Here is a 57,671-nt window from a genome sequence, read left to right on the forward strand (position 1 = left end):
TCGCGGAGCTCCTCTTCAGTCCCCCAGCGGGCCGCATATTCAAACGTGCCAATCCGCAGATGACTGTCTGCCACTCGGGTAAGAACAGCGCCAGGAAGCTCTATTTCACGCATCACAGATTCTCCGGTGGTCACTACCGCCAGACTGCGATTGGTCGGTGTTCCAAGAGCATGCATCGCTTCGCTTATGATGTACTCGCGCAGCATCGGGCCAAGCGTGGCACGACCGTCACCACCACGGGAAAAAGGTGTACGCCCAGATCCCTTGAGTTGGATATCCTTCCTTGCCCCGTCTTGCTTGATTTGCTCACCGAGCATGACCGCCCGTCCATCACCAAGCATGGTGAAATTTCCAAACTGATGACCTGCATAGGCCTGTGCAATCGGCTGTGCTCCTTCCGGAAGTGTGTTCCCGGCAAAAACCGCAGTACCCTTTTCCGTTTGCAATTCGTCTATGTCCAACCCTAAATCCTCTGCCAGTGCCTTATTAAATAGAACTGTTGTTGGGGAGGACACCTGCGTCGGCTCCGCACTTTCAAAAAAACGTTCCGGCAAACGTGCATAGCTGTTGTCAAAGTTCCATCCCATGTTGTTATGTGTCATGATATCTCCTCGATTGGTTTTGTCTTACTTCCATCCTATATCTTTCTCCAATGATGCGAAAATCATATGCATGGATTTTGGAACGGATGATATTTAACGAATCGGCAAAATCATTTAAATTATAAACCGATTTTTAAATCAAACATTTTATCAGCTAATCATGATTAACCAAAAAAGGCGTAGTCAAAAGTTCATCTCCCTTTGTTTTAGTGACCCATAATGAAATATCTGGAATACTTACGGATTGACATGGCATATGATTTTGAAGAACAAGATAAATGCTTTGTTACATAAAAGTGTGCAACCACAATTCCATCTACTCCCCGTTCTTAATGTTATAATCCTTATAAATATAAAAATGTAAGAAGGTGTGTGAAATGACCAATTACTTTCTTGTTTTCTCCAGGTTTTCTTTAGGTTTCATATTCCTAACGGCAGGAATAAATGGTTGTTTTGTAATTTTCAAATTAGAACCATTTATTGCAACCAGTCCTGAAGCAATGGTGTTGTTTGAGTTTCAACATCTGCTTATCTTTGAAAAATCATTAGAGATTATTTGTGGTTTATTATTATTGATTAATCGGTTTGTTCCACTAGCCCTTGCGATATTGGCACCAATTATCGCCAACATTCTCTTACTTCATATATTCCTCGATCATTCTTTACTCCTTTTAGCTATTTTACTTGTCATCCTGCATGGGTTTATGTTGTTCTGCTACAGAAGAAACTTTTCAGGGATAGTTGAAAGAAAATCCTCCACATAAGGTAGTGTTTACTGATGGTTGTAATAAATGATTTCGTTAGTGCACATTCATCTTTTACCATAATAGACTTAAATATTGATTCAACGATAATGAGACCAAACTCTGTCGTGCTTTCTATGACAAATAATTTTGTGACCCCATATTCTATGAATAAAAAAACCCCGATGTTTACACCATCATCAGGATTGAATTTATTCATTCTATAATATTTTTTGCAGGCGATTCCTTTTTCAATCTGAAATCATAGTTGGTTTCATTTTCAAACATTGGATCCAAGTAACTTGATTGTGAATCACTAGTTGAATTGAGTTTGAAATCATGAAAAGAAGTAAATTCTTCCTCCTTCCATACCCAAAGACCTGTTTTTCCCTTTTCCTTATGAAAGACATTTCTTCTTAGAACATTTCCATGATTCGTTGTAAAGTAGTTTGCAATAAAAATGCGAGATGACCCAGCGGTTAGGATATTCCTTTCTATCACATTGTTTTTTATATCATGCTGTAATAGCAGCTGCCCTCCTGCTAGCCCTTTCGTATCATTGCGATAGATGATGTTTTTTGTAATGGAAGAGTTTATCGTTCCTCCCCGATTTTCATCATATCCACCAATCGATATTCCTGCATAGTGGTTGTTATACACAATGTTGTCGCTTATTTGAATCTTATCAGCATTCTGTTTTGCATGCTCAGAGGTTGCCTCAATTCCGATATCACAATTATAAATAGTATTCTTATTGATCGTTATCCTTTTCCCGCCATCGACGTAAATTCCACCGGCACTATATTCTTCTCCATATGCTGGATTACCGTACGAGGATATTTCATACACTTCATTATTTTTAACGATACCATTCCGAACATAGTCGGCTTTTGGATCATTTGATATACCTTCATGACCAATTAAATCGATCCCGATATTATCATTTCTGCGAACTACGTTATTTTCAACATTAAAACCATCGATATTCCCGTTAAGAACAAGTGATTCACTCCACCCGAGTTTTAAATCCTCTATTGTATTATTTATAATATGAATATCTTTCATCGGGCCAGTTCCGTATATAGCAATCCCATGGGCATTCCCATCTTCTGCGTGCGTTTCTATTTTTCGTACAACATTATTTTCTAGCGTAATATGGCTGCTTGAGCCTGTTACATACATCCCAATTACAGTTCCATTCGTTAGCTTAGTAGTTAAATCTTGAATAATGAGTCCACTAATCGTGATGTAATTTTTATTGTCTATGTTAACAAGGGACGTATCCTCCTCTACATTCTTTACGTCTTCACCAGTAAGAACAACCTTGCCTTGATTGTAAGCTTTAAACACGATTGGTTTTCGTTTTGTTCCACTATACCTAACAATCAGCCTTTCATTATAGGTGCCTTCTTTTATGTAGACAGTCGTCCCCCCTCTTGCTTCTGAAGCAGCTTTCTTTAGTGTGCGAAATGGTTTTGATGCAGTCCCATCGTTTTGATCATTCCCATTTGTCGCAACGTATACAGCCTTATCCTGTGTTGAATCTTTTGGATTAAAAGCATAAACAAGTAAAATGGCTGCTGCTGCCAAGAGGTAAAGAATCATCTTTTTCATTTCATCATTCCTTTATAGTAGTTCGTAACTTTCATTTCATACTAAAGCATAAAAATGCCGTTTAGACAATATGTCTAAACGGCTTCATAAGTTTCTCTCTCATCAACACAACGGGAATGAAATGGTAAAAACACTGCCTTTTCCAAGCAAGCCTTTCTACTTCAATCGGTCCTTGGCAAAGGTCGACATACTTTTGAGGAGTGTTAATCAGAGTCTATTCGATTAGATGGATTCTCATTCCGCTATTTACTTTAAAACCATCCTTAACCTCTTTCTCAACTAATATGATTTTATATTCTCTAAACCTTCCCGGTTCTTTTTAGATAAAGTGGCTTTAAGCGGATCATAAGGTCCTACAATTAAAGTTGTTATAATTACAATAGAATTTCTGTTTATGGCGTCTTTGGCAAATGGATTGTCGCCCCCTGCTAATTACAGAAAAACAGTATATAAAGTAAAATGAAATAACTATCCCGTTAACAGAGCTAGTTGGATGTGCTGATAGATAGAGAGGTGTATTAGAAATGACTGGAAATACTCGTGTTAGAATACCCGATGGACTATGGACCGGGCTAAAAAAACTTGGAATTAATACTCATGATTTGGTTCAGAAAGCAAAAATGCAGCTTACTGTAATCACTGAACCAGTTGTCACCGTTGAACAATATTATGCATTATGGCAAGCGTATTCCGATATCATCGGTGGCATGGAAGATGGAATGCTGCAACTTCCGACAGTTTTTGAAACAACGCAGTATCCCCCACCTGTACTGGTAGCTTACCATGCCCGTAATTATCGAGACGCCCTTGAAAGAATGGCTCGCTATAAAGAAATGTGTCCTCCTGAAAAATTGCGTATGAGAGAAGAAGGCACGAATTGTGCAATAGAACTGGAATTCTTTGATACTGAACAAGCCGTCCCACCCCTGCTTGTTGGAACTACGCTTGCTTTTTTGCTGGAACTAGGACGACGAGGCACCGGCTATTCTATTAAAGCGAAATCAGTAGAATTTACACAGTCATTTAATCAAGTACAGGCGCTTGAAGAATACTTTGGCTGCCCTATCCACATTGGAGCAGAACGTAATAGGCTAACATTGGAAAGAAGTGACCTTAATCGCCCTTTTACTTCCTACAACTCTGAATTACTAGGGATCTTAACACCAGTGTTGGAGAAAACATTGGAAGAGCAGCGACATAGTCACTCTACAACGGAGATAGTTAAGTGGATTGTGAAACGCAATTTAACCGGAAAGCGACTCGACATACATGATATAGCAAGTGAGCTGCGAATGAGCGAACGTACCTTACAGCGCCGGCTTACCGAAGAAAACACCAGCTTTAAGGAACTGCTAAAGGAAGCTCGTCAAGAACAAGCAAGGCAGTATTTGGCTAATCCCGCTTTAGACATTAAAGAAGTGGCATTTCTTGTTGGATATAAAGATCAGAGCTCGTTTTATCGAGCCTTCCGCAGCTGGGAAGGTGAGACCCCTTTAAATTGGCGTGCTGAACATGCACTTATAAACGAACTACATTGATAACTAACTTAAAGGAGACGTGTATCTTGGAATTATTACATAAAACCGCTTTAGTAACAGGCTCAACAAAAGGCATAGGTAAAGCAATAGCAAAAGAATTGGCTAAAGAGGGCGTCAATGTTCTCATAAATGGACGTAATTATGAGGAGGTAGAACGGACTATCCAGGAAATCAAATCAGAATCCCCGCTGACCTCACCTCAAAATGCTGCGGCCGATATTGTGGATGTTCAACAAAGAGAGGAATTATTTAAAAGGTTCCCCCATATAGACATTCTGGTTAACAATATGGGAATTTACGAAATCATGCAATACGAGGATGTTACGGATGAAATATGGCAAAAGTACTTTGAAACTAACGTATTGGCCGCAAATGGATTATGTAACCATTACCTGCCAAAAATGCTGGACAATAATGATGGTCGCATCATCTTTATTGCAAGTGAAGAGGCAGTAATGCCCTCTGGACAAATGCCTCAGTATAGTATGACAAAGTCAATGTTGCTATCATTGGCAAAAAGCTTGTCTATCCTTACAAAAGGAACAGAAGTTACCGTCAATACGATTTTACCTGGACCAACGCTTTCTGAAAATGTACAGAATATAATAGAGGGTATGTACATAGATGAAAACATAACCTTCTCAGAAAAAGAAAAACAATTCATGATCAATAATTTGCCCCATTCCGAAATACAGCGATTTATCAGACCGATTGAAATAGGAAAACTAGCTGCATTCCTATGCAGCCCCTATGCTTCGGCTTTTAGAGCCTCCCCAATCCGCATGGATGGAGGAATGGTCCCTACCATTTTTTGATCAAAAGAGCAGTCAGTAGGGAAGCCTATTCAATTCGTTATATTTCTCGTGCAGTACTTACCTTTGAAGTAAACATTCCGAATTTTTCGGGCCTCTCAAAGTTTCGGCAGGTTCGGAGTGTTTACTTTTTCAAAACCTTCACCTCAAGAAGGCCTTTCTTAGTCTTTTCTCCTCACTGTTTTTCTTCTTTGCTGTTTTAAGTTCAGCTACATTATTTTCCTTTTCAATCATCCACCTCTAAAAGGAACACCCGCTCCTTAAACCCGCCACGCTCCGCCTTTTTCTTCTTCCTTTCTTTTTCTATTTCTGTTATGGAAGTCCCGTTCACTTCCGCTATCGCGTGCAACAGTTCCAGTATATCCGCAGCTTCCTCGATGATGTCCTGCTTCGTTTCAGCAGTGACCAATTCTTCCGCTTCTTCGTTCACTTTCTGTTTCAAGGCCGCTATGTATTCCTGATCAGACAGGATGCTTGTTGAACAGTTTTTTCCGTTTTGTTCGATGATTTGTGGTATATAATCCCGGACTAGTTTATGGTAGGTGGGCAACTGTAACTCCCTCTCTTTCGCTAATTGCTGCTAAATGATGACAACTATAATGCTATATTACTAGAAAAAATTTGGTGTTAGCATGAAGTTTTATGGAAAATTTCTAACAGCAACATTCATTTCAATTACCATTTGAACTTGTCTATTTCCTCTATGATGTGTTGCGTGATTTGTTCTTTCGAAAGGGTTCCATCGATCACGATGTCAGAGCTTGGCTTGATCTTGTGTTCCATTGCCAAATATGCCTCTCTTCCGTAAGTTGCATAATGTGACAAGTCTTTTTTTATTTCCGTAGCGGATCCTTCTTGATAATCTCTTAACATTCGGCGCACTAAAGCGATATCCAAGGGAGTATCGATATAGACGGCGACATCAATAACATCCTTCATCCGGTCATTTTGATAGGCAAAAGGATAATCCAGAAGGATGTGATCATATTTTTCTTTCAAAAGCAGGACTTCTTCAAGCAACGGCGCAAGATTCCAAGCATTGTAATCTGCTCCTTCCTTTGCCCACTTTGCAAGGTTTTCAGGTCCCTCGAAGGCATATTCATCGAAATGCAAAATGCTTGCTGCTGACAATTGACACGCCAGTTCATTTGCAATCGTTGTTTTGCCGCCTCCGGATACCGCCGAGATGGCAATGACTAAAGATTTTTTCATGGGAATCCCTCCTTCTGCAATCATGACATTCACCCATTTTTCCCTACGGCATAACATACGAAAGAAAGCTCTTAAAATTTTAAAGAGGTGAACTGGATGAACCCGAATGTCGATTACACATCCCCTTCTGCTCAGTTTACGTTCGATGTGAATAAAAGCAATTTGTTCAAAAAAGACAACCAAAATTTAATAAATATTTTGGGCATTGAACAACTCAATACATTGGAAAACGTTTCGTTGCTCGACATTTTCCTAAGCAGGACGAATGTCGTCGAACCGCATTACCATCAAAATGCTGCAGAGCTCGTGTATTGCATTACAGGCGCAGCGACTGTTTCGATCATGAATCCCTATACAAAGGAAATACTTAATTATCCAATCACACCTGGCCAGGTGGCCAACGTGCCGCAGGGCTGGTGGCATTATGAAATGGCGACGGTCGACAATACCCATCTGCTGGCCATTTTTGACGCTCCGACTCCTGAAGTGATTCTTGGTTCTGACTTACTGAAGTTCACCCCAGCCAATGTCATGGCCCACACGTATTGCCTGGATCAGCGCCAATGGGAGAAAACGATCGCCCCTATCCATCCGTCCACTTACATCGGACCATACAAAGATTGCCAGCAAAGTACCCAGCCGAATATCGCATATGGCCAACAAGGATACTATCCGTCTTTTCCTTACTATCCCTATTATTAGAAAAGGGAAAAGATATAGACGTGTGGCGGTGCCTATATCTTTTTCCGTTTTCTTCTTCCTTGTTTAATCCGTTAAACGCTTGGCCATCATCACCATACCCGCTTTATTCTCAAAGCCATTTTTCTTATAGAAAGTTTCCGCAAGTCCTTCCCTGGAAGTAAGCAGATAAATGCTATCGATGTCGTTATCGGTACAATGGCTCTCCAGTGCTTCTATTAAGCTGGAACCAATCCCCCGTCCTTGATAGGCTGATTTGATGCACATCTCATTCAGATAAAAATGGTTTGCTTTCACCCATTTCTCCGAATAGCCCAGCAAAAAGCCGACCAACACGCCGGCTTCTGTAAAAGCACCTAATCCGATAAACTTCGGTTGATAAAAAATATCGGTCAGCCGTTCCTGCGCCTTTTCCTGTTCCCAACCGTCGTTCCATGGGGGACGGTTGAATACATCTGTGTACATTTCAGAGCAATTCAGTAGATCGGACTTCAAAAGAAACCGCACCTGGTAATCCATCCAGCTTTCCCCTTTCTCGCAATAGCTCTTCTTCCCTCAAGCTTTTCGCAAATTGATAACATGATGCGGATTGTCCGCCCATTTGTCCATTAGCGTTTCCTGCTGATGCTTTAAATCGTCGAAGGGCTCCGCCTCCATTTTCACGCTGGAAAAACGGCGATTGAAAACCATTGTCTCCTTTATTTTCCGGTAACCGCCAAATCCATCCTCATCATTTTTCAGCCAGACCGCCCTCCTGATATGCGAAAACAAAATCGCCCCGGTACACATCGGGCAAGGCTCCAGCGAACTGTAGATGGTCAATGCCCTCCCGCTTACTTTAGCATCCAATATTGCCTGCCCGGCATTTCGGATGGCGTCGATTTCCGCGTGGGCTGTCGCATCTTTATCTGTATGGACACGGTTTCTTCCCTTGGCAATCACCTTGTTCTGTTCATCTACGATAACGGCCCCCACCGGATATGTATTCTCTTCCAAAGCCAATTTTGCTTCTTCCCATGCCATGGTTAAAAACATTCGGTCATTTGTGGAAGTATTCATGTCCCGCTCCTCCCTCCATAAAATAAGACGGCAATCGTTTGCTGACTGCCGTCCTGGTGTAAGTTGCTACTTCTTTAAATAGTTTTGGTAAGCATCGCTGGCCAAAATATCGGTTAAAAATTCCGCTTTTGCATTGCGGTAATGTTCCATCTCTTTACCGTCGAATTGTTTCTTCAATTGATCATATGCTTCGTTATAGGACGGATGAGCTTGAAAGAAGCCCGTCGTTTTCAAAAAATGATCAGCTTCGGATTCTATGACAGTCAGCTGCACGCCAACCGGCAACACATCCTCCCCTTCAAATCCGCAAAAGAAAGAAGTTCGGAAGCTTCCCTTATTAACGTCGTACATACCTTGCAAGGCTTTTTTCGCTTCGGGAAAGTCTTGCTGGTCGACGCGCACCTGCAAATCGACATCCCCTTTGGTAAGAGAATCTCTCACAGCTGTACTCCCGATATAGTGAATGTCAGCCTGTGGGAGTTGCTCTCGAATAAGCTTCCGGTGCCTTGCATACACCTTATCGGCTATTTCCCTGAAAGTAATTTCCGGCGCAAAATAAACATACTCCACCATGCCAATGCTTCCTCCTGTCTATTCGATTTTGTCTCTTGATCATCCACAGGAAATCACACTGGTATCGCTCCGTTTCTCTAGTTATATGTTTTCATTTTACTCCATTTTTCCCAGATTCCAATACTTTGCGGACACTTTTAGCAGAAAAGTTGTGTCGCCATAAAGAAAGCAACGGATATCCGCAGATTTATCCTTACTCATATAAATACTCCCTTGTCATCGGCAGTTCATTATTCGGACCCTTGGTCACCAAAAATTGATGAAGGTCCGAAATCCCGCAGGTGAAATTGGCCGCACAAGCATTCAAATAAAGCCGCCACATACGGATGAACCGTTCGTCGAACTGCTGGCTGATCGTTTCCAGGTTTTCTTCAAAATTGCGTTTCCAATGTCTGAGCGTAATCGTGTAATGCAGACGCAGGCTTTCCATGTCGATGATTCGCAGGTCATTCTGACTCATCTCGTCGACCAGTTCACGGACCGAGGGAATTTGTCCGCCCGGAAAGATATATTTGTTCAAGAATGCATTTCCTTCCACTTCGACCAAGCCGGTAATACAATGCAAGAGAGCTACGCCTTTGTCTTTCAACAGCCGATTGGTATGTTCCATGAATGTCGGAATGTTGGCATGGCCGACGTGTTCCAGCATGCCGACACTGACAATCCGGTCGAACGTTGTCCCTTCATGGATTAATTCCCGGTAGTCCATCACTTTGACTTCTACCTGTCCCTGTAAGCCCTCTGTTTCAATGCGGCGCTTCGTTTGTTTGTATTGTTCCTCGCTCAGCGTGACGCCAAGCGCCTCTACACCATATTCTTTAGCCGCTTCTATCAGTAAATAGCCCCAGCCGCTCCCGATATCCAGCAGCTTTTGTCCTGGTTGCAGGTTCAGTTTTTTCAGAATGTGGTGTGTTTTATTTTTCTGCGCCTGATACAAACTGTCATCCGGCGATTCAAAATAAGCACAGGAATAATTCATTGTTTCATCGAGCCATAGCTTGTAAAAATAATTGCCCAAATCATAATGGTGGGCTACATTGTCTTTCGACTGTTTTCTGCCGGTCGATTTAAATTTATTTAACGCCCTCAATGCGAGGGGCTGATCGAGAATACTTCCCTGCTGGTTGAAGATGCTTTCGATGATGTACTCTAAGTCCCCGTCCACCTCGATGCTTTTATCCATATACCCTTCCGCGAACGCCAGCATCGGATTCTCTGTAAGCTGTTTGGTGCTGAGCGGGCGATGAAAGGCAATATGGAAAACAGGAACTCCTTGATTGTATTGTTTGACGGTGCCATCCCAAAATGTAACGGTGAATGGATCTGTCGATAAGTTTTCCAATAGCTTTTTATATAATGATTTTTTCATGGATAATCCCATGCTCTCGATTGTCTCCTTCCTATTACATCATTTTGTTCCCATTATCCTCCTAATCCTTTGTCCCCGCAATTATGACGGTTTCGTGAAGTCGTTGCCTTGCAGCAGGCAGTCACTTAAAATAAAGGAAGACTGCTAGTTCATACGTCTGGAGGCGTCAGAGTGAGAGAGAATATATATACAGAAGCCGCACAGTTTATTTCTGATTGTCATCAGGAGCTGGGGAAAACAAAAATAGAAACGGAACGACGACTTCAATCAGTCGAACAGGAGATTGCCCAAACAGGAACCTACAAGCATACGGAAGAAGAATTAGTCCATGGGGCGAAGATGGCCTGGAGGAACTCCAACCGTTGTATCGGCAGATTGTTCTGGGACAGGCTCCATGTCATCGATGCTCGTGATCTAGAGAAGGAAGAGACGATTATGGAAGCACTGTTCGAACATATTCAGTTCGCCACCAATCAGGGAAAGATACGACCTACCATTACCATCTTCAAACAGGAAACCATCGACGGAAGAAATGTCCGGATCTGGAATCATCAGCTGATCCGTTATGCTGGTTATCAAACGGAAGAAGGAATCATCGGTGATTCATCTTCGATCGCTTTCACCAAAGCCTGTCAGAAATTGGGCTGGACAGGAAAAGGGACAGAATTCGATTTGCTGCCATTGGTCGTCCAGGTCGGCAGCCAAGAGCCATACTGGACCGACTTACCCACTGATTTGGTAAAGGAAGTGGCCATCAACCATCCGGACTACCCGGAAGTAAACGAGCTAGGAATCACGTGGTATGCTGTCCCTATTATTTCGGACATGCGGCTGGAAATAGGCGGTATAAACTATGAAGCCGCACCGTTCAACGGCTGGTATATGGGTACTGAAATCGGAGCACGCAACTTGGCGGATGTCCATCGTTACAATTGTTTACCCAAAATCGCCAAAGCGATCGGACTGGATACGAGCTCCAACGCTTCTCTCTGGAAGGACAAAGCACTCGTTGAATTGAATGTAGCTGTTCTCGATTCTTTCAAGCGTGCTGGCGTCAACATCGTCGATCACCATACCGCCGCCCAGCAATTCCACGCATTTGAACAAAAAGAAGCGGCAAATGGAAGGGATGTCACCGGGCGTTGGTCCTGGCTGATTCCTCCCGTTTCACCTGCATCGACGCATGTCTTTCACAATAAATACAACGATGAAGTGAAGACTCCCAATTACTTTTATCAACCAGCGCCTTACTGAAAGATCAAAATCGCATTTCCACACAGCCAAGAACACAAAATAACCTTCACTCGGATTATTTGTTTAAACAAAAAAGGATTATATTCATTTTTTATCGAATTACAAATGGAGTCGTATTCAAAGTGTTTAGTCTTTACATAAAAGCAAGAAGGAGGAAACGAATTTGCCAGGAAAAAATAAAACGTTATCCCGCGAACAACAGGAAGAATTGCTCAGCGTATTGAAAGCACGTTTTGAGAATAACTTGAACCGGCATGAAGATATTGAATGGGCCAACGTCCAATCAAAGCTCGAAGCCGATACGGAGAAAATGTGGTCATTGCATGAAATGGAAAGTACTGGCGGCGAACCGGATGTTGTGGGGTATGATTTGGAGAAGGACGAATACCTTTTTTATGATTGTTCCAAGGAAAGCCCTAAAGGACGCAGGAGTGTCTGTTACGATCGTGAAGCACTGGAATCCAGGAAAAAACACAAACCTGAAAATACCGCCATCGATATGGCTGTCTCTATGGGTGTAGAATTGTTGACCGAAGAGGAATATCGAGCGTTGCAGAAACTTGGCGAATTCGATTTGAAAACATCCAGCTGGGTCCAAACACCGAAGGATATACGAGCACGAGGCGGTGCCCTTTTTTGCGATCGGCGTTACGGCCATGTCTTCGTGTATCACAATGGAGCAGAATCCTACTATGGTGCGAGAGGATTTCGTGGATCGTTGAGGGTTTGAACTGTAGAAAGACACATTCAGTTTCTTTTTACAATACAGAACGAGGCTGGGATAAAAGCATGGCTACCAAGTAAAAACCGACCGCTTTCTTGCGGGATTTTCAGCTCGTGCTGTTCCCATTGGTGTCTCCGTATCGTGCCTTCGCTACGTTTTCGCGGTCTGATTTCCACATGCTAAAGACAAAATGAATAGAACCGTATTCTTCTATTGGCTTATAGATATCTAACAGTGACGAAGACGAAAAAATAGGGGATTCTTTTATTCTTCAGAAGTTGGAAGGTGCAAACCAACAGATAAAAAGAATAAAGAAGCACTCCCGGTTACCATGCGACTCAGCTTTCTCCCTATAACGGCAATCGGCAACACGGAAATCACGTCAGAAGAAAAACAATCTCCATTCAACGGAGGCAAGTTACGTAGACTCCAGCGGGATGAGCGCGAGCTGAAGATCCATTTGGCAAAGCGGGATTCTTTGCCAAGTTAGCTGAAGCCGTGCCCGCGGAAAGCGAAGTGCCTTGCCGGAGTGGAACGTTGCACGATTCATAAGAGAAGGGTAGAACGGTTAACTTTTATTTTAGTCACGATGCTTTGGTCCCAGTTTCGTTCTGTTTAAATTGTTATTTAGCCTACACTCCTCTATTTCTGAACCACTATTGTCTATGGGAATTATCTTTCTTCTCTCATAAAGTTAAGTTATGGTTTCACAGGAAAGCGACGACTGTTCCAATCGCAGCAAAGCTTGTTTCATATCCAGTCCTCCTCGAAAACCAGTCAGCTTGCCATTCTTTCCAATGACCCGGTGACAAGGAATAGGGATCATAACTGGATTGGCGCCTATGGCTGCAGCGACGGCCCGTACCGCTTTCGGGCGCCTGATCAATTCTGCTACCTGCCCATACGTGTATGTTTCGCCATAAGGGATTCGACCCAACACCTCCCAAACTGCCTTTTGAAAAGCGGTGCCATGCAAATCGACCGGAAATGTGAAACTTTTTCGCCTCCCACGGAAGTAATCGCTTAGTTCCTGCTTGTACGGCTCAAGCAACTGGTTGTTTTCTTTCATGATCGCTTGAGGCAATCGTTTATCCGTCCATTCTTTCAGCTCGTTTAATGATGCATCGGGCGAACCGACATAGCATATACCCCTTTCGGTTGCGCCGAGATACAATCTCCACTTGCCATCCTCAAATAAAGAAAAAGAGACTGTCTGTGGCTGTCCGGTTTTCAAGATAGAGCCCCCTCCCTCTTATATTTAATCCGATAAGCTGCGGGTGTTAAATCGGCGACCTCTTTAAACTTCTTGATGAAGTAAGCAGTGTTTTTCAGTCCTATTTCCGTCCCGATGGTATCGACCGATTTTTCTGTCGTTGCCAAATATTCCTTCGCCTTATCCATCCTGGCGTCCCGGATATATGCTTGAGGACTTTTCCCTTTTCTTCGTTTGAAGGTTCGCTGTAGGTGATAAGGACTGACATGGACAGCTTCTGCCAAATCGCGCAACGTTATTTTTCGATGGAGATGACAGTCGATCCAGTTGACTACTTCCTCTATCCATTTTTCTTCCGGCAACAAAGGCTGATCTGGTCTGCATCTTTTACAAGGCCGATATTGTTTTGCCGATGCATCCTTGGCAGATGAAAAAATCCGGACATTTCCCGGCAGGGGTACTCGGGATTTACAGGAAGGGCGACAAAAAATCCCGGTAGTTTGTACCCCATAATAAAACACACCATCATAGCTGGCATTATTCGTTATAATCGCATTCCACCATGCTTCAGGAATGAAAGTTGAATTTCGGCTGGCCATTTCATCACCTCTTGATTCATTATAACGAAAAATAACAGGATTGAAACGACATCCGAATGGAAGCGCAAGATAATGATATACAGAAAATGTTTCTTGCAGTCACACGTAACTTGATTGTACTGCATCATATTTTTCCCACTCTGTCATCATCTTCAGCATGAGCCGTTTGATATCTTTCGATTTTGCCGTCCCGCATACTTCTTTGTTTACCAATTCGCTTAACGCGATTAAATCTAATAGTTTTGCCTGCTGCAACCATTTTTCGGGCAAGTTCCCTCCGTTTTTCTGATACGCGGTAATGAAAGGTAGAATGGAATTAGAATCTTCTATTCTTTCATAGCGGAGGAAATTTCCGATATCGAATAACGGAGACCCACTAAAAGCGTACTCCCAATCAAGAACGGCACTAATCGTACAACCGTGTTTTTGAGTATCCACCAGTATGTTTAACGGATTGAAGTCACCGTGAACGAGACAGTCCTGTTCCCTGAGACAATCAAGTAAACTGGTATGTTCCCGGGCAAAGGTGAGTATTTCCTCGCAAGTATCTTTGCCAAGATGTTTACATCCATATCCCGTTACAAGACTTCCTTCTATAAATTCCATAAAACTGTTCTTGTCCAATTTGACTGTTTCCTCAATGTTCAAGCTGTCATCAAAAAAGCCTCCATCCGGAAAATGGATGTGATGAATTTTTGCCAGTGTTCCTCCAACTTCAGCTGCCAAAGATGCAATATCCTGATTTTTCCCGTTTTGCATATACTCAGAAAGCTGTACACCTTCCATCCAGCTTAAGATTATAAAGGGATGCTGCAGTCCCGCGCATGAGGAATCACTATAGAGGACTTGGGGTACTTGAATCCGTTCCTCCAGCATCTTCAAAATATTTCTTTCCATTTCAATAGAAGTATTTTGCTTACTGTAGATACGAAGTACAAATCTTTCCTCCGTATTGGTGGTGATTTTTAAATTCGTATTGCTCAATCCCCCATTTAAGAGCGTCATGCTGGTCAATTCCCTGCCATTGAAAATGGGAATCGGCAACTTCCGGATGGTTTCAAGACTTGGCACTAATAGCGGGGTCGACCGCTCCCAACCAGTTTTCATCTTTATTTCACACTCCTTCTCCAGCCATATTTTTGTCTAGTTTACCATATAAAATTTAAAAGAGAGCTGATAAAACAGCCCTCTTTGATGTGTCACCTTTTTCTTTCCACCGGTATCCATATTTCACTGGTAAATGTCGGTGCATCGGTATCCATATTCTCATTCCACAAAATTTCCGGCCCTTGTCTTTGCTGATAACCAGAAGACGGAAACCATTCCGCATAGACCCGTCCCCATATGTTCTGCAATGTTTCCGGGAACGGACCGACCGCTCTGAATACTGCCCACATGCCCGCAGCCACTTCAAGCTTTGCCAGGTTACCAGGACAAGCGTTGGTAGTCGCAGCACCAATATAGTGATCGAGTTCCCCTTTTTCTTCCATGCGCCGATCCGAGAAGTTGGTCGACGCTTGAATAAGTCCGTACGGTTCCACATTGGATAAATCCTTGATTTGATCGATCAGTTCCTGATTCAACGACTTCCACATTGCAGCGATATCCGGATTTACTCCTTGAAAAACAATAGGGACTCTCCTGGTAATCCCGACAATACGAAATGCCGGTTTTTCTTCAATCCTGTAGTCCATTTCGCTTCCTCCTTTAATGGTAAGCTGGAAGGACATCGGTGGATAAGCTTTTAAGGAATGGCCAATTTTTCTGGCAGCTGAAGGGGTGATACCATGCAAATGTTGAAAAGCTCTTGTAAATGCATCCGGCGACTGGTATCCATATTTCAAAGCAATATCGATAATTCTTTCCTGACCGTATTGCAGGTCGAACACAGCAAGAGACAGACGTCTCCGGCGAATATATTCAGAGAGGGAAATTCCCGCCAAAAAAGAAAACATCCGCTTGAAATGATATTCCGAACATAATGCCTGCCTTGCCACTTCCTCCATAACCACTTCCTCTGTCAAATGATCTTCAATATACCTCATTGCCACATTCATTTGTTTTAATGAATCCAAAGGATGCCCCTCCTTTCTCCTAAAGAATAGCAGGAAAAGAAAACCGATACCCGACTATCCGTGCACCATATTGCAGGACTCACAACAGCTACAAGAAAGGAGCCTCCCTAAGGAAGCTCCATTCCATCATTCTTGCTGGTCCTCATCTCCAGTTTGTTCCGATTGATCCTCCGTCTGTTCTGTTCCTTCTGTCTCTGCTTGTTCGTCTTCCCTTTCACTCAACCGTTCTTCGATCTGCGACATGATTCCACCAGCTTTTTCCCAATTACCTTCAGACATTTCCTGCTGATATTGATCGAACAAGGAAGAAATTTCTTCTAAAATCTGTTTCGATCCCATGATTTCATCTACTTGATCATTGCCGTCCGTGCCGCCTTCTCCTTCATCAAGTTCGACATTCGGGTCAATCAAACCAAGCATCCGCTCCATTGCCTGATCAAAAGTAGGTTCCATGACGATTTCGTCACCATAGGCAAGAATGATTTGTTTCACTTCTGGAAGCGATGTTTCGTTGGATGACTCGATGTAAATCGGTTCCACATAGATGACCGTATCCTCCAGCGGAATGGCCAGCAAATTTCCACGGATGACTTCCGATCCACCCTGAGACCATAAGTTCAACTGCTGTGAAATCGTACTATCCTGATTGATCCGGTTTTCAATTTGCTGTGGACCATATACATTACGCTGCTTCGGAAAACGATAGACGAATGTCTCTCCATAATTTTCTCCGTCGTTTCTGACACCCATCCAGGCCACCATGTTTTGTCTGTTGCGCGGGGTATATGGCATCATTAGCACAAATTCTTCCTCTTCCGCTTCCGGAAGCTTCATCGTGATATAATACGGCTCCATTTCGACATCTTCATTGAAGTATTTCTCGGTCGGAAATTGCCAGTAGTCTTCCCGGTTGTAGAATACTTCCAGATTGGACATATGATACGTACCATACATTTTGGCCTGTATTTTAAACATATCGATTGGATACCGGAAATGCGCCGCTACATCCTCCGGAATTTGCTCTGTAAACAAATCAGGGAACATCTTCTGATATGTTTGGAGCAATGGCTCATCCGGTTCGGCTGCATAAAAGTTGACTTCCCCGCTGTATGCATCCACTGTCACTTTTACCGAGTTTCGGATATAGCTTTCATCGTCTTGATGGGCTTCGGAATAGGGATACCTATCCGCAGTCAGATAAGCATCGATCATCCAAGCCATGCTGCCATCATCGCGAACGAAAATATAAGGATCTTCATCATACTCCAAGAAAGGCGCTATCCGTTCGACCCGGTCCATGATGTTACGTGTTGCCAACAGCTGGCTGTCACTGTTCAACTGATCGGAGACGAACATCCTGAACGAACCAGCGTCCAAGGCGAACAACAGCCTGTTTAAACCGGATAATGCGATCCCTTTATCTGCTTCATACCTGGTCGACATATTTTCATCGCCGGCTGGGTAGTCGAATTCATCCACTTCACTATTCACGATGACATTATCATAGTTTTCTTCCCCAAAATAAATTTGTGGTCTCTCGATCTCCATGGCACCTTCTGAAGGGACATTTTTCAGTAAGTATTCCGGCTGGCCTTGCGAAGTGATTTGATTGACGTCACTCATCGCAATGCCATAACCATGTGTATAACGCAGGTTTTCGTTCACCCATGTTTTTGCCTGAGAAGGAAGATCGACGGTATTCAATTCCCTTGCACCCAGAAAGACTTGTTGATACTCGCCGTCGATTTGATAACGGTCGATATCGATGTCATTGAATTGATAATAAGTCCGGAAGGTTTGCAATTGATTATATATATCGAGAATCGGTCTTGCATCATTGATCCGGACATTGTTGATTGTCGGTTCATTGCGTTCCACCATTGCCTGATCGAGTGACTCGTTCCCCGGGTGTTCAAATTCTTCAATGTTATCAAGATCGTAAGCAGCCCGCGTAAATTCCAGGTTATGCTCCAAATAAGGGCTTTCCTTGGAAAATTCATTAGGCGACACGACATAGTTTTGCACAATGATAGAAGTTCCTTCTGCAAGGATGCCAATCGCCATATAAGCAATAATCGGAATCAACATCGCCTTCAACCGACCGCGTATAAGCGAGACGATCACCCACACCGTGCCGATTACCGCAACAGCTGCCATGACATAGGATGCAGGAATGTTGATAACTTTGTCGGTATAACTCATGCCATGTACGACGCTTTCCTGGAATAAATTGACCTTATTGGTCAGCATCGTGCTATATGGTTCCAGAACATGGGAAACCGCCATCAACAATCCGATGCTGCCCAGGGTAACACCTAATTGCAATTGCGCTGAACGGCTGATCCGATACATATGGAAAACGGAATAAGCCCCGATTTCGGCAAGCAACAAAAAGAAGGCCAAACCGATCAATGTATTCACCGCGAATTTAATAAACGGCAAAACAAACATATAAAACGAAACATCCATGCCAAAGTGCGGATCTTTTATATCGAAAGAAGTATGGTTAAGAAACTTCAGCCAAAGCTCCCACCCGAATCCCTGCACGATACTGCTTCCGATAAATCCGACAAACAAGGATATGCTTAAAATGGTAAAAATGCTCAATCGTTTGCTGCGAATCAACGCCGGCAGCTGCGATGGATTAAATTGTTTCAAGAAAGATTTGCGGATCCATGCTGCCGTTATCCAAGTCAATGCTGCAAATACCACAAACCCGATCACGCCAAGCAGTATCTTGCTGCCGAGAATCGTTGTGTACACCTGTTGAAACCCGAGTGAATCCATCCATATATAATCGGTGATCCAGTGCAGTGACAACCCGCCCAGAATCAATAGTATCACTAGGAAACCAATCAATTTCCCGAAGAATCCGCCGAATTTTTTCAGCTTCGCCTTCTGATGGGTATTCATGTTAAACGTTTGATTTTCCAATCTTCTCCCCCTCTAAACCTTTCATTTGCACACTACCTCCATCTTACCATAAAGCCGCTCTCCTCATCGGAAGTTGTAGGCAGTCGATTGCGTTTTTCTCCTCCCCTTTTCTTACGGAACACTGGCTGTTTTGGTTTCATTTTTTATCCAACCACAAAAATCACCAAACCAGCCGGCCAGTGATAAGCGGCTGAACACCGTTTTTAACCCCCGCTATACAGTGGGCAGGTTTTGGGTCAACCTTCAAGGTCTTTTCAACCGGATTATGTTTCCATCGACTTCTGGATGAGTAAATATACCCCACACAAAAAACACCACACAGAATATTCTTCCATGCAGTGCCTTCAAACCCTTATTTATTCAAACGAGTAACGGACATTGCCCTGTTTACGGACTTCATCCATCAATTTCATGACATCGACCGATAATTGCAATGTATCACTGTTGCGATTATTCGCCACGTAATCGTTCATCGCTTCCACTTCGTAATGGAATGCTTTCGCGGATTCACCAGCTTCAATAACTTCTGTTCGATCCTCTTGTGTGTAATAAATCGTCGCCTTGGTCGGACGTTGATAGTCATCGACTTTAATATATCCTTCTTCCCCTGCAACCAAAATCGTTTTCGGCATGATTGCCCGCAGTGTCATCGAAATGGTTGCCATTTCATCTGCTTTGTTTCTCAACAGAATACCCACCTGCTCATCCACACCGGTTTGAAATTTTTTCACTGTGCTTTCTACGTAGTCCGGCTGCTCGGATAGGAAAAAACGCGACAACGATAAGGCATACGTTCCAACATCCAGCATCGCCCCGCCAGCCAAGTCCGGATTGAAAAACCGATTGGCAGGATCAGGGTCTTTGTAACTCCCATGTGAAACTTGAATCATTCGTAGTTTGCCCAGTTTGCCAGACTGCAAGACTTCCTTTGCTTTTCGGTACACCGGCATATGGAATATTGTCATGGCCTCTGCGACCACCAGATTCTTCTCTTCAGACAACTCGACGATTTCCTTGAGTTGCTTGGAGTTGACGGTAATCGATTTTTCACAAAGAACATGCTTATTACGTCTAAGGCTCTCCATAATGTATTGGTGATGAAAAGTGTGCGGAGTCGCGATATAAATAATGTCCAATTCCTCATCTTGCAATAATTCATCGTAACTGCCGTAAACATTGTCGATCTTAAAGTCTTCAGCGAAATCCCGGGCCTTTTCCAGCTTTCTTCCTCCCACTGCGGCGATTTTTCCATTCACTTCGTTTATCGCGACCGCAAATTCCCGGGCAATTGTCCCTGGACCAAGAATTCCCCATTTTAGTTGTGTCAATGTCCATCCCCCTTAAAGATTTCTCTCCACGTCAGTGAAGCGTTTTCAAATAGATGTGCATTTTTTGCAATTCCTGAGGTCAAAGAATGCTCTTTCTTATTATCACTTTTTACTAAATCGATTTAGTAAAGCCCCGAAAATGTCCCTTGCTAATCATGCAAGGATGGATACCTTTGATGAAAAGTATAACTCCCCTATATAGACAAAGTCAATGAAGGCGCTTCCTTTCCCTTTTGTTTTGCCTTTCATTTAAATTCTTCTCCAAGACTTTATGCGTCTTAGTCTTTTTACAGTTGATAGATACTGCCTTGCCTATTCAAAAAGAGTGTGAACCACCGCTTCGGTAGCATACTTCGCTTTCCGCGGGCACGGTTTTAGCTAACTTGGTAAAGAAAATCGCTTTACCAAGTGGATCTTCAGCTCGCGCTGTTCCCGCAGGAGTCTGCGTATGCTACCTACGCTAAGAAGCATGGGGACAATCGCAAGTGTATAAACTTTTTCCTTGAGATTAAACAAGCCATTCTTAGAAACGTTTGTCAGGAAATATGTTCTTCTTTTCATCAAAAGCAATAGGGATCCGTCTTTTCTCCTTCTCTTGGACTTTCTGCTTGTTTCCCTAGCTATGTCTTTTGATAAGACCTTCTTATATTACCAAGCGAAATCAAGAAAAAATGTCTAGTACACCCATTTCTAAACAGGAATCTGTTCCTAGCGGAGGAATAGCCGGAGACTCCTGCGGGAGCAAAGGCCTCGGAGAGATCCCGCAGAGCGTTATCTCGAGGAAGCTCACCAGCCGCCCGCGGAAAGCGCAGGGTATTTCCGCAGCGTCGAACTCCAACTTAATAAATGCAGGAAGTTAGGAAGGCGAATTCAATGTCGCAGTTTATACAATTTGTGCAAAAAGTGAGAATCTTTTAGAATCAATTCTCAAAATTAGCGGCCGTTCATCCTTTCCCTAATTCTCTTCCTATAAGAAAGGTAAACTGCTTAAAGTGTCTCAAATAATCTTTAAATATCACTTTAGCATCATACGGAGAAAATCAATCTAAAAATGATATTTTATTTATCGCAGAATGAGATATATAGTAAGTAGAAACTAATAACCTAAAAACAAAACTGTTTATAAAAAGGAGACTTTACAATGAGCCAAGCCCTTCGGAATGATCTGGAACAAGATTTATGCGAATTGGCAGCCCTTAATGAAAACGAAGTGAACAACATGACGGACGCGGAAGTGGAATATTACCACTGGCTCTATTTAGAAGAATCCGTTTATGATTTAATGTAGAAAAAGCACAGGCAGCTGGCCGGTATCCTCCGGCAGCTGCCTGTTTTTTGTTTCAGCCAGGAATGCCGAAAACACAGGTTGATTCAATGGACAGCCACGCCTTTCTGAATTAGACTATAATCTATTGATGATTAGAAATACAGATCGATAGTTAGATGAAAGGTGTTTGGTATTCATGCTGCAAAATCCTACCGGAAAAGAGCGTCTTTCGCTCGCTTTATTACTTGGAATGCTTGCCATTATGGGGCCGCTGAACATAGATATGTATTTGCCCAGCTTTCCGGATATCGCTTCCGACTTGAATGCAAGTGCTTCGCTTGTCCAGCTAAGCTTGACGACCTGTTTGATTGGATTGGCTACTGGCCAGGTAATCATTGGACCGATCAGCGATGCGGTCGGGAGACGGAAACCACTTTTAATAGGGATTACACTCTTTGCCCTGGCATCCCTGCTTTGTGCGTTTGCACCCAATATTCTCACATTGATTGCTGCCCGGTTTTTACAAGGGATGACTGCTTCAGCAGGTGTTGTCCTTTCACGGGCCGTTGTAAGGGACGTATTTACCGGGCGAGAACTGACCAAGTTTTATGCTTTGTTAATGGTGATTCTCGCAGCCGCGCCGATGATCGCCCCGATGGCAGGCGGAGCCATTTTGTTGCTCCCTTTTGCCAGCTGGCACACGATTTTTTATTTTCTGAGTCTTCTCGGATTATTGATTGTGTCCACGGTATTTTTCCGCCTGAAAGAGACTTTGCCGCCCGAGAAGCGGATTCCAAGCTCCATAGGAAATACCGTGAAAACGATGGGGAGTTTGTTTAAGGATCGCTCGTTTATCGGCTATGCGATTATTGTAGGTTTTGTCCACGGTGGAAGTTTTGCCTATGTATCCGGGACACCGTTCGTGTACCAGGGAATCTATGGAGTCTCCCCGCAAGTCTTCGGTATATTGTTTGGAATAAACGGTTTGGCGATTATGTCTGGAAGCTCGATTGTCGGACGTTTTGGCGGTATCATCCATGAACGGAATTTACTTCGAATCGCAGTTTGCACCGCCGCTACTGCGACAGCACTTATCTTGTTCATAAGTATCATAGAAGGTCCGCTCGCATTACTGGTCATTGCCATTTTCATTTACATGACCACCATGGGAATGACGTTGACCAGTTCGTTTACACTTGCAATGGAGCATCAAGGTCATCGCGCCGGCAGCGCAAGTGCAGTATTGGGATTGCTTCCTCTATTGATTGGATCCGTTGCCTCCCCGCTTGTAGGAATTGATGAAACATCTGCAGTACCGATGGGATTGATTCTGTTTGTTAGTTCCTTTATCGGTTTCAGCGCTTTCTTTACGTTGACAAAGAAGCCTGCTAAAACAAAAACGGAAAATTAACTGAAATATTCCCTTTTTGAAGGGGCTGTCCATTGTGTTTTCTACTCAATGGACAGCCCCTTTCTATGTTACAGGCTAACAAGAATCAACCTGTCAGAATGTCTTCTTTTGGATACCTGATTTTCGCCTGTGAGGAATGGGCAAAAGAAAAAGCCAACGTGAGTGGACCTATTTTTCCAATCAGCATAACCAGGATGATGGTGATTTTCCCAACAATGGTCAGCGAGGCAGTGAGCCCCATCGATAAGCCCACTGTCCCAAACGCTGACACCGTTTCAAACACAATGGATATGAAGGTGGCATCTTCGGTTATATTCAAAATAAAAATACCGGTGACAATCAATCCTAAACCAATGACGGTAATAGCCAAAGCACGGACGATTGTATTGTATTTAACGGCACGGCGGAACATCACCACTTCGTCATTTTCTTTCAAAAAGGCAAATACCGCAAAAATCAAGGCCAAAAAAGTGGTCAATTTGATTCCTCCGCCAGTAGAAGCACTTCCCGCCCCGATAAACATCAACAAAACAATGAAAAATAAAGTGGAATCATTCATACTCCCTATGTCGACCGTATTGAAACCTGCTGTCCTGGGTGTCACTGCCTGGAAGTAAGCAGCTTGCAATTTATCCAATCCAGAAAGACTACCCAATGTTCCCGGATTATCATACTCTAATAGTAAGATGACCAGTATCGCAACGCTATTCAACAAAAAGGTGCCAATCAGCATTAATTTGGTATGCAGACGTAAGCTGTGCGGATCTCCTTTTTTCCACAAGTCAAAAATCACCGTGAACCCAAGTCCGCCAATAATGAATAAAATCGATATCACAATGTTTACAATTGGATCTGCCGCAAACTGGGTTAAACTGTCAGACCAAATGGAAAAACCAGCATTGTTAAAGGCAGAGATAGAATGAAAGAAACCAGCATATAGACCTTGCTTCCATCCCATGTCCGGAATCCAGCGGATCGATAACAACAGAAAGGCAATGCTTTCCATCACGATTGAAAAAATAAAGAGTTTCTTTACTAGAGACACCACACCGCCGAGGGATGTTTGATTTAATGACTGTGTTACAATCACCCTTTCTTTCACACCGATTTTCTTGCCGATCATTAAAAAGATCAAAACCGCAAACGTCATGATCCCCAAGCCGCCGATTTGAATCAACAACAGAATGACCAACTCGCCGAAAGTCGTGAATACGGCACCAGTATCAACAACAGAAAGACCTGTGACGGTCATTGCCGAAACAGCAGTAAACAAGGCGTCCAGAGTACTTATCGACTCGTTGGTCGCAATCGGCAGTTTCAACAAAACAGTTCCAATAAAAATAAACAGGATGAAAATACCCAGCAAAAATCTGGGAGGACTGATATTAACAAGGTCATTCTTCATTGTCATGGCAGTTATACTCCTCTGACTTCCAATCGGTTCAACCGTTCATTTTCCCCCATTATGATGAGGATATCCCCGTGCTCGATTTTCGTATCAAGCGACGGTTCCATGAGAAGTGTCTCTTCATCCTTTTTAATCGCAACTGTGCGACAAAAATGTTTTTTGGTAATACTCAGGTCACCTATCGCTTTTCCTTCCATGTCCTTCGTCGCGATCACCTCCATCATGCTATGTCGTTTGGATAGCTGTATATAATCGACAATCTGATCGGAGACAATATGATGGGCGATCCGCTTGGCCATATCTTGTTCGGGGTTGATGATTTTGTCGACCCCGATTTTTTCCAACACTTTTTGATGACTCTCATTCCGTGCTTTTACCCACACCTTTTTCATCCCCATCTCTTTTAACAACAGGGAGGCAAGGATGCTCGATTGAATGTCCTCTCCAAAACTGATGACTGCACAGTCAAAATTGCTGATACCTACAGACTGAAGCGACTGTTCGTCCACTGCGTCCATTACTACAACATGACTGGCGATGGATGCGTATTCCTGGATGCGTTCTGGGCTTTTGTCGATTGCCAGCACGTCGATATCCGACTCGGCCAGTTCCTTGCAGAGGGTTCCTCCAAACCTGCCCAGTCCGATGATAGCGAATTCTTTTCTTGAAGGTTTCACTTACAAATACTTCCTTTCCATATTGCCTAGAAGCCACACTTTTTTGCTTTTCATCATACTCCTATTTCGACGAAGATGGTAGTGTTTTTTCTGCAACTTTTTCATTTCTTTTAAATTCACTCTTTTTCATTCTTCCCTATATCGTGCAAAAGCAGAAGAAAAAGACTGCCTGTGTGACAGTCTTCTTTCCCTTTCCGACTCAGCTATTCAACAAGGAGGCAAAATGTGCGATCACTCTTGCCGTCAGACCCCAGATAACTTTGTCATCATACTGATAAAAATATTCTTCCATTTTTAAAGGACGCCACTCATAGTCCTTTCCACCGGCCACAAGCTCGAACGGAAAATCTTCCTTTGGTTCGATGTGCATATCGACCTCATGAATGACAGGTTTCGTTTCTAAAAAGAAGGATAGCGGTACAGTGAATATTTCCTCGACCTCCTGCGGATTGAGGCTGATGTTTGCCTTTTCGTCCATAAAACCTGTAAAGGGATATACAATCATGCCAAAAGGCGAAACCATATAATCAATGGGATGAATTTCCGTTATCTCTTCCGTTTTGATTCCTAGTTCTTCCACCGTTTCCCGAATGGCAGCCTCTTTTGCTGATCGATCGTCAGGATCAATTTTTCCGCCCGGAAAGCAAATGTCGCCGGGCTGCCTTCTCAACGTACGGGAACGGACTTCAAATACTACTTGCAGCTCCCCTTCTTTTTCGATAAGCGGAAGCAGCACAGCAAACTTGGCAAATTCTTCACTCCCTAATACAGCCGGCTCATGGTCCTGCAATCTTTTCACTATCTGTGTTGAGTTCATTACGTTCACCTCTGTTTTTCCTTTCCCCATTGTAACATGTTCCAAAATAGTCCTGCATGGACAAGCACTATCAGATGACTTCACCACTAATAAAAAAAACGGCAGCTTGTTATATCAGCCTTCCCAAAACCTGTGCGTCTGTCATCTACTATAGTAAATGCACCAAAACTGGAGATGAAACCATGAGTCCGACTCTCGAAAAATTTGTGGATCGGCTGCCGATCATGAAGGTTCTTCAACCGAACCACAGGACAAAGAACGGTCCTTACTATGAAGTAAGAATGGAAGAGTTCCGGCAAAAACTGCATAGAGATTTACCGCCGACGAGGCTTTGGGGTTATAATCGTCAATTTCCCGGCCCCACCTTCGAGGTAAAGCAAGATGAACCGATTCGCGTTCGCTGGACGAATCACCTACCGAACAGGCACATCCTGCCGATTGATGGTTCTGTTCACAATGTAGCCAATGGACCGCAGGTGAGAACGGTAGTCCACCTGCATGGCAGTGAAACAAAACCGGACAGTGATGGCTATCCAGAAGCATGGTTCACGAACGGTTTTAGGGAAACCGGCCCGTCGTTCAGCCGAGAAGTGTATGAATACCCGAACCACCAGCGGGCCACTACTTTGTGGTACCATGACCATGCTATGGGAATCACACGTTTGAATGTTTATGCAGGGTTGGCTGGCATGTATATCATCCGGAATGAACACGAAAAGGCATTGCATTTGCCATCCGGTAAATATGAAATACCTTTGCTGATCCAGGACCGCTCTTTCAACCAAGATGGATCCCTCGCTTATCCACGTCAGCCTGATGACGCGGCGGCCAATCTGCCAAATCCATCGATCGTGCCTGCATTCAATGGAGACACTATTTTGGCGAACGGAAAAGTGTGGCCATATTTAGAAGTAGAACCACGTAAATACCGTTTCCGTGTCCTCAACGGTTCGAATACCCGAAGTTATCAATTGATGTTGGATTCCGGTCAACCATTTTATCAAATCGGATCTGACGGCGGCTTGCTGAAGAATACAGTGAAAATCGAACAAATCGGGGTCGAACCAGCCGAAAGGGTCGATGTAATTGTCGATTTTTCCAAGCTAAAAGGCAAGACAGTGGTGATAAAAAACAACCTTGGAGCCAATGCCGATCCAGATGATCCGACCGGGGATATCATGCAATTCCGGGTGACAAAACCGCTCTCAAGAAAAGATACTAGCAAAATCCCGAGGCATTTGTCCCGTATTCCTTCCCTTAAACAAAACAATATTACTGCTATCCGTCAGTTAAAATTAGTCGGTTCCACGGATGAATATGACCGGCCGCTGCTACTATTGGACAACAAGAAATGGCACGATCCTGTAACAGAGAAGCCCGAACTCGGGACCACCGAAATATGGTCATTGGTCAACGTCACGAATTTTACACATCCGATCCACATCCACCTCGTTCAATTTCAAGTACTCGATCGACGACCGTTTGACCTGGAGCGATATAATCAGGACGGCAAAATTGATTATACAGGGACCGCAACAGCTCCCGCTCCCAACGAGCGCGGCTGGAAGGACACCATCGCCGCCCCGTCTGCCCAAATTACACGCGTCATTGCCAAATTCGCTCCCTATACCGGAGACTACGTCTGGCATTGTCATATCCTGGAGCATGAAGATTACGACATGATGCGGCCGTTCACCGTGATAGATCCTGATGAGTGAAACAAGGTAGACAAAAGCCAAAGAGCGGATACCCTTTGGCTTTTCTGAATAAAAAGAATTTCATATGTAGTGCCATTTTCTAATGCTTGTTTTTCAACCACTCACGTGCGTAATCGACCATCGGGCGCTGTCTGATGAGTTTCGCTTCAGCAGCTCCGACTTTAGCGGCAACTACCGTATGAGCTTGTTCATATTCCTTGCCCAACTCAGCAAACAACTCGGAGTCATAATCGATTTCTTCATAGGTCCTCCAGACTCGTATCCCATTTTCCAGCAGGGCAGTCCCTTTTTCCAGTTTCTTTTTGTGCGGAACGGCGTGTTCTGCCAGATGCAAAGAAGTATTGCTGTCATGACCGACGCCAAGCAGCAGGCTAAACCCATCCAAATGATAGATTTTTGCCAATGGTGAGTCATCGCCAAATCCTGCAGGCAATGGCTGTTCATGGATGATCTCTCCCGCATGCTTTCCCCAGGCAGTAAATGAATAAGTCGGATGATTGCTCCTTTTGACTCCCGGAAAGCCGCGAAACGTTTCTGCAATACTCCCCATCCCTCGCGTCGGTGTGACATCAGGATCGAATGCCGGCATTTCTGCACGGATAGTCTTCCACCATTCTTTAGGTACCGGCGGCATCTCCCAGTTGCTTGGATCGGAGTTTTCCGCCGTCTGGGCCGGCATGACAATCGTCCCTTCTTCTCCGACTGTATCCATCAAAGCTTGAATGACCGCAGCTGACCCGCCACATACCCAGCCGAGAGAACTTAGCGAGGAATGGACAATCACGACCATCCCTTCCTTCAAACCAAGTTCTTTAAACTGATGATGCAGACTTGTCCGCGTATTCGGCCTGTCCACTTTTTTCACTGCTGATGCTTCACTCATAAAACGGGTCCTCCTCTTTTTTTCTCTCTTTTACAAACGAGTGATTTCTTTTTCCTCTTCAAGCTCTTTTTTGGCCTGCTGCTTCCATGCTTCCAATTTTGTTGATTTCTTGAGGGTCAGAACAGACAACAACAACAGGAAATAGTATTTTCCGTACATCATGTTGTCGTCTTGATGGATAATTCTCTCCATAGCGCCCAATCCTTTCAGGTACTGTTAAATTCCTCTTCCCCAATCTTACCGCGTTTTTTAGTAGGAATAAAGAAGCAATAAGAGCTGGGACCTAACAGAACTTTTGCAAAACCGGACGATAACAGGAGAGCAAAGTGAAAAGGAACAATTAATGCACTTGGTTGGTAGCACAACGGAGGAACGTAAGAGGGATTTGACCGTTCAGCTTCTCCTGACCTCTCTGCTTTAGCACCCGCTTCTTTTCTGTCTCGCTGCATGACGGTAGTTAATCTTTACTGCTTCTCCCGCCTGTCCGCTTCTTTACTGATACGGCGGAAACGTTTGACATCCGCCTTGCGTACTGGGAGCGGCTCCTTGCTGAGCAGCTTGATGATCGCAACGATAAGTAACAGCAAGATGATCGTAAACGGCAAGGCAGCGATCAGCGAAGCCGTCTGTAAGGCCTCCAATCCTCCGGAAAACAACAAGACAGCAGCGATTGCCGCCATTAAAAAACCCCACACGAACTTAGCAAACTTAGGCGGATGGAGGCTTCCGTAAGCTGTCATGCTTCCCAGAATATAGGTGGCTGAATCGGCGGACGTAATAAGAAAAGTGAAAATCAGCAGGATAGATAATATCGACATCAGCAGGCTGAGTGGCAGGTTATCGAATAACTGAAACAGGGCTGTCGCGACATCCTCATTGACTGCTTCTGCTATATCGGTTCCCTGGTTTAAATCCAGCCACAATGCTGTCCCTCCGAACGCCGCGATCCACAAGCAGGCTATCAAAGGTGGTATCACCATCACTCCCAAAATAAATTGCCTAATAGTGCGTCCCCGTGAAACCCTGGCAACGAACGCTCCGACAAACGGTGACCAGGCAATTGCCCATGCCCAATAGAATATCGTCCATTCCCGAACCCAGGTACCCTCTTTGTATGGCTGCATCCGGAAACTGTAGGAAACAAAATTGGCGAAATAATCACCGATTCCCAGTGTGAAGGTTTCAAGGATAAACACCGTGGGACCGACAATAAACACGAATAACAGCAGTCCCAATGCCAATCCAAGGTTCAGGTTGCTTAAATATCGGATTCCTTTATCAAGACCTGTAGCCGATGAAAACATATAGGCTACCAACAGTACGGCCATGATGAGCACTTGGATCGTGCCGGAGTTTTCGATTCCCATGACGGAATGCAGTCCACCGTTCATCTGTAAAACGCCAAGTCCCAACGAAGTTGCAATGCCCATTACCGTTGCAATGACGGCAAGCGAATCGATCGTGTTTTTCACAAGGGGATTGTTGCCGGTTACCGGCTGTAGGGCCGTCGATATCAAGCCGTTTTCCTGCTTGCGGAATTGATAGAATGCTATAACCAATCCTACGATGGCAAAAACGGACCATTGACTCACACCCCAGTGAAAAAAAGCATACCCCATCGCCACTCTGGCTGCTTCATCCGTTTCTCCTTCCATGCCGATGAAAGGTGTTGTGAAAAAATGGCTCATCGGCTCGGCAACACCCCAAAACACGAGTCCTACCCCAAAACCTGCTGAAAACAACATTCCAACCCACGTGAAAAAGGGGAATTCAGGTTTTTCTCCATCCTTCCCTAAACGGATGGAACCGAATTTACTTACCGCTAGCCCGATTAAAAAGACGATCAAAATAAAAACGCCAACTAAATACAACCAGCCAAAATTAATCGCGGTAAAATCGAACAGCCGGTTTGCAACAGCTCCAAACCCTTTCGGCATCATAGCACCTAATATAACCAATGCAAGTATGATGACTGAAGATACTGTAAACACAGGATTCAGCCAAATACTTTTTTTCTTCACCGAAAAACCTCCCTGTAAAATGATGTTAAGCATTTCTATTGTTTCCATCTTGCCTCTGCTTATGAGAGTTTAAAGAAAGAGTAAGAACTAATAATTCAGGAAAAAATAGCGTTATGAAAAACGCTAAGGAGGTATTGGAATGGAAAAACGTTATGACGAATATCGTACTGGTCAAGGGGTTCCTGCAGGCGGGCAGTACCAATGCCAGTCCGGGGAAAAAGTGACATTCAAGGAAGGCGAGTCATTTCCGCTATGCCCGGTCACTGGTGAAGAAACAACTTGGACACATGAAGACAGGTAACCTTTCAAAAGAACAGAGTGTCCCATTGGGTGCTCTGTTTTTTTATGCTCGGTAAACGTCACCCTAGGAAATTTATGTTAAAATTTGTTCAAATGTTTTTTTAGGAGGCTGAAAATATATGAAGAGGTACTCCCTATATATCGGTATCCTGTCAGGTTTTACGATAGCCTTCCTAATTGGAGCCATTTGGAGAAAAGAATTTGACTGGGGCTGGTGGATAAGCATGATGATCGGCGGAACGATAGGCTGCTTGGTAATCGATTTGTTAACAAACAATCGTGGGAAAAACAGGTGACTTGTTTCTCTACTGTAAAAACAGCCCTTTTCCTCCCGGCTATAAAAGCTACTAATCTAACAGAAAACAGAATTGGAGGCCATTTGATTGGCACAGTTACTATTGATCAAACACGCAAAACCGGTCATTTCCACTTCCACTTCCTCTTCCAGGTGGGAGCTGTCGGAAGATGGAATCGAACAGGCAGCAAAATTAGCTCCCTTATTGAATAGATATGACTTCGACACGATTTTTTCAAGCGAGGAGCCGAAAGCAATCCATACTGCCAGGATGATTGCCGACGAGTTGAATCGACAAGTTGAAATAAAAAAAGATTTACATGAACACGACAGACACAAAAACCGTAAACTCTATCCGGAAAAGGAATGGAAATCGGTGATCCAGACTTTTTTCGACTGTCCAAACGACTTGGTTTTCGGAGCAGAAACGGCAACCGATGCTCTTGAGCGGTTCGATGCAGCAGTTAAATCAGTGATTGATGGCCGACCCAAGCATCAAGATATGATCATCGTGGCACACGGAACGGTCATCTCCTTGTTTGTAGAAAAATACAATTCTGTAAATGTCTTCGAGCTATGGCAAAAGCTCGGTATGCCTTCTTATGTGGAACTCGACTTAGCAACGTTTCAATTACAAGAGATTATCAACGTGGATTAAGCTCTTTACCAGGAGGTACATATGCACATTCGAAATGTAAGAAGTCAAGATTATGAAAAAATCAGCCCCCTCATCAATCAATGGTGGGGTGGAAGGAACATGGAAGAAAAATTGCCGAAGCTCTTTTTTGTCCATTTTCAACCGACCAGTCTTATGAACCAGATTGTTCAGCTATTACTTGGTGTAGGGATCGTCTTTTTTGTATTGGTGACCTTCCTGGTTTTTATCAGCTTTACGAACAAAAAGTGATAAAGATTACATAATGCGGACTTCCTTTGATCAAAAAAATAAGGAGATGGTTGTCATGGAAAAAATGATGTATGGTTTCGGCCTGTTTTCTTTCATAGCGATAATGCTTCACTTTTGGGGATATTCCCATCAATACACACAGGAAATGCTGGTAACCGGAATTGTCTCTTTTATCATCGCAGGGGTCCTTTATTTTCTGTTCGTGTTTTGTTATTTTCGAGGTGGTTTTGGTAAAAAAGTGGTCTTTTGGGGATTAATCGCAGTCATCTTCCTCCTGCTGTTTTTATTGGGTAATGGAAATGACGAAAAAGAACATTCCTCGGAAGATTTGATTACTAGCTCATTCCTTTGACTTAAAGAAAAGCAAGTTGGACGAAAGCCTCGTGGCTGAAGCAATTACCGAACGATATTCGAAATAATAGCAGTCGAACTCGTTCGGTTTTCTGCTTCCGATGCAAGATGGTAAGCATTTTATCGCGGAAGTGTTTTTTGCTGTTTCCCACAACATGAGCCCGAGAGATACTCCGTTTTCCGCAGAAACGGCTGCAGCTAATTTGGAAAAGAAAAGCGCTTTGCCAAGTGGGTTTTCAGCTCGCGTTCTTTCCAATAGAGTCTGCCTAGCTTGCCCCCGTCGAGTGGAAATCCTTCCCTATCCAGTGACCGGTCTGTTTTTATAAAGTTAGGTGAGTCCTCACTTTATAGCTTCCGAGAAAACGATTCTGTCCACCTTGATACAAACCAGCACTTCCCGATCTTCATCCCCCATCTGTACGGCAGTGAATGTAAAGTCATGATGCGCCAATACATTGGCGGATGAGGCATCAGCTGGAATTCCACCGCCCGCAGCCACCATGGTGAACGGTCAAGCGAAGATTCCTTCACCATCTCGCTCTGTTTTGCTTCACTGTACCCAACGCTTTTCAGTGCTGCCTCATCTTGTTTGACAGCAATTGCCGTCAAGCTCTCCGCCATCTGTTCCGTACCTCCATCTAAATAAGAGGAACCAAGAAAATCGGCACGGACTTCGCACCATTGCGACAACAAAGATTGAAAAATAGGAAACAACATAAACATCAGCCAGAAAACGAAGAATAACGGCGTCTTAACAGCTTCGATGTCGGAAATGTTTTCCGCAATGACGAATACAATGCCTACATATCCGAGCAACAGGACTGCATTGGCAATTTGTTTCCACATCACGTCCCTCTTTTTGACATGGACTGCCTCGTGAGCCAGGATTCCTTCCAAAACAGTTGCCGGAAGCTTTAAAGTGGCTGAGGTCAACGTAACCAATGAATGGCCGATGTTCATTCCGGCGGCCAATCCGTTATATTCGTCTGACTCTGTTACATAGACTTTCACATTAGGAATTCCCGCCCGTGAAAACACCTTCCGGGCAGCTTCGATCACGATTGGATCTTCTACTTCTTTTGCATCCATAGCTGTTTTCAACACCCTGTCGGATATATATAGGTTGAAAACCCAATAACAACCAGCCAAAAAAAACATCATCATCGGAGGAGCCTTTAAAAAATACAGCAGCAAGACCAGTCCAGTATATGCTGATATCCCCTTGACTGTCATCGCAAAGTAAAGCTTTCCGATCAATCTTTTAATGTTTTTCCGATGATAAAACGGCAGTACCACTAACGCTTGTTCATCCCCGGTGTGATCGGGGATAAAGCTTGTCAACTTCTTTTGCCAATGTGCAGCTTGATTGACGGTCATATACACGCTTTCTCCCGGAAATCGGATTCGAAGCACCCTTTGCATGGATGTAGTAAAGTCAACCCTGCTAGTGAATAGGGTGAAATAAGGATGAAGTTTAAGCAGATCCACGGCAGATTCCACCGCAACAGACTCGGCATCCTGTAGCGTGTATGTGCGTGCATGGAACCAGGAAATAATATAGAGCTTTTGCTCCGCTTCTCCATAATAAAATCGGACCTTTTTCCAGTCAATCACTCGTTTCAACAGCACAGAAAGCGATGGAAACATGCCAAAAACAATCATGAAATGAAGCGGACTTTCTTTTGGCCCATATAAAAGAAACAAGATAGCCCCGGCATATACGATAATGACAAAAACTAAATCGAGGGCTATCCGGGAAATACTACGGGCAATCTTAATCGGTTCCACAATGGCCGTGTCCAATTCTCGCTTTACCTCTCGATATTTTTCTAAACCCATGGTCAGGGTGAAGGCAGAAGACCATCCACTCGCCAGAAACGAAAAGTAGAGGAATCCGTCCGTTGAAGGATTCAAATAAAAAACGATCCCTGTCACAAGCAGGGCTGCAGCCGCTTCGACCGCCATGCCTTGCTTTTTGTTTTTCTGTCTAGCCAGAAGACCGATTAAATGGGTCGTCAATCCGAGAAAAACACATATAATGATTTCATAAAAACCCGGCAGCATACATTTTCACCTACAATTCGGAATGCATTTTCATCGTTTCAGTTAGCTGCAAAACTTCTTCTGTCGTCAAATCAGGATGTTCCATCAGCAGGGAGTAACGAAGCCCTTGTTCATCCCAGGTGATTCCGCGGATTTCATCCATTTTTTCGGCATCGTTTCCTCGTACTTTCAAATTCCCGTCCCCCAAAGACATCCCTTCCCCTTCGGGAGTGGGAAAAACCGAGATTGAAAAAGATGGGACACCATCTTGAAGATAATAGAATGTGACCTCTGTTCTGTTTATTTCGCCACCGATTTTGTCCATTTCAATCCGATCCAGTTCCTGCTTCTCGTCATCGACCAGGAGAAAATCCGTTCCCAAGGCTTGTTCTGCCTCCTCCAAGGAAGCCGGGACAGCCATCCCCTCCTCCAGGTCAGATACCTTTACATCTTCCGGCAACTCTAGCAAAAACGTATCATCCGAAAAATCCGGATCTAAATCGAGCTTCGTGTATTCCACATTTGTTTCTATATCGGCGGCTTTTTGTTTCATTTTGACAATGAACCAGTTTTCCTGTTCGACCCAAATATCCATGTCCCCCAATAATCCATCTTCCTTACTGGTCAGTTTCAGATGATAGGTCTCCATATCCAGGATGGTATCCTCACCGACCAACTCCGTATCATGTGTACCCTGGACTACATCGAGCATGCTCAATAACTGTTCCTTCTGCGTCAAGGAAGCAGGCAGTTCACCAGGCGACAAGTCCATGCGCTGAGCTGTTTTACTCCCTTCCTCATAAATGGTCATGGAGCCCCCGTCCATAAGTGCTATCGACCTTTTGCTTGTGGCAGGTTCCTCCGTAATCACTTTTCTTTGCCCATTCCTGCCTGCATACTCCTCAAAAGTTGTCTTTTCCTCTGTCTCACCATCTTTAATCGACACACTGCCCTCTCCATAATAGCCGAGGGGTTCTTCACTTTCAGCTAACACTTTTGTGAAAATTTCTTCCGAGGACACACCCACATCTCCTTTACACCCTGTTATGACAACCAACAATAATACAATGCTCAACCAACCTTTATGTTTCATCCATATGTTCCCCTTCTCTCAACCAACAGGCTATCAAGGTTCCATAGCCGTCTTCAGACCATAAACCGATTTTTCCGCCGTGTTGTTCGATTATTTTCTTCGCTATACTGAGTCCAAGTCCAGAGCTCCCGTTTGACCTAGCATCTCCCGCCTGAACAAAAGGCAGGAAAATCCGTTTCTGTAGATTCTCGGGTATTACTTCTCCTTCGTTTTGTATCAACAGCAAGGTTCCTCCTGACCGGAAGGAGTCCAGCTCCCTGCGAAATGGACCGAAGACCCATTCCGGCATGAGACAATCACTGGAAACAGCAGCAAGCCACAGGTTTTTACCAGGCGGAGTATGGCGGATACTGTTTGCCATCACGTTATCGACGACCCGCATAATCTGTTCCGGATTCAAACAGTATATATTTCTTACACATACTTCTGTATGGAGCTTGATTTTGTTTTGGGAGCATGGTTCTTCATAACCATTTAACAGCATGTCGAACAATTCTTCGCCATCTACCTTTACTTGTTCAGACTCTTTTTCTTCCGATTGCAGGGCGGTGTACAAAGATAAGTCGTGAAGTAACTGCTTCATATACGCTATTTTATTAAATAAAATCCCTGCATACTCCTGTCTTTCTTCTTCCGACAGTAACCGTCCTCCCCACAAGCTCTCCGAGTAAGCTTGGATGACCGTTAAGGGCGTTTTTAAATCATGGGAAAGCGCAGCCACGATAAATTGCTTTTCTTGCTGCTGTTGAACAAGTTCCTGCCTCGTTCTCTCTATTTGTTTTTTCATTTGATAAAAGTGGGCAATCAATTCACCGATCTCGTCCCGGGAATGGCTCCAATGATCGTTTAACGGCTCCCCCTTGGCAAATTTCGTCATTTTTTCGCGCAATTGGCCAAGCGGCCGGGTCAGCTTACGATGAAGAACCCAGATAACCGTCCCATAAACAAGAGCAATGAACAGGATGAGGATACCGCCGACCACGATAGTTCGGTTGTTCACTCCATCCATCCATACATCCCTTGGAAGCGTGATTTCATAAATGCCTGTCAGCTCTCTGTCATGGAAGACTGTTTGTTTCAACGAATAGGTACGAGCATGCTTGCTCAAGTCATTCAAACCGCTGTAAAGGCGTGAAGTGTCTACTTGCAAGAGCCTGCCAGCATATGAATCATTCCATGAAGAATAGAGGGTAACCCCGTCTGGACGATAAAGGGTGATCCGAATGGAGCCAGACGCCGCTTTCTCGATTTCCTGATAGTTTTCCCGTGGCTGAATGTGGTACAGTTTTTCATCCTGGAGAATGGTCTCCAACTCCTCCATTTGCTGCCTCGCCTCGACAAACTCCCGGAAGTCCTGTTGACGTTCAAAGTGGCTGATGCTTATGTATAATCCATATACGGCAGCGAAAGGCAGAAGAAGTACGATCAAGTAACTTAAAGCAAGCCAATTTTTAATTTTCATTCAACGGACTCCCCGATGAAGCGGTAGCCGACACCCCATACTGTTTCAATGTACTTCGCCGCTCTTGTCTCATCGCGCAATTTCGTCCGCAGACTTTTGATATGGACTGTTACCGTATTGTTGCCTTGAAGATCCTGCTGCCCCCAAATGTGATGGTACAACTCGGATTTGGAAAAAGTTTTATACGGATTTTTCGCAAGTAACAGTAGTAATTCCCTTTCTTTCGCAGATAAAGGGACAACAGCCGTTTCCAATTTGATTACATTGTTGGTGAAGTCGATTTCCAACCCATCTTGGTAGATTTGCTTATCTGCATGTTCTGGTTCATTCCTGTACCTGCGATATCGGCGAAGGTGTGAGCTAATCCGTGCGCTCAATTCCCCGAGACTGAATGGTTTGGTTAAATAATCGTCCGCACCTAAATCCAGCCCTTGTATTTTGTGCTCCTGCTCCTGCCTCGCACTCACGATCAAAAGCGGCACATCACTTTCCAGACGGATTTTTTCGCTTAATTGAAGGCCATCCATTTCCGGAAGCATCAAATCGACCAAAATCAAATCAAACCCACTATTTTTAAATTCCTCCCATCCCTCGATGCCAGTAGACGCCCATGTCGGAAGGTAGCCTTCCTGCCGCAGATGATCCATCATAACCCTGGCAATCTCCGCATCATCCTCGATGATTAATATTTTTTCTTGATTCGTCATCACCAGACCCCACTTTCACGTTCTATTATAATGGCAGGTATTTGCTTTAGAGAAAATCTTTATAAATGCTTAATAAATTGAAAGCAACTCCTTTATTATAGAAGAAATTCCTATTGTTTGGATGTCTAAAATAAAAGAAAGGACCACCCTCAGTCATCGAACATGACTTTGGGCAGTCCATTTCAGCTTTTCCTGACATCCTTATTTTTCCGATGTTTCACTTCTTCCATTTTCTTATAAAAACTGTCCTCTAAATTTATCTCAAAATAATTCGCCATTTTGGTTATGTAAGCAACACAGTCAGCGAGTTCTTTTCCGACATCCTCTTTGACGTGAGCCTTAGCCCTATCAAACGCTTCCTGTTCTGTCTTGCCCTCTTGTATTGCTTTATTTGTAAGATTAAAAGCCTTCCGGAACTCTTCGGCTACCTCTGCCACTTCCGTTGTCAGCAGCATATAGTTATTTAATAAATCTTCCCTGCTTGCTTCATAGCTTTCCTTCCTGATTTCCCAGCCCATTTCCTTCTGAAAAGAATCTGCATCTTGCTGCAATTGTTTCATTTTTTCACCCTTCCTGGCGAAAAACGTTTCCAAACGTCTTTTAGCCTGCTTTTATTCAGCTTAATAAACAACATACCACATAAATTGGATATAGGCTTGAACCATGAAATAAAAAACAATGCTGTAGCCAAGGTTGAAACGAAAGCCGTTCTTCAGAATGCTCAGTCCGTTCGTTGCACTCAAAATAATGATGGGGAGAATGACCGGCGACAGCAGAACCGATATGACGCTCCCAGAAGTCAACGACAACACAACCAACTCCGGAGGATATGGCATATCCACATGCTGGAGAATTCCGGCAACCAAAACGATGACCGTCAATGGGCCCAAGCCCAAAAACCCTAGAAGGATAGTTGTGAATGGCAAGATGACGAGGAAATTCAGGAACGGTACAGTATCCTCCAAATAAAACAAACCTTCCACCAGGTAATTACCTATACCCGACTGATTGACTGCATAGATCAGCATCCCGGCAGCTAGAAGTAGACTGAATTGCTGGGATTTGTATTTCATGTCCACCCCAAAATATTGCTTTGCCTGGCTCATAAGACTACCTGTTCGTTTTTTAAGGATAAAGTAACCGCAGGTCCATACGATAATGACCGGCGGAATGACCATTAATAATCCCCAGCCCATGATGAGATGAAGAAGGAAAATAGTCGTAAACAATGAGACAAACAGGGTGGCGAATTCCAGTACATGTTTTCTTGTATGGTTTACTTGTCCATTTGTTTTTACCAGTCTATCAATCTCAGAATTAATTCCTGCTGTATAATCTATTCCATACTGCTTTTCTTTTCTTGCAGCAAACCAAACAGCCAAACCAATCCCTGCAAGAGAAATCATCATTCCCTGAATGATTGTCCACCCTAAAGAAGCGTCCAAATGGTCGACGGCAAATGCAAAACTGGGAATGCTGACAACCCAAAGCGTCGTCAACGCGAAAGAACGCAACAAGGCAGTACCCTTGAAGTATTCCCAGGCTTCTCCCTTTTTGTCGCGAAGGAATGCATGAATAAATTGATACATCATCGGAATACAACCAAACAGCAGAAAATAAGCAATAAGCTGATTGACCAACATGATTCCAAAATAAAACTTTCTGCTAGTATTCAGAAAACGGTGGGCAGCATTCATAATACTATCAATATAAGGTTCTTCCCGCAGTATCCAGCCAATAACCGGAACAATCAGCAGCAAGGCAATAAGGCTTCGCATTTGAATGATGCCTTCCAGGAGAAAAGTCAGGAAAGATCCGCCTGACGTGATTTGGACCACTGTTGCCGTTGTCAATAAAAACAACGGCACCATGAACGAGCGAAGCGATAAATTTATAGCAGCAAAAATGACCGCAGCTATTCCTGCCGCAGACAAAATCCTTTCCCCTGCATGAGAAGGAACCAAAAAGGTAACATAATGCATTACAGCATAGATAAGGACGGCTGCCGCAAATCCTGTAGCGGCAATTTTTTTCATATTAAAAACTCCTAATTTATTTGAATCATGATTCTGTTTATTATAGCATGAGAAGAGAGCTCTCCTTACCTGATTAAAAGTCAAGGGACATTCTATTTCTTCAGAATGAAAGCTTTGAGCTTCTTCACTGCCTTGAGTAAAAAGGATCAAGGACATTTTCATCTTGTATTTTCCCCATACCATAATGGCAGGAACTTTACTCGATCAGTTTTCTCTGAATCCGTATCTGCCCCCGGTGATTAATTTCATCCTCCACTACATGGAACCAGATAAAAAAATGATTGGACGGATGCCCCTCCCATTGTATCCCCTCAAAAAGCCATGCATCGTTTCGCTGTCGGAATTCCATCAATGTCCTTTGCCGGACTTTGGCAAGCTTATCAAGATAAAAATCCAGATTATTTCCATTAATTTCCGATCGACCTTTATTTCCGAGGCTATAAGCGGCTCCCCACTCGCCCTTTTCCTCATCATTCGGACTTCGGCCATCAAATATCTCTATTTGGAAACCGATTTCGACTGCTGCCATATGCAATAACAAGGCGCCGATACTATTGCTTTTTTCCGTCGGCAAGTAATCTAGCTGTTCTGTCGAAAGGTCTTTGACAGCATCGAGTGTCGTCTTTCTTGCATACTCCATCATCGACACAAGATGCCCGATTTGCGGTGTATAACCTGGTTTTTCCGCGATTTTATACTCCATGGTCAATAACTCCTAACTATTAATTAACTATTCTCAGCCTCTCTGCCGATTTCGGATAATATTAGTTACTAGTTTAACAGACTTTCTTGATCAAAAATTAAGATTTCAGAAGGAAACAGCGATAAGCTGGCGAATGAACAAATAGCGAGTAACATAAAATATAGGGAAAAGTTTGGGAAAGGAGCTGGAAAATGAACTTTCAGATGAAGGAGGCAATCGAAGTACTGGAACGGACACCTCATACAGTTGAAGCCTTTCTGTCTGGATTATCAAGCAGTTGGCTGCATTGTAATGAAGGAGAGGGGACTTGGACAGCCTTTGACGTAGTCGGTCATCTTGTCGAAGCGGAAAAGACGAATTGGATTCCACGAATCAAAACCATTTTAGCACAAGGGGTGGATACCTCCTTTCCGGACTTTGATCGGTTTTCCCATTTGAACCAATCAACAGAAAAAAACATTGACCAAAAGTTAGAGGAGTTTAAAACCTTACGCGGCGAAAATATCTCTACCGTTCAAAAGCTTGTTGTGTCCGATGAACAGTTTGAATGGACCGGAACGCATCCAGCTTTTGGAGAAGTGAAATTACGAGAACTGCTATCCACCTGGGTTGTTCACGATTTGACCCATATTGCTCAAATCGTCCGGGTAATGGCAAAGCACTATCGTACAGATGTCGGTCCGTGGCAGGAATATTTAGGTATACTAAAACGGTCCAAGTAACCAATGTCCGGAAGGGAAGGTCATTCAATACCAAAAGACCTTTTTGGCAAATGGGCTTTCTCATCCAACGAAAGAACCACTTGCCGAAAAGGAGGCAGTTCGAGCAGTACTCTTACTTCCTCAAAGCTTTATAAAACCCAGTCATCGTATCAATCAGCAAGGATATAACAAAAGCAGCAAGCGCCAGATTATACGATTGGTTCCAGACAATTTCTATGGTCGCATATTCTTCTTGCTGTTTACTGACTCCCCAACTCTCGGTAAGCTGTTGGACAAAATCCGGATTTAAGATCGCCTGATCTCTCAGTATAAGCATAGCCAGTAAAAAAATTGCACCATTTATCACTAGATTGGTGATTGCCAACTTCTTGGTCCACTTTCCAGCCACTAGTTTTGTTATTTCCTTCGCAATTCCGAATACTACCAATAGATAAATGAGCGGCATTACCTCGACCAGTTTTTCATCGTTCAAAAAAGGAATGGTGGTTTCCAAGTCATGGCCCTCGAATAAGAGAATTCCGAACAAGTGATTAGAAAACCGGATCACTACCAATAGTAGTACGGAAAAAATAATTCCTGTTAGAACATCACCCCGTTTTATTCGTTTTTTCTCATCCGGAACAGTCGGAAGCTCTGACGGGTCCCACTTTTTCCGATCATACACCCCTGCCAACCCAAACGGTTCCATATCAAAATATTGAGCAACAGCGAAACCAGCCGTAATCCAGGCAAACACTTGTGTAGCGGTAACAAAAAGGGAAATTAGAAAATCGACAAAATGTTGAAGAATGCTCATTGGTGTCAGGATGGTTTCCACTGCAAAAATGATGCCGATGGCTGAGACTGCTATGATTAATACCATTTTCATTACTGATAAATAGGCTGGAAACAGGTCTGGTCCTACTAAGAAGCGGTTGGTCCCTCGGTACTTTTCAGCTAATTTTGCCGGGCTCCCTAACTCTATCAATACTTTCTCTATATCCGAATTCTCTATCGGCCGGCCATCGTTCCTTTCTTCCAGCATATCCTCGATCAAACTCCGTAATTCTTCTGCAATATCCCGCCTCTGCCCCTGCGGAAGACGTAGCGAGACGGCATAGATATAGCGCTCAATCATTTCCATCGTTTGTTCCCTCACTTTCTCTGAATAATCCTTCCATATTGCCGACAATGCTTTTCCACTCTTTTTTCAGTTGGTCAAGGACTTCTTTTCCCTTCCTGCTTAACAAGTAATATTTACGCGGGCGCCCCCCATTGGTGTCCCACTTGCTCTCCAGCAACCCTTGCTTTTCCAATCTTCTTAATAACGGATATAACGTTCCCGGCTCAATGGGCATCCCTTTTTCGCTCAGAATGCTCACCAGAGAATAGCCATATTGTGGTTCATCCAATTGGCTGAGAACCCCTATAGTAATCGTTCCGCGACGTAATTCTTGCAGCAGTTTTTCTACCAATTCATCGACTTCACTCATACGATCAACTCCTGCCACCATTATAGTGTACGACACACACTATTGTAAAGTGCACATTATTTTAATAAGTATTCTTTTTGTTTTTAACGTAACAACCCGATCCGTTTTGATGGTACACTTGATAGGAAAGATGGTGGTCATAAAGTGGAGAAAAGGTTTATTTTCAGTCTATGGGTGGCACAAATCGTGTTTGTTTTATTATTTCCCATTTGGATATCCCTTACTGAATATTTGCATTCCCTGGTATTGGTTGTTGTGTGGATTTGCTACAGTTTTATCTTCTTTTCTATTAGCAGTATTGCATTCAAGAAGCGCTTCACGATTGCCAAAAAGTCGCTTGATGTATCTATCATTGTTTATAGTATTTTCTTGCTTGTCCTTTTGTTTTTCCGTCCGGCAGGCCAAGTCTATGACAATTACAATTTAATTCCCTTCAAAACGATTATGTTTTACTTGTATGGAGAGACGTCTCCATTCATTGCTTTTTACAACCTCGCTGCCAATATAGGGTTGTTTATCCCTTTCGGTATCTACTATTGCTGTAAAAGAGAGGAAGCGAAACTTAGGTATCTAGCGGGAATGGCCATTGCTTCCGTAAGCTTGATTGAGATTCTGCAGTTTCTTACCCACCGGGGAAGCATGGATATCGATGATTTGATCCTGAACACCAGCGGCATTCTACTTGGCTATCTAATTTATCCGCTCTTTAGTAAGGTTTTTTCTATCGAACATTAAAAAGAGGCTCAGACGAAAGTCTCGTTGCCAAAACAAAAACCGAACAATGATTCGAACTACTAAGCATTCGAACATGTCCGGTTTTTTACATTTTATTAGATAACTGAATCAATTTCATCATTGCTCTTTTTAAAATTACAGACCTGTGCAGAATTTATAAACATATTTTTAAAAATGCAGCCTTATAGCGTTTTGTCATTAGCCCGAATACCCTCCGCTTTCCGCGGGGGAGTGGCAAGCCTCCTCGGGCATAGCCCTGTGGGGTCTTGCCGATCTCCCACTTCCCGCAGGAGTCTACGGGTATTCGGGCTACTCAGTCATTATCTTGTTGTTCCTATTTTTAATCAAAAGGTAGATCTATAAGAAAACTTGACTTTTCTTAACTGAGCATTAATACGATCTGCAGCTAATTTTGATGCATGAAAAACAAGCGTCACCATGTCAAAGTAAAGCTTGGCACGTTTTCCAGTACGATAACGAACATTATTAAGCTGAAAAAACTCTTTAAGATAAGCATTTACACGTTCCACTGAGGTGCGTTTTTTGAACAAAGTCCCCCATGCTTGTGAACCACGTGCTGGTGCATTGTATCTTCTTAAGTCATTCGTTATTTTGACTTTATGAATGGTTATAAACACTACAGAAATGCACTTGGCTTTCAGCAGGCACAAGCTGAAAATCCCGCATAAAAGCGTTTCGGACTTTCTGAGGATGGAAGCCGTGCCTCTTTCCCCCTTTGTATTTTCCCGGTGATTCATAACATTTCCGCATAGAAAAAAAGAAGCTTTCACGAAACTTCTAGTTTAACTCCTTTTCTAAGACGATTTTCAATTCCCCTGACTTATCAAGGTACGTGTCAGTGATATCAAAGCCTGTTTTTATATTCAATAGCAGCATAGAACGCCAACGATTCATTGTTTTCGTTTGTACCCTCCCATACCCCTTTTCGCGTAAATACACGTGCTGATGGTCCATTAAAGCCGAAGCAATCCCCATGTTTCGATAATTAGCGTTTACTCCGCCTAACCAGCTATAGAATTTTTTCTCATCACACGGGTATCCGATTTTATAGCCGATTACCGAATCGTGATCATAAGCCAGTGTAAATAGAAGCTTCTGCCTTTTATTAATTTTTTCAGCTAAGTCGTATGCATCCCCGAATATGGAGTCATGCAACAGTAGAATACCTTCAAGCACCGTTTGCTCTGGAATAGTGGGTACATTATCATAAGTGATATCCATATCCGTATGCACCTCCTCTTCATTTTTTTGCATTTTCCAATCAAGCCTGAAAGTGTAGATTGTCTGGATTCACTTGCCATTTCAGCTGTTCACCGGACACGTACCTTTTCAACTCTTCCAGCATATACATTCCCATCCTTCCGCATTCTGCCCCTTCGCTTCCAGCCAAATGCGGGGTAAGTACGACGTTTTCCATTTGATACAATGGTGAATCGGCAGCAGGCGGTTCTGGTTCTGTGACATCCAGAACTGCCGTGAGATCTGTGCGTTCCATTAAGACATGAACCAATTCTGATTGCCTAATAATACCACCACGGGCTGTATTGATGAAACTGGCATGCTGTTTCATCATGGCAAAATGCTCCCCTCTGATCATCCCTCTTGTGTCCTCCAGCAAAGGAGTATGCAAGGAAACTACATCGGATTGTTGAAAGATTTCCTCTAACGAGCACAATCTCACTCCAAGCTGTTCTGCCTGTTTTTTCTCTACGCAGGGGTCGTAAGCCAATACTTCGACATCGAAGTGTTTCAACTGATCAGCAACACCCCGACCAACAGTGCTAAGGGAAATCAATCCTACTTTACTTTGGAAGGCTCCTGCTATATAGTAAGGTTTTTCCGGAAACTGTTTCTCCCGCTTGACTTGTCGGACAAACTGCCAACCGTTTTTCAGACAGAACAATACCTGTGATAGGGTGAATTCTATTACAGGAATCGCATTCGCCCTGACGGCACTGGTGATTTTGACATTCCGTTTCCAAACTGCATCGGTCACAATCGGTTTGACAGAGCCTGCCGCATAAAAAATGACCTTTAATCTTTCAGCGGTTTCCAAAAAAGATTCATCCAGTTCAGGGCCGTTCCACCCGGAAAAAATGACGTCTGCCTGTTTTAAAAGTTCCGGATGCAGCAGGGCGGTGTCCACCGTCATAGGGGGGGCGATAATATCGACAAATCGGCTGATTTCCTCCCTGATTTCAGAGGGATAAACGTAGTCAAATGGTTCCAAGCGCATGATGAATAAACCTTTTTCCATCCGGTACCTCCTTTCTGATTAATCTTGAAGGGCTTGATCTATTGGAAACCTTTTCCCCGACCATGCCTTTTTGGCTGTCCAGTCCTGCGGCGGATCCCGCCAAAACGGAGCATCAACTGACAAACCGAGCGGTAAAAAGACAACAGTACATAAATATGTGCTGCCGGTCGATATGTAACCTTCACCTATACTCGGCTGATGGCCGCTAAGACCTATAGTAAGCCAGCCATCATCAGTAAAACTGCCCGGTGCTTCCAGAGAACGCTTTATAACAGCGGTTAATCCAGTCCGAACTTGGGCTGGCTCAAGAGAATCAGGAAGCTTCTCATGAAGTGCAAGGTGGGCAAGATTATGAAAAACCCCTGTTCGATAAGCAAGTGACCTTCCTATTGGAGGGAAAGAGCCATCAGCAGCAATCAACCGTTCTTGAATTTCAGCGTATCTTTGGGCCCTGCGCAGGATTTTCGAATATTGGATGTTCCATTCCTGATATCGACTTCCCATTGCTGCTACTATATCAAACAACATAGGGTGAATGACAAAGCTGTTATAATAATCATAATGGAAAGAGGGGCCGTCACTGTACACTCCATCTCCTGCGTACCATTGTTCGGTTTGTTTTATCGCATAATCAATCCGCATAGGATCCCAGTCTGATTCTCCTACTTGAAATAAAGCGGTCTCAATCATAGCAGAAAACAACAGCCAGTTTGAAAAATGAGGTTTACGACTCCGAGTGGCTCGCAAAGCCGACACCACATTTTCCTTAACCCGACTGTCAAGTGGGTCCCAAAGCTGCTGGGGTGCCCGGACGAGGGCATGTGCCAGAAAAGCTGTATCCACTATCGGTTGAAACCCCTCCGAAAAATTCATGTAATCAGGTGAATCGGGATCGGTACCTGCATCAATTCCTTTCCGAGCTAATTCACCATACCGTTGACGGATTTTTTCTTCTTCTAAGTCCTCTTGTTTCCTTTCCAGCCAGGGAGCCATTCCATTTAACAGCCGAGCCATCGCTTCCAGTGCTGAAAAAGTTTCACGATTTGTTTTCGTATTCATTTCTACGGGCATGGCAGCTTTTAATTGACGGCTCTCTAAAGCAGAAAGTACCGGATCAGCGACTTTCTGCATCATCCTCAACCAGTAATGACGTTCTCTATTTGTACAATATCCGATTGCTCCTCCCTCACTTTCCATGTTGATTCAAAAGGCCCTGGTCTCGATATTGTTAAACACCCGCTGAGCAAATACAGACATAATAAAACTGATACCGCTGCAACCGAGTACCGGGATGCTTCCTGGTAAAGCTCTGCAAAACCAGAAAAGCAAGACCACCCCTATAATCGCTGAGATGGTTAAAAAGGGAGAGGTTATCGCAGTAAACAAAGCATTTTTCACCGTATCAAAACCTGTTCCTTCAAAATGAACCAGTACCGGAAATACATACAGCCAAACCAAAAGATATAAAAAACTAAGCAAAAGAAGAAATAAATGGAACAACGATGCAAGTACACTTGCCCTGTCCATGACGAGATAGAAATTGATAAAAAGCATGCCCCCAAACAACAAAAGGAGAAAACCAAGTTGATTGGCCTTCCAAAAATACCTCTTATATGTTGAAAGAAAGGTACGGAAGACAGGTATTTCAACCCTGCCGCTAATCCACTTGCGCTGAACGGCAAACATGGCTGCAGTGGCAGGAAAGAAACCAGCCAGCAACAAGCCCGCCAGGCAGAATAACAGCCACAACAAATTGAGATAAGCAAATCGGTTTATCCAAAAACAGATTTTTTCTAGTAATCCTGCTTCCATGTCTCGGCCCCTCCTGACAAAACCGGATAGCAGGAAGAAGGTTACGGGCTTCCGACTTCCTGCTAAGGTCCTGATTTGACTACCTGTTTTCCAGCCACTCCGTACTCTCTTTTTGTGCTTTGGTCAATGCTTCTTCTGCACTCCTTTCACCAGTGAGCGCCGCTTCTACTTCGGATGTCAAAATAAACCTCGGTTGTGCGGATCCCCACGGATAACGCGGTGTCCAAGGTGTACTCATTGCTTCAAACACAGGAAGCATCAATTCGGTATCCTTTACACTATCCCATTCCATTGCCGACTTGATGGAAGGAACCAATCCCATTTCCTCATAGATGTATTTTTGTGTATATTCACTTGTAGCGAATTTCACCCATTCCCACGCCAAATCTTTGTTTTCACTGGCCTTGGCGATTGTTATCGGGCTCCCGGCAAACAACCCACCCACTCCTTCATCATTTTTGAATTCTTGAGCTATACCGATCCTGTCCTCCAATCCTTGAGCGTATGCCGGTTTAATTGTATCCCCCGGTCCTTGATTGAGCATGATGGCGATATTGTTTTCTTTCGTCAGCCATTTCTCGTTCCCTTGATTGCTCACCAGTCCCTCAGGAGCGAGCTCCTGCATATCCAGCAGCCAATTCAAACCGTTGACCATTTCTGGAGAATCAAAGGTGAATTGAATTTCATCCCATGCAAAGCCGGAGCCCCATGAACCATTTTGCCCTTCCGCCAGATCAATCAAGGTAAAAGCCGATGACCAGTCACCTCTGAACCAGATTCCATAATTTTGCTCACCGGTTACCGGATTTTTCCCCGTCATTTGCTTTGCTTTTTCAGCCACTTCTTCCATTGTCGGATGATCCGACAAGTATTCTACACCCCACTCATCAAACAATTGCTTGTCATAAGCAATAAAACGGGCGTCTCCAAGAAATGGCAGACCATATATTTGCAGTTCATCATCATCCGGACCTAACGCTTTCCAACCTTCGACCTGATTTTCGATAAAGATGTCTAAATCAAACTCTTCATCTTTGTCAATATAAGGTTGAAGAGGCTCAAGCACTCCTTGTGGAGCAAAATCGACTGTTCCCGGCATTTGATAGACGTCTGCGTCACCTGATGTGATCATTGCCTGTGTTTTTTCGGTATAACCTTCCCAAGGCATTAGCGTAAATTCAACAGTGGCTCCTGGGTGCTGTTTTTCAAATTCCTCTTTCAACACCTCCACCCCTTTGACTGAATCACCTGTCACAGGATCCGTTTTCGTCTCCATCGCAAAATCGCCAATCAATTGGACATTGATTTTCTGCCCCGCCCACTCTCCTCCGTCATCCTCTGATCCAGCACCTGATTTACTACAGCCTGCAAGCAGGCCGACCAGACCCAATACTACTGCCAACAGTACACCCAATTTGGTGATCCGTTTTTTCTCCATGTTTCATCCCCCTCGCAATTTTTAAAAAGAACGGCCTGCTCGAGGCTGTTCATTCACTCTCCCTTAACTCCGCTTAAAGCGATGCTTTGGATAATGTAACGCTGCAAGAACAGGTACAGGATAATGATCGGCAAAATACTCACAGTAGCCAGTGCCATCGTCAATCCGCCGAGGCTTGTGCCGTTTTCCAGTGAGAAACTTGCCAGATAAAGAGGAACGGTATGCAATTCTTGATTATTGAGTACGACGAGCGGCCACATGAAATCGTTCCAGCTCCAGATAAAAGCCAGTATAACCATAGTGGCTGCAATCGGTCCGGCCAGAGGCAAATATACCCGGAAGAAAATCTTAAATTCGCCGGCTCCATCGATTTGCGCCGCTTCCCTTAATGTATCAGGAAGTTGATCAAAGAACTGCTTACAAAGAAAAATCAGCATGCCATTGATAACTGTCGGCAAAATTAACGGCCAAAAAGTATTCAGCAAGTCGACCGAATTGAACAATTTGTACAACGGTATCAATCTAGGTTCCATGGGGATCATCAATGTACATAATACAAGGATGAATAACAGTTTTTTCCCTTTGAACCTGCCTTTCGAAAAAGCGTAGCCCGCAAGCAGGGAAGCGGATACTCCCAAAAGCACCGAACTTACCGTCACGATGGCCGAATTGATATAAGACTGAATCAATCGTCCATTTTCAAAAACGATTCCGTAATTGAAACCGGAAAGCTCTTCTGGAATCAGCCGTGGCGGAAAAGGCATGCTGATATTTGCCGTCCGGTCAAAACCGACACTTACCATCCAAATGAAAGGTGCCATCAGTAATACGCCGAAGACCAAGAGAACAATGAATTTAAAAGCACCAGACACACGTTCGGCTTGCTTAATGGAAAGTGGACGGGACATTTCACTCACCTCTTTCATGCTAAATTTTCATATTGGAAAGCTTGAGATTGATGAAGGTAAATACCAGGATAATCATGAACATAATATAGGTGGCTGCTGAAGCGATGCCAAATTCAAATCCAGTGAACCCTCGTTCATAAATAAAGGCGCCCATTGTTTGGATGGAACGGGCGGGACTGCCGTTAGGACCGCCAAGTACATAGACTTCATTGAAACGCTGCAAGGCTCCGATCCAACCTGTAATCAATAAGAAGGCGAAAGTTCCGCCCATGTTCGGAACGGTGATAAACAACCATTGCTGAAACCCGCTTGCACCGTCAATCCGGGCTGCTTCATACATCTCAGGCGAGATAGCCTGCAGATTGGCAAGGCAGATGATAATGACGAAGCCGATCCAATGCCAAACCGCAAGTAAGATAACAGCCCATTTCGATGTAGAAGGATCTGAGAGCCAGCCAGGTGTCGGCAGCCCGATGACATCAAGTAAGTAATTGACAATCCCCATTTCGGGATGGAGTACAAAAGCAAATATCATGGCCGCAGCTACAATGGAAGTGACATTAGGCAGAAAGTAAATGACTTTGAAGAAATTTTTTCCCTTAGGCGTTGAATTTATCAAAGAAGCAAAGATAAAGCCGAGCGGTATTGTGATGGCGATTTGAAAAATACCGATAAAAAACGTGTTTCCCACAGCGTTCCAAAACGGGCCAGATGTCAAAACCGTTTTAAAGTTGTTCAAACCAGTAAAATGTTCTATCGTTCCGTTTGACTGGTAAAAACTTAACCGTAAAGATTCGAAGATAGGATAAATCATAAACAACAAGATACCCAAGAAACTGGGAATCAGAAAAACATACCATGTTAACGGAGAGGACGTTTTTTTCGTCGATTTGACAGGAAGACGTCCGTTTTGAGCCGTACCCGCCGGAAACTGGTTCTCGATTTCCGCCTTGTCTTTCATTCTCGTATTCTCCTTTCCTGAAGATTTCCTTCATAGAATGCAGGGACTCGGAAAACCTGACAGCAGCTATGTTAGCGTTTACATTAAATCGAAAACTAGCTTTCTGTTTGTCCTAGTATATTGGCTGTTATGTCGGTTTATGCCAATTGATAGACCTATGGAGTTAAAAGAATCTCAACAAACTTAGAAAAAATATAAAAATAATGGATGGAATTTTAGAAGGACTATATAGGATTTTATGGATAAAAGGAGATTACGATGGATGAGCAAATACTTCTGAGAGATGTTCCCGCACACTGACTAATTCACGGGACAGGTCGGACCAATTGCATTCAACAGCCATGCTGCCGTTAAAATCAGCGGCCGCCAAGCATTTCATAAATTTATGGTAGGGATAGCTGCCGGTGCCCGGCGGCTTCCGGCCTGTGTCGGCGACATGAATATGCTTTACATACTCTTTTGCAGAGATGATATTTTCCAATGGCTCGTTCTCAACCTCCATGTGATAAAAATCGGCCAGAACCTGAATCGACCGACGGTTGATCGATTTGGCCAATCGGACTGCTTCCGGAATGCTGTTGATGATATTGCTTTCCCTTCGATTCAATGGTTCAATAACAATAGTCAAACCAAGCGGTTCCGCAAAATCTGCTGCTAAATCAAGAAAACGGCCGATTTGCTCTTCCCCTTTTTGTCGGGAAAAACCTTCCGGAACGGAACGGGCACCGCCGCTTCCAAAGACAATTTTCCCGGCCCCGATCCTCTTGATACGCGGCATTGCTCTTGCTAAGTAACTGGTCACAGCTGCCTCATCTACTTCATTGCCGACGATTTTCAACGTTCCTGGTAAAAAGATGTTACAGGACGATACTGGCAGCCCGATGTCTTGGCAGGATCGAGCCTGTTGATCAACTATGTCCGTTTCTTCATCCACCAGGGAAGCGACGCTGCATTCTAAAAAATCAAAACCTGCTTCTTTCACCAACTTGGCGTTCGCGATATCGGTACAGCAACCGAAATCCAACATTAATCACCTGCTTTTCCTTTTATTTCAGTCAATAATTGTTTTATCCAGTTGATATTGTGTGAGAGTGCATCTTTCGTCGGAAACGCCCCGCTAAAATCTTCAAAACCGACATACCCATCATATCCTACAGCCTGCAAATCGGTTAATACCTGCTTCCAATCGACCACGCCATGCTCCAGCTGTGCCCATTGTACTTCCCACCCTATGCTTCCATCCGGGTATTGCTGTCCGATCTGCCAGCATGCATTTTTAACATGAACATGTGCGAGATAATCTCCCAGCAATTCCAATCCCATGCGATAATTTTCAAAGCCCTCATGCACCATATTGCCAGGGTCATATAACACGCCGATATGGCTGGGGTCGAAATGACAAACCAGCTGATAAGCAAGGCTTGCGCTAGGCGTGATTGTCTGATGATGCGTTTCCACCAATCCCTTCACCTTGTACTGCTTGCACATTCCTTCCACTTCTTTCACGTATTGTACCGCCTTTTTAAATAATTCCTGGTACGTTTCCGTCCTGTCATACCGGGGAACGCCAATCCTTATGGTGGAGGCTCCCAGTTTTTGAGCCGTCTGCAAAACCTTCTCCGTCGCTTGCAAGTCATCCACATCAAGGTAAGGAGTGACGCTGACCACTTCAATCCTTTTTTCATCCGTTGACTTACGCAAACTTGCAAGTTCTTCATCGGTAGTGTTTGGCTGCAAGGTACATTTGTTAAAACGCCAATAGCTCGGCTGTTCCTGCTTAAATTCTTCCGGGGTTTCCTTATACCGCCACTCTACTCCGTCATAACCTGTTTCCACCAGATGCTCTATTAATTGCTTCGGCGTAAGATCAGGTGTCATCACTGTAAATACGGAAAATCGCATTTCCTGTCCTCCCCCTTTTGACAAAATTTGTTTCCCATACTCCGATTCCTATTTAATACGTTCCCTCTACATCAAGCCTGACATCGCCATTTGTACGCTTTTTCTCAGAAGTCGCAATTTTTTCCTTCAAAATCTTGTAATATGCCTCTTCATCTAAAGGAAGGTTCACCCAGTCATCTTGCCATGCAGACATTTGCATGGCATTTGATAGCGTAAGCCCTTTGATTCCTTCCCTACCAGGAGCCAAAAGGGGCTCTCCTTTTAAGATGGCATTAATAAAGTTTTGGGTGATACCTCGGTGTGCAGTTTCCTCCCCCGTTACTGGAATCTCGACTTCCCAGCACTCCGGTGATCCAAAACCGCCCTTATAAGTCCGGTTGAATTCGGGCTCAGGAACCCGCAGCCTCCAAAACTGGAGCCGGCCGTCTTCCACGACCAGTTTGCCTCGCTCTCCAGCAATTTCAAGCCTGTTCGTACCAGGCGCTTCTCCTGTTGTTGTGATAAAAACACCGGTCGCTCCATTGTCATACTCAGCAAAAGCGGTCACTTCATCTTCCACTTCGATATCCCGATGTTTCCCGAAATAACAAAAAGCACGTACTCTTTCTGGCATCATGCCGGTCATCCATTGCCACAAATCGAGCTGATGGGGACACTGATTGATCAGCACACCTCCACCTTCCCCCGCCCATGTTGCCCGCCAGCCACCGGAATCATAGTAGCTCTGTGAACGATACCAATTGGTGATAATCCAATTTATCCGGCGGACTTCACCTAATTCTCCAGATTGAATCAAATCACGCAGCTTTTGGTAAACCGGATTGGTCCGTTGATTGAACATCATGGAAAATACCTTTCCACTTTCTTCAGCAGCCCTATTCATCTCTCGGACTTGACTGGTATACACACCTGCCGGTTTTTCACACAGCACGTGGAGATCTTGTTGAAAGGCTCTTATTGCCAGCCGGGAATGCTGATAATGCGGCGTGGCTATCATAACTGCATCAACCAAACCAGAAGTGAAAAAGCCGTCTTCATCCGTAAATACCGGAATTTTCGGCTCTAGATGATTTTCCAGCCATCGGGCACGCTCCCCGTCCGTATCCAGTACAGCTGTTAATACTGCACCTTTCACAGCGTTTTCCTGTAAATATTTCGCATGAGCGTAACCCATGTTCCCCACGCCAATAATACCGATGCGCACTTGCTCCATCCGCACTCATCCTTTCTTTGATCATTATGCTTGCAACCGGGGTTTTTATTGGGAAAATTATTGTGTTAAATCTACTGGTAGACCGGTTGAATTAGATTGATAGATTGCCAATACTATTTTCAAAGCATAACGGCCGTCCTCTAACGATATGAATGGCTCCCGATCCTCCCGGACAGCTTGTACGAAATCCCTTACACAATGGGTGTGGCCGGTTCCATAAACACTGGCAGGATTCTCTTTTTGCAATGCAAGCACCTCATTTTCTTCCTGCTGAAAATCCCTGCCGAATCTCCACTTTTCTATACGGTTCGCAGCATTCCCTCCGATACATACCATTCCATTCTGTCCAAACAGATTCAAACCTGCACCTAAATCAGAAGGAAAAATCGTCGTAGTCCCATCCACGATCGCCAATGCACCGCTTTCAAATTCAAGCATGGCAACACCAAGGTCTTCCATTTCCAACCGATGCTGTCTAGTTGCAGTCCTGCCTGTAATCCGCTTGACTGGTCCCATCAGCCAGACGAGTAAGTCGATGGTATGGATCGCCTGGTTCATCAGTACACCGTCAGCCATGGCAGTCGTCCCACGCCAAGCGTCTTGGTCATAGTAATCCTGTTCCCTCCGCCAGCGGATATAGGCAGTGCCATAAGTCAGTCTGCCGAAACGCCCTTCCTGCAGAGCGCGCCGGGTAGTCAGTATCGCTTCATTGAATCGATTTTGTTGAACTACCGTCACTTTCACACGTTGCCGACGGGCAGTCTCGATGACTCGATCGGCTTCATCCAAAGAAAGGGCAAGCGGTTTTTCTATCATGACATGTTTTCCCGCTTCGATCGATTTGACAGCCATTTCGGCATGAAGACCATGCGGGGTGCAAATATTGATCACATCGATCGCCGGGTCACCTAACATTTCTTCAAAATCTGTAAAAACAGCTTTGATAGGATAACGATCGGCATATTGCCGAATTCTCTGTTCTCCCGTATCACACAAAGCATATAAATTAGCATCTGCGGCTGCCGCAATCGCTTCTGTATGCACTCTGGCTACACGCCCGCATCCCACAACCCCAAAATTGATCAACTGGTATCGCTCCTTTTTATAAACAGTTCGCTCTTCCTTGCAGAAATATATCAAACAGGTTCTCTGCGACATACCTGAAGTACACTACTCCATGTTTTGCTCTTTTATTTGCTCCCTATCCCAAAGCAATATTCATTCAAGAGAGCATGATATCAAAGAAATATGGAACCACATACTATCCAGCTTGTGTCCACAGCTATATTGGCGTCGGTTATCTTCTATCCGGGAAGTGTTTTCCTTCTATGGGTTATCCCTATCTTATAAAAAACAAATAAATCCGTCTTATTAATCTAAGAACGGATTTCTTAATTTCGGAAGTGATTTGATTGTCGGCTGATTGACTTGTCTCAATCTTATCATCTTTCTCAGGTACACTCTTTTTTCAGCCTATCGATTTCATAAACGCAGCGTATTGGGGAATGGCCACTTCTGGTTCTTCGATGTCCGGCCACCATACTTTTTCCCACTCCAAGGTATAATATCCTTCGAACCCTTTTTCCTCAAGTAACCGACAAATATGCTGTAATGGCACATCTCCTTCTCCCATCAAGCAAAGCTGATATCCCTTTTGGTTGGCCATGTATCCGTAGGAATCCTTCCAATGAGTGTAGCGGATATATCTTCCAAGTGTCTCCCATGTTTTTTCAGGTGCTTCACCTGCTATCCGGTATGGATGGTGGATATCCCATAGCACTTTCAGATAAGGGGATCGGGCACGCTGCAGAATTTCCGCTACGTAATTGCACGAAGTCCAATCATCATGCGTTTCCAGCAGCAAGGTGACTTGGTATTCCTCGGCAATGGCCAGCATTTCTTTAAGGTTATTCTCGACTATATCCAGTGCCTGTTCCCTTGGCGTATCCCCGATGATTCCCCCAAACACGCGAATATAAGGTGTATGGAAAAACCGGCATAGCTTTCCATACTCCTTTAACTCCTCGAGGTAATCCCGGCATTGTTCTTCAGATGTGGTATACAACCTGACAGAACTGGAGAAACAAGGTATTTCCAGACCGGCTTGATCGAATTTTTGTTTGGTTTCCTCCCGTCTAGTCGAAAAAGCTGGCAAACGAAAGATATCCATCTCTCCTTGAAATCCCCGGAAATCTATCCCCTGAAAGCCATTTTCAACTGCGTAATCGATCATGGTATCCAAATCCCATCGCGGACAGCCGAGTGTGGTAAAAGCAAGTTTCATTGCGTTGACCCGCTCCTCTCGATTTTAGTCTGGAAAAAAGCAACAAATTTCAACCGTTCCAGTCATTTCTTTCTTTGCTTTGATGAAAACGGTGATAAAAACTGATTTCAAAAATCAAAAATCCAGTTACCAAAGCAGCAAGGTAAGGAGAAGGAGAATCAATCCAAATAAATACAAGGGAAGCGGCCAGAAAAGCAACCACACCAATGAGAATCGATACCTTCCAAAAACCTTTTTCCATTATGATTCACACCTTTTTTGGCATTATAAAGTAAAAATTCTATAGTATTCTATCTATCTCCTGCCTGATGATCGGCATTTACAATAAGTTCCTGATAAAAAGAAACGGCCTGAAGAAAATTATCGATACTGATATGTTCATTGCTTCCATGCATACGGTTCAAATCTTCCGCAGTTATCAATACCAGCAAAAAGCGATACGTATTCTCCGCGATTTCATCGTAATGCCTGGCATCTGATCCCGCAAACATTAAATAAGGAGCAATAACCGCCTCCGGATAGACATTCCGGGCAGCCTGCTGGATCGACTTGAAGTGCCAGCTGTCAATCGAAGAGACGGAAGAAGCTTCGTTACCAGTGACGCTCACCTGGACAAGCTCATCGTTTATGGTTTCTTCGATATAAGACTGTACATCTTCTAGAGATTCACCCGGCATGACACGTAGATTAATGATCGCCTTTGCTTTTTCCGGAAGGGCATTGTACTGCTCACCCGCCTGGAAAATGGTCGGTGCAATGGTCGTGCGAAGCAAGGCGGCGGTAGTCGTTTTTTTCAACAAGATCGATTCAATTACTGGTTCAAATATGGCCTGATTGGCAAATACATATTTCATTGCTCCTTTCATCTCCGGAGCTGTATAGGCGAAAAGATCTTCGGCAGGGCCCTGCAGGTCAGCCGGGAATTGCGCTTTTTCCAGTTTGGCGATCGCCCGGGATATTCTGCCTATATTCGTTTGATTTTCCGGTTGAGATGAATGCCCTCCGCTTCCTTCGGCAGAAAGTTCAGCAGTCGCCATTCCTTTTTCCGACAAACCTACGACACCAACCGGTTTAGCCAATCCAGGTACCATGCCCTCGATGATCGCACCTCCTTCATCGAGAATAAATTCAAACTTGATATTTCTTTGTTTCAATTTTTCCGCAATCGCCTGTGCCCCTTTTTCACCGCCGACTTCCTCATCAAAACCAAACAAAAGATAAACATCCCGCTTTGGCTGATAGCCTTCGGACAATAACTTTTCTACTGCTTCAAGAATGCCGATTACCCCGATTTTGTCATCAAGCGTCCCTCTGCCCCAAACCTTCCCATCCACCACTTCACCACTGAACGGGGACTGACCCCAATCTGTTTCTGTCCCTTCTAAGACGGGAACTACATCATAATGGGCTGTGAGACCGATTGGTAATTTTGTTTCTTCACTGCCTTGCCATCTATAAATCAGTCCATAATCGTTGACTTTATCAAGATGGAGTTGTTC

59 protein-coding genes and 1 pseudogene (2 of these 60 only partly in view) are annotated in these 57,671 nt (G+C 43.9%); 16 read left to right on the top strand and 44 right to left on the bottom strand.

The window, feature by feature from the left end:
- Window positions 1-602: the 5' portion of a protein adenylyltransferase SelO gene (locus F6X55_RS03410; RefSeq protein WP_153461960.1), read on the bottom strand. The gene continues 862 nt to the left of window position 1, outside the view; the window shows 602 of its 1,464 coding nt (coding positions 1-602); it begins with the start codon at window positions 600-602; its stop codon lies beyond the left edge, outside the window.
- A 377-nt stretch (window positions 603-979) separates the two neighbouring features.
- On the opposite strand from F6X55_RS03410, the gene F6X55_RS03415 reads away from it, so the two are divergent.
- Window positions 980-1,366 carry a hypothetical protein gene (locus F6X55_RS03415; protein ID WP_153461962.1) on the top strand — a complete coding sequence of 129 codons (387 nt, stop codon included), beginning with the start codon at window positions 980-982 and terminating at the stop codon, window positions 1,364-1,366.
- Between the two features lie 195 nt (window positions 1,367-1,561).
- Here the strand turns inward: F6X55_RS03415 and F6X55_RS03420 are convergent, their stop codons facing one another.
- Window positions 1,562-2,959 carry a right-handed parallel beta-helix repeat-containing protein gene (locus F6X55_RS03420; RefSeq protein WP_153461964.1) on the bottom strand — a complete coding sequence of 466 codons (1,398 nt, stop codon included), beginning with the start codon at window positions 2,957-2,959 and terminating at the stop codon, window positions 1,562-1,564.
- A 524-nt stretch (window positions 2,960-3,483) separates the two neighbouring features.
- Between F6X55_RS03420 and F6X55_RS03425 the strand changes: the two genes are divergently transcribed.
- Both F6X55_RS03425 and F6X55_RS03430 read left to right on the top strand, forming a co-directional pair.
- Window positions 3,484-4,497 carry an AraC family transcriptional regulator gene (locus tag F6X55_RS03425; RefSeq protein WP_153461966.1) on the top strand — a complete coding sequence of 338 codons (1,014 nt, stop codon included), beginning with the start codon at window positions 3,484-3,486 and terminating at the stop codon, window positions 4,495-4,497.
- Between the two features lie 26 nt (window positions 4,498-4,523).
- The gene (locus F6X55_RS03430; RefSeq protein WP_026570702.1) at window positions 4,524-5,312 is read left to right on the top strand and encodes an SDR family NAD(P)-dependent oxidoreductase; all 789 of its coding nucleotides are present in this window, start codon (window positions 4,524-4,526) and stop codon (window positions 5,310-5,312) included.
- Window positions 5,313-5,535: 223 nt separating this feature from the next.
- Here the strand turns inward: F6X55_RS03430 and F6X55_RS03435 are convergent, their stop codons facing one another.
- A complete protein-coding gene (locus F6X55_RS03435) occupies window positions 5,536-5,859 on the bottom strand; it encodes a nucleoside triphosphate pyrophosphohydrolase (protein ID WP_153461967.1) in 324 nt (107 codons plus the stop codon).
- 125 nt (window positions 5,860-5,984) lie between these two features.
- Complete coding sequence (locus F6X55_RS03440) at window positions 5,985-6,521, bottom strand: nucleoside/nucleotide kinase family protein (RefSeq protein WP_237648588.1); 537 nt, start codon at window positions 6,519-6,521, stop codon at window positions 5,985-5,987.
- A gap of 96 nt (window positions 6,522-6,617) precedes the next feature.
- Here F6X55_RS03440 and F6X55_RS03445 point away from each other — a divergent pair, with 96 nt between their 5' ends.
- Entirely contained in the window at window positions 6,618-7,223 is a 606-nt protein-coding gene (locus tag F6X55_RS03445; RefSeq protein ID WP_153461969.1) for a cupin domain-containing protein, read from the top strand.
- 63 nt (window positions 7,224-7,286) lie between these two features.
- Here the strand turns inward: F6X55_RS03445 and F6X55_RS03450 are convergent, their stop codons facing one another.
- From F6X55_RS03450 to F6X55_RS03465, 4 genes are all read right to left on the bottom strand, one after another.
- Complete coding sequence (locus F6X55_RS03450; RefSeq protein WP_153461971.1) at window positions 7,287-7,739, bottom strand: GNAT family N-acetyltransferase; 453 nt, start codon at window positions 7,737-7,739, stop codon at window positions 7,287-7,289.
- A gap of 36 nt (window positions 7,740-7,775) precedes the next feature.
- Entirely contained in the window at window positions 7,776-8,279 is a 504-nt protein-coding gene (locus tag F6X55_RS03455; protein WP_035426755.1) for a nucleoside deaminase, read from the bottom strand.
- 66 nt (window positions 8,280-8,345) lie between these two features.
- Window positions 8,346-8,852 (bottom strand): GrpB family protein, encoded by a 507-nt coding sequence (locus F6X55_RS03460; protein WP_153461974.1) that lies wholly within the window; start codon window positions 8,850-8,852, stop codon window positions 8,346-8,348.
- Window positions 8,853-9,045: 193 nt separating this feature from the next.
- Entirely contained in the window at window positions 9,046-10,233 is a 1,188-nt protein-coding gene (locus F6X55_RS03465; protein WP_237648589.1) for a class I SAM-dependent methyltransferase, read from the bottom strand.
- Window positions 10,234-10,392: 159 nt separating this feature from the next.
- On the opposite strand from F6X55_RS03465, the gene F6X55_RS03470 reads away from it, so the two are divergent.
- Window positions 10,393-11,475, top strand: a complete 1,083-nt coding sequence (locus tag F6X55_RS03470) for a nitric oxide synthase oxygenase (RefSeq protein ID WP_153461976.1) — start codon at window positions 10,393-10,395, stop codon at window positions 11,473-11,475.
- A gap of 163 nt (window positions 11,476-11,638) precedes the next feature.
- Complete coding sequence (locus tag F6X55_RS03475; RefSeq protein WP_153461977.1) at window positions 11,639-12,205, top strand: DUF4256 domain-containing protein; 567 nt, start codon at window positions 11,639-11,641, stop codon at window positions 12,203-12,205.
- A 688-nt stretch (window positions 12,206-12,893) separates the two neighbouring features.
- Here F6X55_RS03475 and F6X55_RS03480 read toward each other — a convergent pair.
- From F6X55_RS03480 to F6X55_RS03505, 6 genes are all read right to left on the bottom strand, one after another.
- On the bottom strand, window positions 12,894-13,433 hold the full coding sequence (locus F6X55_RS03480; RefSeq protein WP_153461979.1) for a methylated-DNA--[protein]-cysteine S-methyltransferase: 540 nt from the start codon (window positions 13,431-13,433) through the stop codon (window positions 12,894-12,896).
- Window positions 13,430-14,011: a bifunctional transcriptional activator/DNA repair enzyme AdaA gene (locus F6X55_RS03485; RefSeq protein ID WP_026570713.1), complete on the bottom strand. Its 582-nt coding sequence runs from the start codon at window positions 14,009-14,011 to the stop codon at window positions 13,430-13,432. Before F6X55_RS03485 ends, F6X55_RS03480 begins: the two co-directional genes overlap by 4 nt.
- Before the next feature lie 99 nt (window positions 14,012-14,110).
- Window positions 14,111-15,118, bottom strand: coding sequence for a phosphotransferase family protein (locus tag F6X55_RS03490; protein WP_153461981.1), 1,008 nt, complete (start codon window positions 15,116-15,118; stop codon window positions 14,111-14,113).
- A 92-nt stretch (window positions 15,119-15,210) separates the two neighbouring features.
- Complete coding sequence (locus F6X55_RS03495; RefSeq protein WP_153461983.1) at window positions 15,211-16,086, bottom strand: AraC family transcriptional regulator; 876 nt, start codon at window positions 16,084-16,086, stop codon at window positions 15,211-15,213.
- Window positions 16,087-16,212: 126 nt separating this feature from the next.
- Window positions 16,213-19,020 (bottom strand): UPF0182 family membrane protein, encoded by a 2,808-nt coding sequence (locus F6X55_RS03500; RefSeq protein ID WP_337189815.1) that lies wholly within the window; start codon window positions 19,018-19,020, stop codon window positions 16,213-16,215.
- Window positions 19,021-19,376: 356 nt separating this feature from the next.
- Complete coding sequence (locus F6X55_RS03505; protein WP_153461985.1) at window positions 19,377-20,348, bottom strand: Gfo/Idh/MocA family protein; 972 nt, start codon at window positions 20,346-20,348, stop codon at window positions 19,377-19,379.
- Between the two features lie 1,141 nt (window positions 20,349-21,489).
- Between F6X55_RS03505 and F6X55_RS20020 the strand changes: the two genes are divergently transcribed.
- Together F6X55_RS20020 and F6X55_RS03510 are read left to right on the top strand one after the other, a co-directional pair.
- Window positions 21,490-21,636: a hypothetical protein gene (locus tag F6X55_RS20020; protein ID WP_162832884.1), complete on the top strand. Its 147-nt coding sequence runs from the start codon at window positions 21,490-21,492 to the stop codon at window positions 21,634-21,636.
- A 175-nt stretch (window positions 21,637-21,811) separates the two neighbouring features.
- On the top strand, window positions 21,812-23,026 hold the full coding sequence (locus F6X55_RS03510; protein WP_026571900.1) for a Bcr/CflA family efflux MFS transporter: 1,215 nt from the start codon (window positions 21,812-21,814) through the stop codon (window positions 23,024-23,026).
- A gap of 85 nt (window positions 23,027-23,111) precedes the next feature.
- On the opposite strand, the gene F6X55_RS03515 is transcribed toward F6X55_RS03510, so the two are convergent.
- The 3 genes from F6X55_RS03515 to F6X55_RS03525 form a co-directional block, all read right to left on the bottom strand.
- Complete coding sequence (locus tag F6X55_RS03515) at window positions 23,112-24,437, bottom strand: TrkH family potassium uptake protein (protein WP_153461987.1); 1,326 nt, start codon at window positions 24,435-24,437, stop codon at window positions 23,112-23,114.
- Between the two features lie 5 nt (window positions 24,438-24,442).
- Window positions 24,443-25,111: a potassium channel family protein gene (locus F6X55_RS03520; RefSeq protein ID WP_026571902.1), complete on the bottom strand. Its 669-nt coding sequence runs from the start codon at window positions 25,109-25,111 to the stop codon at window positions 24,443-24,445.
- 199 nt (window positions 25,112-25,310) lie between these two features.
- Window positions 25,311-25,928 (bottom strand): NUDIX hydrolase, encoded by a 618-nt coding sequence (locus F6X55_RS03525; protein WP_026571903.1) that lies wholly within the window; start codon window positions 25,926-25,928, stop codon window positions 25,311-25,313.
- A gap of 182 nt (window positions 25,929-26,110) precedes the next feature.
- Between F6X55_RS03525 and F6X55_RS03530 the strand changes: the two genes are divergently transcribed.
- The gene (locus tag F6X55_RS03530) at window positions 26,111-27,646 is read left to right on the top strand and encodes a multicopper oxidase family protein (RefSeq protein ID WP_153461989.1); all 1,536 of its coding nucleotides are present in this window, start codon (window positions 26,111-26,113) and stop codon (window positions 27,644-27,646) included.
- Between the two features lie 79 nt (window positions 27,647-27,725).
- Here the strand turns inward: F6X55_RS03530 and F6X55_RS03535 are convergent, their stop codons facing one another.
- The 3 genes from F6X55_RS03535 to F6X55_RS03545 form a co-directional block, all read right to left on the bottom strand.
- Window positions 27,726-28,529, bottom strand: coding sequence for an AAC(3) family N-acetyltransferase (locus tag F6X55_RS03535; protein WP_153461991.1), 804 nt, complete (start codon window positions 28,527-28,529; stop codon window positions 27,726-27,728).
- A gap of 30 nt (window positions 28,530-28,559) precedes the next feature.
- Window positions 28,560-28,721 (bottom strand): hypothetical protein, encoded by a 162-nt coding sequence (locus tag F6X55_RS03540; protein WP_153461993.1) that lies wholly within the window; start codon window positions 28,719-28,721, stop codon window positions 28,560-28,562.
- 272 nt (window positions 28,722-28,993) lie between these two features.
- Window positions 28,994-30,583 carry a BCCT family transporter gene (locus tag F6X55_RS03545; protein WP_153462390.1) on the bottom strand — a complete coding sequence of 530 codons (1,590 nt, stop codon included), beginning with the start codon at window positions 30,581-30,583 and terminating at the stop codon, window positions 28,994-28,996.
- Between the two features lie 106 nt (window positions 30,584-30,689).
- Between F6X55_RS03545 and F6X55_RS20025 the strand changes: the two genes are divergently transcribed.
- The 5 genes from F6X55_RS20025 (at window position 30,690) to F6X55_RS03565 (ending at window position 32,404) form a co-directional block, all read left to right on the top strand.
- Complete coding sequence (locus F6X55_RS20025) at window positions 30,690-30,851, top strand: hypothetical protein (protein WP_202616110.1); 162 nt, start codon at window positions 30,690-30,692, stop codon at window positions 30,849-30,851.
- Between the two features lie 118 nt (window positions 30,852-30,969).
- Window positions 30,970-31,146 carry a hypothetical protein gene (locus F6X55_RS03550; protein ID WP_153461995.1) on the top strand — a complete coding sequence of 59 codons (177 nt, stop codon included), beginning with the start codon at window positions 30,970-30,972 and terminating at the stop codon, window positions 31,144-31,146.
- 87 nt (window positions 31,147-31,233) lie between these two features.
- Complete coding sequence (locus F6X55_RS03555; protein ID WP_051390527.1) at window positions 31,234-31,803, top strand: histidine phosphatase family protein; 570 nt, start codon at window positions 31,234-31,236, stop codon at window positions 31,801-31,803.
- A gap of 21 nt (window positions 31,804-31,824) precedes the next feature.
- Window positions 31,825-32,052, top strand: coding sequence for a hypothetical protein (locus F6X55_RS20390; RefSeq protein ID WP_153461997.1), 228 nt, complete (start codon window positions 31,825-31,827; stop codon window positions 32,050-32,052).
- A gap of 55 nt (window positions 32,053-32,107) precedes the next feature.
- Window positions 32,108-32,404 (top strand): hypothetical protein, encoded by a 297-nt coding sequence (locus tag F6X55_RS03565; protein ID WP_026571908.1) that lies wholly within the window; start codon window positions 32,108-32,110, stop codon window positions 32,402-32,404.
- Window positions 32,405-32,748: 344 nt separating this feature from the next.
- Here the strand turns inward: F6X55_RS03565 and F6X55_RS03570 are convergent, their stop codons facing one another.
- The 7 genes from F6X55_RS03570 to F6X55_RS03600 all read right to left on the bottom strand — a co-directional run bounded on the left by F6X55_RS03570 (window position 32,749) and on the right by F6X55_RS03600 (window position 40,447).
- Complete coding sequence (locus F6X55_RS03570) at window positions 32,749-34,467, bottom strand: M56 family metallopeptidase (RefSeq protein ID WP_153461999.1); 1,719 nt, start codon at window positions 34,465-34,467, stop codon at window positions 32,749-32,751.
- Between the two features lie 10 nt (window positions 34,468-34,477).
- Entirely contained in the window at window positions 34,478-35,539 is a 1,062-nt protein-coding gene (locus tag F6X55_RS03575; protein ID WP_026771530.1) for a LolA family protein, read from the bottom strand.
- Window positions 35,529-37,001: a HAMP domain-containing sensor histidine kinase gene (locus tag F6X55_RS03580; RefSeq protein ID WP_153462001.1), complete on the bottom strand. Its 1,473-nt coding sequence runs from the start codon at window positions 36,999-37,001 to the stop codon at window positions 35,529-35,531. The genes F6X55_RS03575 and F6X55_RS03580 overlap by 11 nt, the downstream gene beginning before the upstream one ends.
- Window positions 36,998-37,708 (bottom strand): response regulator transcription factor, encoded by a 711-nt coding sequence (locus F6X55_RS03585; protein WP_153462003.1) that lies wholly within the window; start codon window positions 37,706-37,708, stop codon window positions 36,998-37,000. Before F6X55_RS03585 ends, F6X55_RS03580 begins: the two co-directional genes overlap by 4 nt.
- Window positions 37,709-37,890: 182 nt before the next feature.
- Window positions 37,891-38,268 carry a MazG nucleotide pyrophosphohydrolase domain-containing protein gene (locus F6X55_RS03590; RefSeq protein ID WP_026571913.1) on the bottom strand — a complete coding sequence of 126 codons (378 nt, stop codon included), beginning with the start codon at window positions 38,266-38,268 and terminating at the stop codon, window positions 37,891-37,893.
- 60 nt (window positions 38,269-38,328) lie between these two features.
- Window positions 38,329-39,744: a hypothetical protein gene (locus F6X55_RS03595; protein WP_153462005.1), complete on the bottom strand. Its 1,416-nt coding sequence runs from the start codon at window positions 39,742-39,744 to the stop codon at window positions 38,329-38,331.
- A gap of 196 nt (window positions 39,745-39,940) precedes the next feature.
- Window positions 39,941-40,447, bottom strand: a complete 507-nt coding sequence (locus F6X55_RS03600) for a DinB family protein (protein WP_153462006.1) — start codon at window positions 40,445-40,447, stop codon at window positions 39,941-39,943.
- Between the two features lie 191 nt (window positions 40,448-40,638).
- Here F6X55_RS03600 and F6X55_RS03605 point away from each other — a divergent pair, with 191 nt between their 5' ends.
- Window positions 40,639-41,169, top strand: a complete 531-nt coding sequence (locus F6X55_RS03605) for a DinB family protein (RefSeq protein WP_026571916.1) — start codon at window positions 40,639-40,641, stop codon at window positions 41,167-41,169.
- A gap of 112 nt (window positions 41,170-41,281) precedes the next feature.
- Here the strand turns inward: F6X55_RS03605 and F6X55_RS03610 are convergent, their stop codons facing one another.
- Window positions 41,282-42,292, bottom strand: coding sequence for an HAAS signaling domain-containing protein (locus F6X55_RS03610; protein WP_153462008.1), 1,011 nt, complete (start codon window positions 42,290-42,292; stop codon window positions 41,282-41,284).
- Window positions 42,279-42,641, bottom strand: a complete 363-nt coding sequence (locus F6X55_RS03615; RefSeq protein ID WP_026571918.1) for a PadR family transcriptional regulator — start codon at window positions 42,639-42,641, stop codon at window positions 42,279-42,281. The genes F6X55_RS03610 and F6X55_RS03615 overlap by 14 nt, the downstream gene beginning before the upstream one ends.
- Before the next feature lie 144 nt (window positions 42,642-42,785).
- On the opposite strand from F6X55_RS03615, the gene F6X55_RS03620 reads away from it, so the two are divergent.
- Window positions 42,786-43,376 carry a VanZ family protein gene (locus tag F6X55_RS03620; protein WP_026571919.1) on the top strand — a complete coding sequence of 197 codons (591 nt, stop codon included), beginning with the start codon at window positions 42,786-42,788 and terminating at the stop codon, window positions 43,374-43,376.
- Between the two features lie 344 nt (window positions 43,377-43,720).
- Here the strand turns inward: F6X55_RS03620 and F6X55_RS03625 are convergent.
- From F6X55_RS03625 to F6X55_RS03695, 15 genes and pseudogenes are all read right to left on the bottom strand, one after another.
- Window positions 43,721-44,002: pseudogene (locus tag F6X55_RS03625) on the bottom strand (IS5/IS1182 family transposase); the annotation flags it as partial.
- Between the two features lie 172 nt (window positions 44,003-44,174).
- Entirely contained in the window at window positions 44,175-44,618 is a 444-nt protein-coding gene (locus F6X55_RS03630) for a GNAT family N-acetyltransferase (protein ID WP_153462009.1), read from the bottom strand.
- A gap of 40 nt (window positions 44,619-44,658) precedes the next feature.
- Complete coding sequence (locus F6X55_RS03635) at window positions 44,659-45,654, bottom strand: hydroxyacid dehydrogenase (protein ID WP_026571922.1); 996 nt, start codon at window positions 45,652-45,654, stop codon at window positions 44,659-44,661.
- An 18-nt stretch (window positions 45,655-45,672) separates the two neighbouring features.
- Entirely contained in the window at window positions 45,673-46,851 is a 1,179-nt protein-coding gene (locus F6X55_RS03640) for a DUF2264 domain-containing protein (protein ID WP_153462011.1), read from the bottom strand.
- 6 nt (window positions 46,852-46,857) lie between these two features.
- Window positions 46,858-47,466, bottom strand: coding sequence for a YesL family protein (locus F6X55_RS03645; protein ID WP_153462012.1), 609 nt, complete (start codon window positions 47,464-47,466; stop codon window positions 46,858-46,860).
- 79 nt (window positions 47,467-47,545) lie between these two features.
- On the bottom strand, window positions 47,546-48,904 hold the full coding sequence (locus tag F6X55_RS03650; RefSeq protein ID WP_153462014.1) for an extracellular solute-binding protein: 1,359 nt from the start codon (window positions 48,902-48,904) through the stop codon (window positions 47,546-47,548).
- A 53-nt stretch (window positions 48,905-48,957) separates the two neighbouring features.
- A complete protein-coding gene (locus F6X55_RS03655; RefSeq protein WP_026571925.1) occupies window positions 48,958-49,812 on the bottom strand; it encodes a carbohydrate ABC transporter permease in 855 nt (284 codons plus the stop codon).
- Between the two features lie 19 nt (window positions 49,813-49,831).
- The gene (locus F6X55_RS03660; RefSeq protein WP_081704542.1) at window positions 49,832-50,773 is read right to left on the bottom strand and encodes a carbohydrate ABC transporter permease; all 942 of its coding nucleotides are present in this window, start codon (window positions 50,771-50,773) and stop codon (window positions 49,832-49,834) included.
- A 253-nt stretch (window positions 50,774-51,026) separates the two neighbouring features.
- Entirely contained in the window at window positions 51,027-51,800 is a 774-nt protein-coding gene (locus tag F6X55_RS03665; RefSeq protein ID WP_153462016.1) for a sugar phosphate isomerase/epimerase family protein, read from the bottom strand.
- Entirely contained in the window at window positions 51,800-52,675 is an 876-nt protein-coding gene (locus F6X55_RS03670) for a sugar phosphate isomerase/epimerase family protein (protein WP_153462018.1), read from the bottom strand. The genes F6X55_RS03665 and F6X55_RS03670 overlap by 1 nt, the downstream gene beginning before the upstream one ends.
- 52 nt (window positions 52,676-52,727) lie before the next feature.
- Window positions 52,728-53,888, bottom strand: a complete 1,161-nt coding sequence (locus tag F6X55_RS03675; protein WP_026771539.1) for a Gfo/Idh/MocA family protein — start codon at window positions 53,886-53,888, stop codon at window positions 52,728-52,730.
- A gap of 57 nt (window positions 53,889-53,945) precedes the next feature.
- On the bottom strand, window positions 53,946-54,974 hold the full coding sequence (locus F6X55_RS03680; RefSeq protein WP_161993049.1) for a Gfo/Idh/MocA family protein: 1,029 nt from the start codon (window positions 54,972-54,974) through the stop codon (window positions 53,946-53,948).
- Window positions 54,975-55,356: 382 nt separating this feature from the next.
- Window positions 55,357-56,172 carry a sugar phosphate isomerase/epimerase family protein gene (locus F6X55_RS03685; RefSeq protein WP_026771540.1) on the bottom strand — a complete coding sequence of 272 codons (816 nt, stop codon included), beginning with the start codon at window positions 56,170-56,172 and terminating at the stop codon, window positions 55,357-55,359.
- A gap of 49 nt (window positions 56,173-56,221) precedes the next feature.
- On the bottom strand, window positions 56,222-56,413 hold the full coding sequence (locus tag F6X55_RS03690; protein WP_026771541.1) for a hypothetical protein: 192 nt from the start codon (window positions 56,411-56,413) through the stop codon (window positions 56,222-56,224).
- 49 nt (window positions 56,414-56,462) lie between these two features.
- Window positions 56,463-57,671 carry the 3' portion of a M20 family peptidase gene (locus F6X55_RS03695; protein WP_153462022.1) on the bottom strand. 267 nt of this gene lie beyond the right edge of the window, so the window shows 1,209 of its 1,476 coding nt (coding positions 268-1,476); its start codon lies beyond the right edge, outside the window; it ends in the stop codon at window positions 56,463-56,465.

It is taken from the genome of Sediminibacillus terrae (assembly GCF_009602435.1).
In the GTDB taxonomy this organism is placed as follows: Bacteria; Bacillota; Bacilli; order Bacillales; family Amphibacillaceae; genus Sediminibacillus; species Sediminibacillus terrae.

Bases quoted from the DNA above. Each gene is read 5' to 3' on its own strand.
- F6X55_RS03415 (WP_153461962.1), top strand. From the start codon at position 980: ATGACCAATTACTTTCTTGTTTTCTCCAGGTTTTCTTTAGGTTTCATA.
- F6X55_RS03420 (WP_153461964.1), bottom strand. From the start codon at position 2,959: ATGAAAAAGATGATTCTTTACCTCTTGGCAGCAGCAGCCATTTTACTT.
- F6X55_RS03425 (WP_153461966.1), top strand. From the start codon at position 3,484: ATGACTGGAAATACTCGTGTTAGAATACCCGATGGACTATGGACCGGG.
- F6X55_RS03440 (WP_237648588.1), bottom strand. From the start codon at position 6,521: ATGAAAAAATCTTTAGTCATTGCCATCTCGGCGGTATCCGGAGGCGGC.
- F6X55_RS03445 (WP_153461969.1), top strand. From the start codon at position 6,618: ATGAACCCGAATGTCGATTACACATCCCCTTCTGCTCAGTTTACGTTC.
- F6X55_RS03450 (WP_153461971.1), bottom strand. From the start codon at position 7,739: ATGGATTACCAGGTGCGGTTTCTTTTGAAGTCCGATCTACTGAATTGC.
- F6X55_RS03455 (WP_035426755.1), bottom strand. From the start codon at position 8,279: ATGAATACTTCCACAAATGACCGAATGTTTTTAACCATGGCATGGGAA.
- F6X55_RS03460 (WP_153461974.1), bottom strand. From the start codon at position 8,852: ATGGTGGAGTATGTTTATTTTGCGCCGGAAATTACTTTCAGGGAAATA.
- F6X55_RS03465 (WP_237648589.1), bottom strand. From the start codon at position 10,233: ATGGGATTATCCATGAAAAAATCATTATATAAAAAGCTATTGGAAAAC.
- F6X55_RS03485 (WP_026570713.1), bottom strand. From the start codon at position 14,011: ATGGCCAGCCGAAATTCAACTTTCATTCCTGAAGCATGGTGGAATGCG.
- F6X55_RS03490 (WP_153461981.1), bottom strand. From the start codon at position 15,118: ATGAAAACTGGTTGGGAGCGGTCGACCCCGCTATTAGTGCCAAGTCTT.
- F6X55_RS20020 (WP_162832884.1), top strand. From the start codon at position 21,490: ATGAGCCAAGCCCTTCGGAATGATCTGGAACAAGATTTATGCGAATTG.
- F6X55_RS03510 (WP_026571900.1), top strand. From the start codon at position 21,812: ATGCTGCAAAATCCTACCGGAAAAGAGCGTCTTTCGCTCGCTTTATTA.
- F6X55_RS03515 (WP_153461987.1), bottom strand. From the start codon at position 24,437: ATGACAATGAAGAATGACCTTGTTAATATCAGTCCTCCCAGATTTTTG.
- F6X55_RS03525 (WP_026571903.1), bottom strand. From the start codon at position 25,928: ATGAACTCAACACAGATAGTGAAAAGATTGCAGGACCATGAGCCGGCT.
- F6X55_RS03530 (WP_153461989.1), top strand. From the start codon at position 26,111: ATGAGTCCGACTCTCGAAAAATTTGTGGATCGGCTGCCGATCATGAAG.
- F6X55_RS03535 (WP_153461991.1), bottom strand. From the start codon at position 28,529: ATGAGTGAAGCATCAGCAGTGAAAAAAGTGGACAGGCCGAATACGCGG.
- F6X55_RS03540 (WP_153461993.1), bottom strand. From the start codon at position 28,721: ATGGAGAGAATTATCCATCAAGACGACAACATGATGTACGGAAAATAC.
- F6X55_RS03545 (WP_153462390.1), bottom strand. From the start codon at position 30,583: ATGCTTAACATCATTTTACAGGGAGGTTTTTCGGTGAAGAAAAAAAGT.
- F6X55_RS20025 (WP_202616110.1), top strand. From the start codon at position 30,690: ATGGAAAAACGTTATGACGAATATCGTACTGGTCAAGGGGTTCCTGCA.
- F6X55_RS03550 (WP_153461995.1), top strand. From the start codon at position 30,970: ATGAAGAGGTACTCCCTATATATCGGTATCCTGTCAGGTTTTACGATA.
- F6X55_RS20390 (WP_153461997.1), top strand. From the start codon at position 31,825: ATGCACATTCGAAATGTAAGAAGTCAAGATTATGAAAAAATCAGCCCC.
- F6X55_RS03565 (WP_026571908.1), top strand. From the start codon at position 32,108: ATGGAAAAAATGATGTATGGTTTCGGCCTGTTTTCTTTCATAGCGATA.
- F6X55_RS03570 (WP_153461999.1), bottom strand. From the start codon at position 34,467: ATGCTGCCGGGTTTTTATGAAATCATTATATGTGTTTTTCTCGGATTG.
- F6X55_RS03575 (WP_026771530.1), bottom strand. From the start codon at position 35,539: ATGAAACATAAAGGTTGGTTGAGCATTGTATTATTGTTGGTTGTCATA.
- F6X55_RS03580 (WP_153462001.1), bottom strand. From the start codon at position 37,001: ATGAAAATTAAAAATTGGCTTGCTTTAAGTTACTTGATCGTACTTCTT.
- F6X55_RS03585 (WP_153462003.1), bottom strand. From the start codon at position 37,708: ATGACGAATCAAGAAAAAATATTAATCATCGAGGATGATGCGGAGATT.
- F6X55_RS03590 (WP_026571913.1), bottom strand. From the start codon at position 38,268: ATGAAACAATTGCAGCAAGATGCAGATTCTTTTCAGAAGGAAATGGGC.
- F6X55_RS03595 (WP_153462005.1), bottom strand. From the start codon at position 39,744: ATGAAAAAAATTGCCGCTACAGGATTTGCGGCAGCCGTCCTTATCTAT.
- F6X55_RS03600 (WP_153462006.1), bottom strand. From the start codon at position 40,447: ATGGAGTATAAAATCGCGGAAAAACCAGGTTATACACCGCAAATCGGG.
- F6X55_RS03605 (WP_026571916.1), top strand. From the start codon at position 40,639: ATGAACTTTCAGATGAAGGAGGCAATCGAAGTACTGGAACGGACACCT.
- F6X55_RS03610 (WP_153462008.1), bottom strand. From the start codon at position 42,292: ATGGAAATGATTGAGCGCTATATCTATGCCGTCTCGCTACGTCTTCCG.
- F6X55_RS03615 (WP_026571918.1), bottom strand. From the start codon at position 42,641: ATGAGTGAAGTCGATGAATTGGTAGAAAAACTGCTGCAAGAATTACGT.
- F6X55_RS03630 (WP_153462009.1), bottom strand. From the start codon at position 44,618: ATGGATATCACTTATGATAATGTACCCACTATTCCAGAGCAAACGGTG.
- F6X55_RS03635 (WP_026571922.1), bottom strand. From the start codon at position 45,654: ATGGAAAAAGGTTTATTCATCATGCGCTTGGAACCATTTGACTACGTT.
- F6X55_RS03640 (WP_153462011.1), bottom strand. From the start codon at position 46,851: ATGGAAAGTGAGGGAGGAGCAATCGGATATTGTACAAATAGAGAACGT.
- F6X55_RS03645 (WP_153462012.1), bottom strand. From the start codon at position 47,466: ATGGAAGCAGGATTACTAGAAAAAATCTGTTTTTGGATAAACCGATTT.
- F6X55_RS03650 (WP_153462014.1), bottom strand. From the start codon at position 48,904: ATGGAGAAAAAACGGATCACCAAATTGGGTGTACTGTTGGCAGTAGTA.
- F6X55_RS03655 (WP_026571925.1), bottom strand. From the start codon at position 49,812: ATGTCCCGTCCACTTTCCATTAAGCAAGCCGAACGTGTGTCTGGTGCT.
- F6X55_RS03660 (WP_081704542.1), bottom strand. From the start codon at position 50,773: ATGAAAGACAAGGCGGAAATCGAGAACCAGTTTCCGGCGGGTACGGCT.
- F6X55_RS03665 (WP_153462016.1), bottom strand. From the start codon at position 51,800: ATGTTGGATTTCGGTTGCTGTACCGATATCGCGAACGCCAAGTTGGTG.
- F6X55_RS03670 (WP_153462018.1), bottom strand. From the start codon at position 52,675: ATGCGATTTTCCGTATTTACAGTGATGACACCTGATCTTACGCCGAAG.
- F6X55_RS03675 (WP_026771539.1), bottom strand. From the start codon at position 53,888: ATGGAGCAAGTGCGCATCGGTATTATTGGCGTGGGGAACATGGGTTAC.
- F6X55_RS03685 (WP_026771540.1), bottom strand. From the start codon at position 56,172: ATGAAACTTGCTTTTACCACACTCGGCTGTCCGCGATGGGATTTGGAT.
- F6X55_RS03690 (WP_026771541.1), bottom strand. From the start codon at position 56,413: ATGGAAAAAGGTTTTTGGAAGGTATCGATTCTCATTGGTGTGGTTGCT.